The sequence below is a fragment of the Mesorhizobium sp. M4B.F.Ca.ET.143.01.1.1 genome, assembly GCF_004792275.1.
Classification (GTDB): Bacteria; Pseudomonadota; Alphaproteobacteria; order Rhizobiales; family Rhizobiaceae; genus Mesorhizobium; species Mesorhizobium abyssinicae.
This window is the reverse complement of the sequence record NZ_SRSR01000005.1, coordinates 225,080-278,575: the sequence shown is the minus strand read 5'-3', so window position 1 is coordinate 278,575 and position 53,496 is coordinate 225,080. Positions and strand designations below refer to the sequence as shown.

At 65.1% G+C, this 53,496-nt stretch carries 58 protein-coding genes and 1 tRNA gene (2 of these 59 only partly in view); 28 read left to right on the top strand and 31 right to left on the bottom strand.

Annotated features, from left to right (window positions below):
* Positions 1-706: the 3' portion of an IclR family transcriptional regulator gene (locus tag EN786_RS14960; protein WP_127283442.1), read on the top strand. The gene continues 95 nt to the left of window position 1, outside the view; the window shows 706 of its 801 coding nt (coding positions 96-801); its start codon lies beyond the left edge, outside the window; its stop codon occupies positions 704-706.
* Positions 707-736: 30 nt separating this feature from the next.
* On the opposite strand, the gene EN786_RS14955 is transcribed toward EN786_RS14960, so the two are convergent.
* Complete coding sequence (locus tag EN786_RS14955) at positions 737-940, bottom strand: YdcH family protein (protein ID WP_126057933.1); 204 nt, start codon at positions 938-940, stop codon at positions 737-739.
* 242 nt (positions 941-1,182) lie between these two features.
* Here EN786_RS14955 and EN786_RS14950 point away from each other — a divergent pair, with 242 nt between their 5' ends.
* From EN786_RS14950 to EN786_RS14940, 3 genes are all read left to right on the top strand, one after another.
* On the top strand, positions 1,183-1,362 hold the full coding sequence (locus EN786_RS14950) for a YdcH family protein (protein ID WP_006203778.1): 180 nt from the start codon (positions 1,183-1,185) through the stop codon (positions 1,360-1,362).
* A gap of 332 nt (positions 1,363-1,694) precedes the next feature.
* Positions 1,695-2,945 carry a flavodoxin-dependent (E)-4-hydroxy-3-methylbut-2-enyl-diphosphate synthase gene (gene ispG / locus EN786_RS14945; RefSeq protein ID WP_127283441.1) on the top strand — a complete coding sequence of 417 codons (1,251 nt, stop codon included), beginning with the start codon at positions 1,695-1,697 and terminating at the stop codon, positions 2,943-2,945.
* A 5-nt stretch (positions 2,946-2,950) separates the two neighbouring features.
* Positions 2,951-3,805, top strand: a complete 855-nt coding sequence (locus tag EN786_RS14940) for a lytic transglycosylase domain-containing protein (protein ID WP_135908640.1) — start codon at positions 2,951-2,953, stop codon at positions 3,803-3,805.
* Between the two features lie 239 nt (positions 3,806-4,044).
* Here EN786_RS14940 and EN786_RS14930 read toward each other — a convergent pair whose 3' ends face one another.
* Positions 4,045-6,381 (bottom strand): response regulator, encoded by a 2,337-nt coding sequence (locus EN786_RS14930; protein WP_127310517.1) that lies wholly within the window; start codon positions 6,379-6,381, stop codon positions 4,045-4,047.
* Positions 6,382-6,489: 108 nt separating this feature from the next.
* On the opposite strand from EN786_RS14930, the gene EN786_RS14925 reads away from it, so the two are divergent.
* Positions 6,490-7,017 (top strand): hypothetical protein, encoded by a 528-nt coding sequence (locus EN786_RS14925; protein WP_127310516.1) that lies wholly within the window; start codon positions 6,490-6,492, stop codon positions 7,015-7,017.
* Positions 7,018-7,023: 6 nt separating this feature from the next.
* On the opposite strand, the gene EN786_RS14920 is transcribed toward EN786_RS14925, so the two are convergent.
* Both EN786_RS14920 and EN786_RS14915 read right to left on the bottom strand, forming a co-directional pair.
* On the bottom strand, positions 7,024-8,040 hold the full coding sequence (locus EN786_RS14920) for a zinc-dependent alcohol dehydrogenase family protein (RefSeq protein ID WP_127310515.1): 1,017 nt from the start codon (positions 8,038-8,040) through the stop codon (positions 7,024-7,026).
* A gap of 25 nt (positions 8,041-8,065) precedes the next feature.
* A complete protein-coding gene (locus EN786_RS14915; RefSeq protein ID WP_127310514.1) occupies positions 8,066-8,461 on the bottom strand; it encodes a cupin domain-containing protein in 396 nt (131 codons plus the stop codon).
* A 205-nt stretch (positions 8,462-8,666) separates the two neighbouring features.
* Here EN786_RS14915 and EN786_RS14910 point away from each other — a divergent pair, with 205 nt between their 5' ends.
* The 3 genes from EN786_RS14910 (at position 8,667) to EN786_RS14900 (ending at position 13,951) form a co-directional block, all read left to right on the top strand.
* Entirely contained in the window at positions 8,667-9,560 is an 894-nt protein-coding gene (locus EN786_RS14910; RefSeq protein WP_127310513.1) for a LysR family transcriptional regulator, read from the top strand.
* 409 nt (positions 9,561-9,969) lie between these two features.
* Positions 9,970-13,605 (top strand): chemotaxis protein CheB, encoded by a 3,636-nt coding sequence (locus EN786_RS14905; protein ID WP_189340543.1) that lies wholly within the window; start codon positions 9,970-9,972, stop codon positions 13,603-13,605.
* Positions 13,565-13,951 carry a response regulator gene (locus EN786_RS14900; protein WP_127283433.1) on the top strand — a complete coding sequence of 129 codons (387 nt, stop codon included), beginning with the start codon at positions 13,565-13,567 and terminating at the stop codon, positions 13,949-13,951. Before EN786_RS14905 ends, EN786_RS14900 begins: the two co-directional genes overlap by 41 nt.
* A 42-nt stretch (positions 13,952-13,993) precedes the next feature.
* Here EN786_RS14900 and EN786_RS14895 read toward each other — a convergent pair whose 3' ends face one another.
* Genes EN786_RS14895 through EN786_RS14880 form a run of 4 tightly spaced genes read right to left on the bottom strand, consistent with a single transcriptional unit; the run spans position 13,994 to position 16,470 of the window.
* Positions 13,994-14,335 carry a hypothetical protein gene (locus tag EN786_RS14895; protein WP_127283432.1) on the bottom strand — a complete coding sequence of 114 codons (342 nt, stop codon included), beginning with the start codon at positions 14,333-14,335 and terminating at the stop codon, positions 13,994-13,996.
* Complete coding sequence (locus EN786_RS14890) at positions 14,332-15,213, bottom strand: NAD(P)-dependent oxidoreductase (RefSeq protein WP_127310511.1); 882 nt, start codon at positions 15,211-15,213, stop codon at positions 14,332-14,334. The genes EN786_RS14895 and EN786_RS14890 overlap by 4 nt, the downstream gene beginning before the upstream one ends.
* A complete protein-coding gene (locus EN786_RS14885) occupies positions 15,210-15,701 on the bottom strand; it encodes a gluconokinase (protein ID WP_245478312.1) in 492 nt (163 codons plus the stop codon). Before EN786_RS14885 ends, EN786_RS14890 begins: the two co-directional genes overlap by 4 nt.
* Positions 15,702-15,714: 13 nt before the next feature.
* Entirely contained in the window at positions 15,715-16,470 is a 756-nt protein-coding gene (locus EN786_RS14880) for an SDR family oxidoreductase (protein WP_135908638.1), read from the bottom strand.
* 77 nt (positions 16,471-16,547) lie between these two features.
* Between EN786_RS14880 and EN786_RS14875 the strand changes: the two genes are divergently transcribed.
* From EN786_RS14875 to EN786_RS14865, 3 genes are all read left to right on the top strand, one after another.
* Positions 16,548-17,495 carry a 2-hydroxyacid dehydrogenase gene (locus EN786_RS14875; protein WP_135908636.1) on the top strand — a complete coding sequence of 316 codons (948 nt, stop codon included), beginning with the start codon at positions 16,548-16,550 and terminating at the stop codon, positions 17,493-17,495.
* Between the two features lie 67 nt (positions 17,496-17,562).
* Positions 17,563-18,597: an L-idonate 5-dehydrogenase gene (locus tag EN786_RS14870; RefSeq protein ID WP_127311614.1), complete on the top strand. Its 1,035-nt coding sequence runs from the start codon at positions 17,563-17,565 to the stop codon at positions 18,595-18,597.
* Positions 18,598-18,645: 48 nt separating this feature from the next.
* Positions 18,646-19,665 (top strand): LacI family DNA-binding transcriptional regulator, encoded by a 1,020-nt coding sequence (locus tag EN786_RS14865; protein WP_189340658.1) that lies wholly within the window; start codon positions 18,646-18,648, stop codon positions 19,663-19,665.
* Positions 19,666-19,733: 68 nt separating this feature from the next.
* On the opposite strand, the gene EN786_RS14860 is transcribed toward EN786_RS14865, so the two are convergent.
* The 3 genes from EN786_RS14860 to EN786_RS14850 all read right to left on the bottom strand — a co-directional run bounded on the left by EN786_RS14860 (position 19,734) and on the right by EN786_RS14850 (position 23,537).
* Entirely contained in the window at positions 19,734-20,831 is a 1,098-nt protein-coding gene (locus EN786_RS14860) for a substrate-binding domain-containing protein (protein ID WP_127283426.1), read from the bottom strand.
* 13 nt (positions 20,832-20,844) lie between these two features.
* Positions 20,845-21,921, bottom strand: coding sequence for an ABC transporter permease (locus EN786_RS14855; protein ID WP_127311615.1), 1,077 nt, complete (start codon positions 21,919-21,921; stop codon positions 20,845-20,847).
* Positions 21,922-22,043: 122 nt separating this feature from the next.
* Positions 22,044-23,537, bottom strand: coding sequence for a sugar ABC transporter ATP-binding protein (locus tag EN786_RS14850; protein ID WP_135908634.1), 1,494 nt, complete (start codon positions 23,535-23,537; stop codon positions 22,044-22,046).
* Between the two features lie 131 nt (positions 23,538-23,668).
* On the opposite strand from EN786_RS14850, the gene EN786_RS14845 reads away from it, so the two are divergent.
* The gene (locus EN786_RS14845; protein WP_127311377.1) at positions 23,669-24,592 is read left to right on the top strand and encodes an SMP-30/gluconolactonase/LRE family protein; all 924 of its coding nucleotides are present in this window, start codon (positions 23,669-23,671) and stop codon (positions 24,590-24,592) included.
* A 59-nt stretch (positions 24,593-24,651) separates the two neighbouring features.
* Here the strand turns inward: EN786_RS14845 and EN786_RS14840 are convergent, their stop codons facing one another.
* Together EN786_RS14840 and EN786_RS14835 are read right to left on the bottom strand one after the other, a co-directional pair.
* Complete coding sequence (locus EN786_RS14840) at positions 24,652-24,870, bottom strand: 4-oxalocrotonate tautomerase family protein (RefSeq protein WP_127311376.1); 219 nt, start codon at positions 24,868-24,870, stop codon at positions 24,652-24,654.
* A 305-nt stretch (positions 24,871-25,175) separates the two neighbouring features.
* Entirely contained in the window at positions 25,176-26,093 is a 918-nt protein-coding gene (locus EN786_RS14835) for a polyprenyl synthetase family protein (RefSeq protein ID WP_127311375.1), read from the bottom strand.
* A gap of 129 nt (positions 26,094-26,222) precedes the next feature.
* Here EN786_RS14835 and EN786_RS14830 point away from each other — a divergent pair, with 129 nt between their 5' ends.
* The 3 genes from EN786_RS14830 (at position 26,223) to EN786_RS14820 (ending at position 28,056) form a co-directional block, all read left to right on the top strand.
* Complete coding sequence (locus tag EN786_RS14830; RefSeq protein ID WP_127311378.1) at positions 26,223-26,930, top strand: transglycosylase domain-containing protein; 708 nt, start codon at positions 26,223-26,225, stop codon at positions 26,928-26,930.
* 167 nt (positions 26,931-27,097) lie between these two features.
* Positions 27,098-27,280, top strand: coding sequence for a 50S ribosomal protein L32 (rpmF, locus tag EN786_RS14825; protein ID WP_006203806.1), 183 nt, complete (start codon positions 27,098-27,100; stop codon positions 27,278-27,280).
* Between the two features lie 374 nt (positions 27,281-27,654).
* Entirely contained in the window at positions 27,655-28,056 is a 402-nt protein-coding gene (locus tag EN786_RS14820; protein WP_127311374.1) for a hypothetical protein, read from the top strand.
* Positions 28,057-28,201: 145 nt separating this feature from the next.
* On the opposite strand, the gene EN786_RS14815 is transcribed toward EN786_RS14820, so the two are convergent.
* On the bottom strand, positions 28,202-28,633 hold the full coding sequence (locus EN786_RS14815; RefSeq protein WP_127311373.1) for a heme-binding protein: 432 nt from the start codon (positions 28,631-28,633) through the stop codon (positions 28,202-28,204).
* A 107-nt stretch (positions 28,634-28,740) separates the two neighbouring features.
* Entirely contained in the window at positions 28,741-29,253 is a 513-nt protein-coding gene (locus EN786_RS14810; RefSeq protein WP_127311372.1) for a helix-turn-helix domain-containing protein, read from the bottom strand.
* A 99-nt stretch (positions 29,254-29,352) separates the two neighbouring features.
* Between EN786_RS14810 and EN786_RS14805 the strand changes: the two genes are divergently transcribed.
* Both EN786_RS14805 and EN786_RS14800 read left to right on the top strand, forming a co-directional pair.
* Positions 29,353-30,198, top strand: a complete 846-nt coding sequence (locus tag EN786_RS14805; protein ID WP_127393797.1) for an alpha/beta hydrolase — start codon at positions 29,353-29,355, stop codon at positions 30,196-30,198.
* A gap of 84 nt (positions 30,199-30,282) precedes the next feature.
* The gene (locus EN786_RS14800; protein ID WP_127311741.1) at positions 30,283-30,939 is read left to right on the top strand and encodes a glutathione S-transferase family protein; all 657 of its coding nucleotides are present in this window, start codon (positions 30,283-30,285) and stop codon (positions 30,937-30,939) included.
* A gap of 57 nt (positions 30,940-30,996) precedes the next feature.
* Here EN786_RS14800 and EN786_RS14795 read toward each other — a convergent pair whose 3' ends face one another.
* The 4 genes from EN786_RS14795 to EN786_RS14780 form a co-directional block, all read right to left on the bottom strand.
* Positions 30,997-31,386: a hypothetical protein gene (locus tag EN786_RS14795; RefSeq protein ID WP_127285982.1), complete on the bottom strand. Its 390-nt coding sequence runs from the start codon at positions 31,384-31,386 to the stop codon at positions 30,997-30,999.
* 80 nt (positions 31,387-31,466) lie between these two features.
* The gene (locus tag EN786_RS14790; RefSeq protein WP_126057959.1) at positions 31,467-31,742 is read right to left on the bottom strand and encodes a metalloregulator ArsR/SmtB family transcription factor; all 276 of its coding nucleotides are present in this window, start codon (positions 31,740-31,742) and stop codon (positions 31,467-31,469) included.
* 31 nt (positions 31,743-31,773) lie between these two features.
* Positions 31,774-33,021, bottom strand: a complete 1,248-nt coding sequence (locus EN786_RS14785) for an MFS transporter (protein ID WP_127285983.1) — start codon at positions 33,019-33,021, stop codon at positions 31,774-31,776.
* Positions 33,022-33,104: 83 nt separating this feature from the next.
* Entirely contained in the window at positions 33,105-33,299 is a 195-nt protein-coding gene (locus tag EN786_RS14780; protein ID WP_127285984.1) for a DUF1192 domain-containing protein, read from the bottom strand.
* A gap of 111 nt (positions 33,300-33,410) precedes the next feature.
* Here EN786_RS14780 and EN786_RS14775 point away from each other — a divergent pair, with 111 nt between their 5' ends.
* From EN786_RS14775 to EN786_RS14765, 3 genes are all read left to right on the top strand, one after another.
* The gene (locus EN786_RS14775) at positions 33,411-34,421 is read left to right on the top strand and encodes an NAD(P)H-quinone oxidoreductase (RefSeq protein WP_127285988.1); all 1,011 of its coding nucleotides are present in this window, start codon (positions 33,411-33,413) and stop codon (positions 34,419-34,421) included.
* Between the two features lie 361 nt (positions 34,422-34,782).
* Positions 34,783-34,923 carry a DUF1127 domain-containing protein gene (locus EN786_RS14770; protein ID WP_127285985.1) on the top strand — a complete coding sequence of 47 codons (141 nt, stop codon included), beginning with the start codon at positions 34,783-34,785 and terminating at the stop codon, positions 34,921-34,923.
* Positions 34,924-35,197: 274 nt separating this feature from the next.
* Positions 35,198-35,893: a DUF1013 domain-containing protein gene (locus EN786_RS14765; RefSeq protein ID WP_127310282.1), complete on the top strand. Its 696-nt coding sequence runs from the start codon at positions 35,198-35,200 to the stop codon at positions 35,891-35,893.
* Between the two features lie 62 nt (positions 35,894-35,955).
* On the opposite strand, the gene EN786_RS14760 is transcribed toward EN786_RS14765, so the two are convergent.
* From EN786_RS14760 to EN786_RS14750, 3 genes are all read right to left on the bottom strand, one after another.
* A complete protein-coding gene (locus EN786_RS14760; protein WP_126057965.1) occupies positions 35,956-36,675 on the bottom strand; it encodes a YafY family protein in 720 nt (239 codons plus the stop codon).
* A gap of 132 nt (positions 36,676-36,807) precedes the next feature.
* Complete coding sequence (locus EN786_RS14755; RefSeq protein ID WP_189340493.1) at positions 36,808-37,218, bottom strand: hypothetical protein; 411 nt, start codon at positions 37,216-37,218, stop codon at positions 36,808-36,810.
* Positions 37,219-37,359: 141 nt separating this feature from the next.
* Positions 37,360-37,527, bottom strand: coding sequence for a hypothetical protein (locus tag EN786_RS14750; protein WP_127282773.1), 168 nt, complete (start codon positions 37,525-37,527; stop codon positions 37,360-37,362).
* Positions 37,528-37,728: 201 nt separating this feature from the next.
* Here EN786_RS14750 and EN786_RS14745 point away from each other — a divergent pair, with 201 nt between their 5' ends.
* Entirely contained in the window at positions 37,729-37,890 is a 162-nt protein-coding gene (locus tag EN786_RS14745) for a hypothetical protein (RefSeq protein WP_127310283.1), read from the top strand.
* 26 nt (positions 37,891-37,916) lie between these two features.
* Here EN786_RS14745 and EN786_RS14740 read toward each other — a convergent pair whose 3' ends face one another.
* The 7 genes from EN786_RS14740 to tkt form a co-directional block, all read right to left on the bottom strand.
* Complete coding sequence (locus tag EN786_RS14740; RefSeq protein WP_127310281.1) at positions 37,917-38,645, bottom strand: SGNH/GDSL hydrolase family protein; 729 nt, start codon at positions 38,643-38,645, stop codon at positions 37,917-37,919.
* A 159-nt stretch (positions 38,646-38,804) separates the two neighbouring features.
* Complete coding sequence (locus EN786_RS14735) at positions 38,805-39,545, bottom strand: thioredoxin family protein (protein ID WP_127392384.1); 741 nt, start codon at positions 39,543-39,545, stop codon at positions 38,805-38,807.
* A 159-nt stretch (positions 39,546-39,704) separates the two neighbouring features.
* Entirely contained in the window at positions 39,705-40,730 is a 1,026-nt protein-coding gene (locus EN786_RS14730; protein WP_127310280.1) for a class I fructose-bisphosphate aldolase, read from the bottom strand.
* 237 nt (positions 40,731-40,967) lie between these two features.
* A complete protein-coding gene (locus EN786_RS14725) occupies positions 40,968-42,164 on the bottom strand; it encodes a phosphoglycerate kinase (RefSeq protein WP_127282777.1) in 1,197 nt (398 codons plus the stop codon).
* A gap of 103 nt (positions 42,165-42,267) precedes the next feature.
* Complete coding sequence (locus EN786_RS14720; protein WP_127282778.1) at positions 42,268-44,157, bottom strand: potassium/proton antiporter; 1,890 nt, start codon at positions 44,155-44,157, stop codon at positions 42,268-42,270.
* Positions 44,158-44,366: 209 nt separating this feature from the next.
* The gene (gene gap, locus EN786_RS14715) at positions 44,367-45,377 is read right to left on the bottom strand and encodes a type I glyceraldehyde-3-phosphate dehydrogenase (RefSeq protein ID WP_127310279.1); all 1,011 of its coding nucleotides are present in this window, start codon (positions 45,375-45,377) and stop codon (positions 44,367-44,369) included.
* A 161-nt stretch (positions 45,378-45,538) separates the two neighbouring features.
* A complete protein-coding gene (gene tkt / locus EN786_RS14710; RefSeq protein WP_127282780.1) occupies positions 45,539-47,530 on the bottom strand; it encodes a transketolase in 1,992 nt (663 codons plus the stop codon).
* A 258-nt stretch (positions 47,531-47,788) separates the two neighbouring features.
* Between tkt and EN786_RS14705 the strand changes: the two genes are divergently transcribed.
* The 3 genes from EN786_RS14705 to EN786_RS14695 all read left to right on the top strand — a co-directional run bounded on the left by EN786_RS14705 (position 47,789) and on the right by EN786_RS14695 (position 49,262).
* Positions 47,789-48,061, top strand: a complete 273-nt coding sequence (locus EN786_RS14705) for a DUF4164 domain-containing protein (protein WP_006200774.1) — start codon at positions 47,789-47,791, stop codon at positions 48,059-48,061.
* Positions 48,062-48,065: 4 nt separating this feature from the next.
* Positions 48,066-48,431 (top strand): cell division protein ZapA, encoded by a 366-nt coding sequence (locus EN786_RS14700; protein WP_127282781.1) that lies wholly within the window; start codon positions 48,066-48,068, stop codon positions 48,429-48,431.
* Between the two features lie 171 nt (positions 48,432-48,602).
* Positions 48,603-49,262, top strand: coding sequence for a peroxiredoxin (locus EN786_RS14695; protein WP_127282782.1), 660 nt, complete (start codon positions 48,603-48,605; stop codon positions 49,260-49,262).
* Positions 49,263-49,522: 260 nt separating this feature from the next.
* Here EN786_RS14695 and rpoH read toward each other — a convergent pair whose 3' ends face one another.
* Positions 49,523-50,434: an RNA polymerase sigma factor RpoH gene (gene rpoH, locus EN786_RS14690; protein WP_127282783.1), complete on the bottom strand. Its 912-nt coding sequence runs from the start codon at positions 50,432-50,434 to the stop codon at positions 49,523-49,525.
* A 211-nt stretch (positions 50,435-50,645) separates the two neighbouring features.
* Positions 50,646-51,686 (bottom strand): RluA family pseudouridine synthase, encoded by a 1,041-nt coding sequence (locus EN786_RS14685; RefSeq protein WP_127282784.1) that lies wholly within the window; start codon positions 51,684-51,686, stop codon positions 50,646-50,648.
* A 26-nt stretch (positions 51,687-51,712) separates the two neighbouring features.
* On the opposite strand from EN786_RS14685, the gene EN786_RS14680 reads away from it, so the two are divergent.
* From EN786_RS14680 to EN786_RS39285, 4 genes are all read left to right on the top strand, one after another.
* Positions 51,713-52,096, top strand: coding sequence for a fimbrial protein (locus tag EN786_RS14680; protein ID WP_127282785.1), 384 nt, complete (start codon positions 51,713-51,715; stop codon positions 52,094-52,096).
* Positions 52,093-52,506 carry a VOC family protein gene (locus EN786_RS14675; RefSeq protein ID WP_127282786.1) on the top strand — a complete coding sequence of 138 codons (414 nt, stop codon included), beginning with the start codon at positions 52,093-52,095 and terminating at the stop codon, positions 52,504-52,506. The genes EN786_RS14680 and EN786_RS14675 overlap by 4 nt, the downstream gene beginning before the upstream one ends.
* 86 nt (positions 52,507-52,592) lie before the next feature.
* Positions 52,593-52,667: transfer RNA gene (locus EN786_RS14670), tRNA-Glu, on the top strand.
* A 286-nt stretch (positions 52,668-52,953) separates the two neighbouring features.
* Positions 52,954-53,496: the 5' portion of a CatB-related O-acetyltransferase gene (locus EN786_RS39285; protein ID WP_127310285.1), read on the top strand. It continues 33 nt past the right edge of the window; only the first 543 of its 576 coding nucleotides appear in the window; its start codon is at positions 52,954-52,956; its stop codon lies off the right edge, out of view.

Sequence of the window (53,496 nt, the reverse complement as noted above, 5' to 3'; positions counted from 1 at the left end):
CATTCTGGACTTCCTGCACGCCACCCAGCGCGCGATCGGCATAGGCGAGCTGGCCAAGGGGGTGAACGCGCCGCGATCGACGACCTACACGCTGGTGCGCGAGCTGGTCGACGCCGGGCTGCTGGAGCTGACCGGCGACGGCAACCGGGTCTATTTCGGCAAGAAGCTCTACCTCTATGGAATGGCCTATATGCGCGGCAACGACATGCTGCGGCGCGGGCGGCAGGAGGTCGACACGCTTTCGCACGAGACGGGCGAGACATCCGAATTGTGCATGCTGCAGAGCGGCCGCTACACGATCATCCATTCCAGTCCCGGCACGAGGCCGTTCCGCATCAGCTCGGCCACCGGCCTGCAGATACCGCTCCCCTGGACCGCTTCCGGCAGGCTGCTGCTTGCGGGCTTCGACCGGGACCGGATCGAAGCCATGGTATCCGAGGCCGACCTCATCCTGCCGGATGGCCGCAAGCTCAAGCTCGACGATTTCATCGACGACATCGGCAAGGCGCGGGCCACCGGCTATTGCGTGACCTCCGGGCTCGTCGACGCCTACACCAAGTGCCTGGCAGCGCCGGTATTTTCGGCGCCGGGCAAGGTCGAGGCAACGATGTGCCTTGTCGTTCCGATAGACACATCCGAGGAGCGGACAGCCGAACTCATCGCTCTGCTGCGCGAGCGCGCGGCACGGCTGTCGATCGCGGCGTGAGCCGATCGGGCCGGGACGCCCGGCCGCGCGTCAGGCGATGATGTCGGGGATGATGCGGTCTTCCAGCGCCATCAGCCGGTCCTTGAGGAAGAGTTTCTTCTTCTTCATGCGCTGAATCTGCAGGGGGTCGCAGCCGGTGGCGATCATCGCATTGATGGCGGCGTCGAAATCGGCGTGTTCCTGCTTCAGGCGGGAAAATTCGAGCCGGATCTCGGCCTGTTCCTGTTCGGACATTCTCTACCGTCTGCACGTCTGCGGCGCCCAAGAGATGGGCCTGATTGGGCGGGGCCGGTGGGATTTTGCAACCGGCGGGCCGCTCATATCACATTTCACATTGTCGTGGAATGCTACCACGCGGCATTCGACATCGAGATCGGTTGGTGGCAGAGTGTCATCGTGCTGTCACAGATGCGGACTGGCGGTGGGCGCATTTTGGCGGCTGCAATCGAGGAAAATCATGAAAGGGAGAACCAATCATGTCTCTTGCATCCCATCTTGATGAGTTGCAGCGGAAACACGGTGACATCGAGCGCGAGATCACCGATGCGATGAACCATCCGTCGGTCGACGACCTCGAAATCGTGAATCTCAAGCGGCGCAAGCTGGCAATCAAGGACGAGATTGAAAAGCTGAAGGCGAAACCGACGACGCACTGACGCTCCTTTAACAAAGCCGCGCCGCCTTTGGTGCGATCATCTCTCCGGTGGCAGCCTGTCGCCGGAGATGTTTCCTTCTTTATCCCGATAAAGGTTCCCACGGCTTAAGGCATGCGGATCGCGTGCCTCGGGCGCCATATGTCGGACCGTTCTCGCCATTCATCTCTGGCATGCGGGTGGCCGGCAGCCGGCCGCCGCGGTGCGCAACGGTCGCATCGCCGCCCCGCCAATTTGCGGCTTCCGCTCGGCCGTTGCCATTGACAAGCCATCTTTGCTCCTCCACCTCATGCCCGGACCCTTGAGCATACTGCTCTGAGCAAAAGGCAGCCGGCATGACCGGATATTTTTCCTCTCCCTTCCCGCGCCGGACATCGGTCGGCGTTTCCGTCGGCGGCGTGGTCGTCGGTGGCGGCGCGCCGGTCGTCGTGCAGTCGATGACCAACACCGACACCGCCGACATCGACCAGACCGTCGCCCAGGTCGCGGCGCTGCACCGCGCCGGCTCCGAGATCGTGCGCATCACCGTCGATCGCGATGAAAGCGCCGCCGCCGTGCCGGCCATCCGCGACCGGCTGGCGCGGCTCGGCATCAATGTGCCGCTGGTCGGCGATTTCCACTATATCGGCCACAAGCTGCTCGCCGATCATCCGGCCTGTGCCGAGGCGCTGGCCAAATACCGCATCAACCCCGGCAATGTCGGCTTCAAGGACAAGAAGGACCGGCAGTTCGCTGCGATCGTCGAGATGGCGATCAAATACGACAAGCCGGTGCGCATCGGCGTCAACTGGGGCTCGCTCGACCAGCAGCTGCTGACGCGACTGATGGACGAGAACCAGGCCCGGGGCTTTCCGCTGACCGCGCAGGAGGTGACGCGCGAGGCGATCGTGCAGTCGGCGATCCTGTCGGCCGAAATGGCCGAGGAGATCGGCCTTGGCCGCGACAAGATCATCCTGTCGGCCAAGGTCAGCGGCGTGCAGGACCTGATCGCCGTCTACGCCGAGCTTGCCACCCGCTCCAACCATGCGCTGCATCTCGGCCTGACCGAGGCCGGCATGGGCACCAAGGGCATCGTTGCCTCGTCCGCCGCCATGGGCATCCTTCTGCAGCAAGGCATCGGCGACACCATCCGCATCTCGCTGACGCCGGAGCCGAACGGCGACCGCACCCGCGAGGTGCAGGTGTCGCAGGAACTGCTGCAGACGATGGGCTTTCGCCAGTTCGTGCCGATCGTCGCGGCCTGCCCCGGCTGCGGCCGCACGACGTCCACCGTATTCCAGGAACTGGCGCAGAACATCCAGGCCGACCTGCGCAAGAACATGCCGGTGTGGCGCGAAAAGTATCCCGGCGTGGAAAACCTCAAGGTCGCGGTGATGGGCTGCATCGTCAACGGTCCGGGCGAATCCAAGCATGCCGATATCGGCATTTCGCTGCCCGGCACCGGCGAGACGCCGACGGCGCCGGTATTCGTCGACGGCAAGAAGGCGGCGACCTTGCGCGGCCCGTCGATCGCCCAGGATTTCGAGAAGATGGTCGCCGACTATATCGAGCAGCGCTACGGACGCGGCAAGGCAGCGGCAGAGTAGATCCGATGCGGCGTTTCCTCAGGGCGACGCTGATCCTGTTGTGCGGGGCAGGCTGGGTGACCATCGCTCAAGCCGATCCGCCGCCGTCGGCCAAGCAGCGACTCATCGGCAAGGTCTGCAATCTGATCGAGGCGCATGCCGTCGGCAACGGCCTGCCCAAGGACTTCTTCGCCCGGCTGATCTGGAAGGAAAGCCGCTTCGATCCCAATGCGGTGAGCCCCGTCGGCGCCGAGGGCATTGCCCAGTTCATGCCGGGCACGGCCAAGATGCGGGGACTGGCCAACCCCTTCGACATCGAGCAGGCGATCCCCGCCTCGGCGAAATACCTTGCCGAGATGAAGGTCAGCTACGGCAATCTTGGCCTTGCCGCCGCCGCCTACAATGCCGGCGAGAACCGGGTGTCGCGCTGGCTCGGCTCCGGCGGCTTCCTGCCGATGGAGACCGAGAGCTATGTCTTCGATGTCATGGGCGAGGCGGTCGACAAATTCTCGGATAGTTCCTATGCCGGCAAGATCGAGCCGCTCGATGCCAAGGCAAGCTTTGCCGCCGCCTGCCGCAAGCTGCCGGTGATCATGTCGCAGACCGTTGCCATGGCCTCGATCAACGTCAAGCCCTGGGGCGTGCAGGTGGCCGGCAATTTCCGCCGCAGCGCCGCGGTCGGCCAATGGCTGAGGGTCAGGAGCCGTTTCCCGGCGCTGCTTTCCAATCATGATCCGGTGGTAAGCCGGGTGCGTACGCCGATCGGCCGGCGCGGCATCTACGCGGTGCGGATCGGCGCCGACAGCCGGGGCGAGGCGAATGGCATCTGCCAGAAACTGCACGGCGTCGGCGGCGCCTGCCTGGTGGTGCGCAATCGGTAAGGTAGGGCAAGGATTTGGAGAGGTCGGCGGGACAGCGCCCCCCTCTGTCCTGCCGGACATCTCCCCCACGAGGGGGGAGATTAGCCGCTTCGTTGATTGCGTTCGTCCCTCAACGCTGAAGATTGGCGAAAGCCGTGATGACAGCTAATCTCTCCACCCGTGGGGGAGATGGCCGGCAGGCCAGAGGGGGGCGCGAAGGAACTCGGCGGTAGGTTGTTGGTCGCAATCAGGTCCTAGCCTCACGCCGTCTTCACCGCCACCGTCTCGCTGAGCCAGGTGCCGATCTTGCTGCCGAGGCGGTCGGGCGAGATCGGCTTCGGCAGATAGTCGTCCATGCCGGCCTCGATGCACTTTTCGCGGTCGCCCTTCAGCGCGTGCGCGGTGACGCCGATGATCGGCGTGTGGTTGCCGCTCTGCCGTTCGATCTGGCGGATGGCGCCGGTCGCCTCGTAGCCGTTCATCTCGGGCATGGAGACATCCATCAGGATCAGCCTCGGCCGCAGCGCCTTGTACATCTCGACGGCCGTGCGGCCATTGCCGGCGATGCGGTAGCTTAGGCCGAGACCGTTGAGGATCTGGCCGAAGACCAGCTGGTTCACGTCATTGTCCTCGGCGATCAGGATGTCGATCGGGCCGTTCGCGGCGGTAGCCGGTTCCGGTGCGGCGGGCGCCGGCATGGCCGGACCGCGGATGACGGTGAAGGCGGGTGCGGGCGCTGCCTGCGGGGCGACCGCCTCGCGGACGAAGCGTGCCTTGCCGACCTGCGAGCGCGCCTTCTGGATGACCGAGATGACGGTGCCGAGCAGGACGGCCGAGCGCGCCGGCTTGGTCAGATGCGCGGCGATTCCGAAATCGATGACCATCTTGCCGAAATCGACCTGGTCGACCGAGGTCAGGATGACCACCGGGATTGCGGACATGCGGCTGTCGGCGGCAATCGCCTTGGCGACGTCGGCGCCGTTCATGCCCGGCATCTGATAGTCGAGGATGATGCAGTCTACGGCGGCGCCGAGCTGGCTGGCGCGATCGAGGAAGGCAAGGCCGACGGCGCCGCTTTCGGCGGCGGCGCAGTCGAAGCTCCAGCTTCGCAACTGCTCCAGCAGAATCTCGCGGTTGACCGGGTTGTCGTCGATGACCAGCACGCGGGCGCCGGTGACGTCGACCGGCACGATCTCGTCGCGCGAGTCCTGGCTGTGCGCCGGCAGCGGCACGGCGAACCAGAACACCGAGCCGCGGCCGATCTCGCTCTCGACGCCGATCTTGCCGCCCATCAGGTCGACAAGGCGGGCGGCGATCGCCAGGCCGAGGCCGGTGCCCTCATGACGGCGCGTCGAGGAGCCGTCGACCTGCGCGAACTTCTCGAACACGTTCTGCAGCTTCTCGGCCGGAATGCCGATGCCAGTGTCCTCGACGCGCACCTTGAGCTGGACGACGCCGTCCGTCACCTCGCCGCCGACATCGACCAGCACGTGGCCCTTCTCGGTGAACTTCACCGCGTTGCCGACCAGGTTGGTGACGATCTGGCGGAAGCGCCCGGCATCGCCGACGACGAAGGACGGCAGGCGCGGATCGACACGGACGATGAGCTCGATGTTCTTCTCGGCGACCCGCGCCGACACCAGCGTGGCCACATCCTCGACCGCTTCCGCCAGGCGGAAGGGCGCCGGGTCGAGCATCATCTGCCCGGCATTGATCTTGGAGAAGTCGAGGATGTCGTTGATGATGGTGAGCAGCGCGTTGCCGGACTTGACGATGACGTCGGTGAAGGTCTTCTGGCGCGTCGTCAGTTCGGTCTTGGCCAGAAGCTCGGCCATGCCGAGCACGCCGTTCATCGGCGTGCGGATCTCGTGGCTCATATTGGCCAGGAATTCCGACTTGGCGCGGTCGGCCGCCTCGGCCTTGAACAGCGAGGCGGCGGTCTCGGCGAAGGCGCGGCGGATCGCCTTTTCCATCGGCCTGAAGACCCAGAAGGCGACGATGGCGAGCACGGCGAACAACAGCCCGCTCGCCCACAGAAGCAGCCTGTCGCTGGCGGCGTCGGCCAGATGGCGCTCATTGTCCATCGCGGTGCGGACGCGAACCAGCATCGGCTGGGCAAACAGGTCGTTCTGGTTGCGGATCTCGCGGTAGCTCCATTCATCGACCTTCTGCGCCACCGACATCAGATTGAAGTTGCGCACCATGTCGCGTGCCGACCAGAACAGGTCGCCGTTGACGGACGTGGAATCGAGGTCGTTGACGGTGCTCTTCGACAGGCGCGGCCTGATGGCGGCAAGCTGGGCGGTCAAGGCCTCGATCTCGCCGGAGAGCCGCTCGGAATGGCCGCGCGCCGACGCCACCAGCCCATCGCGCGTCTCGGCACGCCAGGCGGTGCCGGTGGTCTCGGCGAAATTGGTGGCGTTGCGCAGATCGCGGCCGAAAATGACCAGATTGCTGCTCAGCGCGTCTACGTTGTGACGGAAGGAGTTGACCCGGTTGAGCGCGAACATGACCGCGGTGGAGGCCAGCGCGAAAATCAGCAATCCCGAGAGATAACGGACCCGGATCGACCGGATGAAGGAAGAATATTCCGGCATGCGCAACCCCAACACATACGCATAATTTTAATTGTCGGGATTACGCTTGATTTACATTAAGATTTCGTTCGCGCGGCAGTCGCCGCGCAGTTTGCTGAGGACGTCAAAATGCGGGCATTGGGCTTTTCGGCGATCGGCTTCGCTTCTGTGCTGCTGTCGACCTTCGCCTGGTGGGTCGCCGCCCCAAGTGGCGCGGCGGCAGCCACGACCACGAACCTCCAAGAATTGTGCCGACAGGTGAAGAACGACGACACGATCCGCCCCTATTCGCACGACCTTTACGACGGCACGCCCAAAGCGTTCAAAAAGCTGTTTCCGGACGCCAAAGCCGCGCCGCAGGAGTCCGAATTGCAGGCACAGGCCAGCTATCGCTGCATGAACGGCAAGGTGCTGGTCTGCTTCGTCGGCGCCAACCTGCCTTGCGCCAGGATGAACGCCGCGCGCGACAATCCCGGCGCGGATGGATTCTGCAACGCCAACCCGAATGACGACGTCGTGCCGGCCTTCGCGACCGGCCACGACGCCGTCTATTCCTACAAATGCCGGAACGGCAAGGCGGTGGTCACCGGCAACCCGTGGCAGCTCGACAAGCGCGGTTTTGCCGCCAAGCTGTGGACCACGCTTCCCGGCAACTGAAGCCGGCTAAACGGAAAGCATCACCTTGATCGCGCGACGTTCGTCCATGGCGCGGTAGCCTTCGGCGACTTCCGCCAGCGGCAGCTGCAGGTCGAAGACCTTGCCGGGCTTGATCCTGCCCTTGAGCACGCGATCCATCAGGTCGGGCAGGAAGCGGCGGACGGGCGCCGGGCCGCCGAGCATGCGCTTCTGGCCGAAGAACAGGCGCTGTCCGTCCAGGGAAACGTCATGCGGCACGCCGACATAGCCGATGGTGCCGCCGGGTCGCGAGACGGCCAACGCCTGGTCGAAGGATTCGGCCGTGCCGACGCATTCCAGCACCGAGTCGGCGCCGACGCCTCTGGTAAGGTCCTTGATGCGCGCCACGCCTTCCTCGCCGCGCTCGGCCACGATGTCGGTGGCGCCGAACTCGCGTGCGAGTCTCTGGCGGCTTGCGTGGCGGCTCATGGCGATGATGCGCTCCGCGCCCATCTCCCTCGCCGCAAGAACGCCCATCAGGCCGACGGCGCCGTCACCGACCACGACCACGGTCGATCCTTGCCGCACCTCGGCCGCGTCGGCCGCATACCAGCCGGTGCCGAGCACGTCCGAGACGGCCAAGAGGTCAGGCACCAGTTCGGCCGGTGGAACCTCCGCGGTAGCCACCAGCGTGCCGTCGGCCTGCGCCACGCGGGCGTAAGGCGCTTGCGCGCCCGACATGAACTCGCGCTGCACGCAGGAAGACTGGAAGCCGAAGCGGCAATGCGGGCAGGTGTTGTCGGAGAGGCAGAACGAGCCGACGACGAACTGGCCGGGGCGGACGTTACGCACCTCTGCGCCGACCTCGACGACGATGCCGCAATATTCGTGGCCCATGTGCATCGGGCCGTCCACCGGCTGCAGCCCGCGATAGGGCCACAGATCCGAACCGCAGATGCAACTCGCCGACAGCTTGATGATGGCGTCCGTCGGGTGAAGGATTTTCGGATCGGCGACTTCCTCGCAGCGGATGTCGCCGGGCTTGTGGAGAACGGTTGCGAGCATTTTTCTTCCTTTCGTTCGATCGGGATCAGGCGCCGTAATCGGCGTCGCTGACATGTTCCAGCCAGTCCACGGTCTTGCCGTCCCTGGGCTCCTGGACCGCGATGTGGACCATCGCGGTGTTGGGCGACGCGCCGTGCCAGTGTTTTTCGCCGGGCGCGAACCAGACGACATCGCCCGGCCGGATCTCTTCGACCGGACCGCCTTCGCGCTGCACACGGCCGAAGCCGGAGACGACGACCAGCGTCTGTCCCAGCGGATGCGTGTGCCATGCGGTGCGGGCGCCCGGCTCGAAGGTCACCTGAGCGCCCTGCACCCGCGCGGCATCGAAGGGATTGAAGAGCGAATCGATACGGACCGTGCCGGTGAACCAGTCCGAGGGGCCGTTGGCGGAGGGTCTCGTGCCGGCGCGAATAATGTCCATGGTGATCTCTCGTCTGATGCGTTCAATGTGGGCGGCCGCAGGGCGGTTGCGGGATCTTCGACCCAGTCGGCCGAGCCCGACCGGCGCGCCGGAGAGCCTCCTGCGCCGACTTGCGGGGAACATATTGCGGTCGACCTCGTTCGAATAGGCGATATAATCCGCATGGACTTATCGAGATTTGATATAAATCTGGTACAAGGAAGCGATGCAGCGCGACGGCATGAAGGATCTGCTCTGGTTCGTGGCGGTTGCGCGCGAGCGCAGCTTCACCAGGGCGGCGGCGAAGCTCGGAACCTCGCAGTCGACGCTCAGCCACACGATCAAGGAGCTGGAAGCGCGGCTGGGTGTTCGGCTGCTGACGCGCACGACGCGAAGCGTCGCGCCGACCGATGCGGGCGAGCGGCTCTACCAGTCGCTCGTGCCGCGTTTCGAAGAGATCGAAGCTGACCTCGCAAGCCTGGTGGCCTTTCGCGACAAGCCGTCGGGAACGGTCCGCATCACGCTCTCCGACCATGCGCTGCAGTCGACCGTCTGGCCAAAGCTCGAGCCGATGCTGCGCGACTATCCCGACCTCAATGTCGAGCTCTATAGCGACAACGGCATGCGCAACATCGTCGAGGAGCGCTTCGATGCCGGCGTGCGGCTCGGCGAGAGCATCGACAAGGACATGATCGCGGTGCGGATCGGCCCGGACTGGCGGCTGGTGGCCGTCGCCTCGCCAGACTATTTCGCTCGCCGCCCGGTGCCCAGGACGCCGCAGGATCTGGTCGCGCACGACTGCATCAACCTGCGGCTGACGACGTTCGGGGGCCTCTATGCGTGGGAATTCGCCAAGGACGGCCGCGATCTCAGGGTCCGGGTGGAGGGCCAACTCACCTTCAACTCGACCATCCCGATGGTCGACGCCGCGATCAGCGGCTCAGGCATCGCCTATGTGCCGGAAAGCCTTGTCAGCCGCCACATCGCCGAGGGACGGCTGACGCTGGTGCTCGGCGACTGGAGCCCGCCCTTCGCCGGCTATCATCTCTACTATCCGAGCCGGCGGCAGCTCTCGCCGGCATTGGCGGTGATCGTCGAGGCGCTGCGGCACCGGAGCTGAGGGGCAGGAGCTTGTTGGCCAAATCAGCCGCTGCCCGCCGTCGATGGTCTCGCCGGTCATGAACTCGCGCGGTCGACCCTTTCGGGTCATTGCCGCTCAGATCCGCGAGCGCACTTCGCCAGGGGACAGGCCGGCGAGGGTCTCCGCCGGTCAGCCGTCGCGGGTCGCCATCAATGCAGAGGCGATCCGCCAAGGTGCGCGCGTTTCGGGGCCTGGCTGTCAGCGAGATAGCGCCGTAGCGGGCGCGGGGCCGCGGCGATCGGCAGGACATCCGGCCGGAATTGTCGCATATGTCTCGGGCCGCGCTTTTGTTTGCGATTGCACCGCATCCGTGCAAGATTCACACCATGCCGGGAACGCAGACGGTCCCCGCTGGGTGATCCCCGGCCATGCATTTTTGACGGGCGACATGGCCAAAGAACCAAGCAAGAAACAAGGCCGTTCGGGAAGCGGCACGCGGGCAAACCGAACGCACGCCGCCGAGGAAGACGGCACCGATCGCCGCCCGAACGACGCGATTCCCGTCGTCGGGATCGGCGCCTCGGCAGGCGGCATCGAGGCGCTGGGCAGCTTCTTCGATGCCATGTCGGCCGACAGTGGTTGCGCCTTCGTCGTGGTGCTGCATCTCGACCCAAAGCGCGAAAGCGAGATGGCCCGGATTTTGAGCGGCCGCACCAGGATGCCGGTGGTGCAGGTCGAGGACGGCATGGCGATCGCACCAGACCATGTTTATGTGATCGCCCCCGATACCGACCTCAAATTGGTGAAGGGCGGTTTGAAAGTGTCGAGGCCGTCGCAACCTCGCGGCCAGCGGCATCCGGTCGATGTCTTGTTTGCTTCGATCGCCACCGAGCAGCGCGAGCGTTCGGTGGCGATCGTGCTTTCCGGCACCGGCAGCAATGGCACGGAAGGATTGAAGGAGATCCGGGCCGAAGGCGGCATGAGCCTGGTCCAGGCGCCGGAGACGGCCAAGTTCGACGGCATGCCACGCAGCGCGATCGCCGCCGGCCTTGCCGACCACGTGCTGGCCCCCGAAAAGATGGCGGCGACGCTGCTCGCCTATGTCCATCATGGCTATGTCTCCGCCCCGGCGGAGGTCGAACCGGTCGTCCCGAAGGGTGAGGCAACGATCGAGGACGTTCTGGAGATCCTGCGCGCCCGCGACGGACACGATTTCAGCAGCTACAAGCGCAACACGCTCAGGCGGCGCGTCCATCGTCGCATGGGACTGCGGAACATCGAGAAACTTGCCGATTACCTCGACGACCTGCGAACCAGTTCGGAAGAGGTGACCATGGTGGTCGCCGATCTGATGATCAGCGTCACCGGCTTCTTCCGCGACGCCGAGGCATGGAACGCGCTGGGCGAGCTGGTGATCGCACCTCTCGTGGCTGAGCGGGCGAGTGGCGAGTCGGTGCGTGTCTGGGTGCCCGCCTGCGCTACGGGCGAGGAAGCCTATTCGGTAGCCATGCTGATTGCCGAGCATGCGGAAGCCGCCGGCAAGCGCTTCGACCTGAAGGTGTTCGCCACGGACGCCCAGGAAGGCAATTTGCGCAAGGCGCGCGACGGCATCTACCCGACGGCGGCGCTGGCGGGTTTTCCGCCAGAGCGGGTCCGCCGCTTCTTCGAAAGGCTTGACGGGTCCTTTCAGGTCAGCAAGGACCTTCGCGACATGGTGGTGTTCGCCGCGCAGAACCTGCTGCGCGATCCGCCGTTCTCGCGATTGGACATCATTTCGTGCCGCAATTTCCTGATTTACCTGGAACCGGAGGCGCAGCAACGCGTCCTCGGCCAGTTTCATTTCGCCTTGCGTCCCGACGGGCATCTGTTTCTCGGCAATGCCGAGACAATCGGGCGGCATGACGATCTGTTCGAAACAGTTTCGAAGAAATGGCGGATATACCGCCGGCTCGGGTCTACCCGGCACGACCTCATCGACTATCGGCTGCCGCGCGGAGCGATCGGAACCGCCGCAGGGGCCGCCGCGCCGCCGTCCATGCCAGCGGAAAACGCCTCCGCACCTGTCGTCGACATAGCGCGCCGCGCTTTGCTGGAACGCTACGCTCCGGCCTCGGTGCTGATCGACCAGAAGGGGCGTGTCGTCTACTTCCACGGAACGACGCGCGACTATCTGGAACAGCCATCCGGGGAGCCGACCAGGGACATTCTGGCCATGGCGCGGGACGGTCTGGCGATCAACCTTCGCAGCGCGATACGCGACGCCTTGAAGAGCGACAAGAGCGTCACCGTCCAGGGCCGCCTGCACAGGAGCGGGTCGACGGATGTCGCCATGACAGTGGTGCCGCTGGCTGCTCAACCGCATGGCGGCAGATTCGCCCTGGTGAGCTTCGAGCCGGCTGCGCCAGCCGGCGAATCCAGGCAGCCGCCCGTTCGCGAAGATGCCAGCGAAACATCCTCCGGCGAGCGCGCGCTCCAGGAGGAGCTGGTTTCGATGCGCGCCGAGTTGCGCAACACCATCGAACATCTGGAGACCGCCAACGAGGAATTGAAGGCCTCGAACGAGGAAGCGACCTCGATGAACGAGGAGCTTCAGTCCACCAACGAAGAACTGGAAACCTCCAAGGAGGAGCTGCAGTCCTTCAACGAGGAACTGAACACCGTCAACAGCCAGCTCCAGCACAAGATCGCGGAGCTGGAGCGCAGTTCGAACGACCTGAACAATCTGCTGGCGGGTTCGGAAACGGCGACGTTGTTCCTCGACAACAAGCTGGCGATCAACTGGTTCGCGCCGGCGACAAAGGAACTTTTCGATCTGGTGACATCGGACGTCGGCCGGCCGATCGCCCACTTCGCCCGGAAGTTCTCCGACGACAAGCTTTTGTCGGACGCCGAGACGGTGCTGAGGAAACTCACCACCATCGAGGCCGAGGTGCCGAGCGATGCGGGGCGTTGGTACCTGCGGCGCATGCTTCCCTACCGGACGCGCGACAATCACATCGCCGGCGTCGTGATCACCTTCAACGACATCACCGAGCGCAGGGCAGCCGCCGAGGCGGGCAACGAGGCGAGGATCTATGCCGAGGCGATCGTCGGCACGGTGCGGCAGCCCTTGCTGGTCCTGGACGCCGAACTTCACGTCCAGTCGGCCAATGCGGCCTTCTATGAGCTGTTCAGGGTTGCGGCGAAGGACACCCTAGGCAGCCTGCTGTACGGTCTCGGCAACGGACAGTGGGACATCCCCGCGCTGCGAACGCTTCTCGACGAGGTGCTGTCGAAAAACCAGGAGGTGACCGACTACGAGGTCGAGCATGAATTTCGCGATATCGGGCGGCGCTCCATGCTGCTCAATGCCCGCAAACTGTCCCAGGCAGCCGGACGCGAGGAGCTTATCCTGCTCGCCATCGAGGACATCACCGAGCGCAGACAGTCGGAAAGACATCGCAAAACGCTCATGTCCGAACTCAACCACCGCGTCAAAAATACGCTGGCGGTGGTCCAGTCCATCGCTTCCCAGACCCTCGGCCACGCCTCGACGCTGGACGAAGCGCGGGAAGCGTTCGGCGCGCGGCTCATCAATCTCGCAAACGCGCAGAACATCTTGACGCGCGAAAACTGGCAGAGCGCGGATCTCGGCGACATCGTCTCCGATACGGTCAAGCCGCATGCGGGCGGAGAAAACCGCTTCCGGATCGAAGGTCCTCCCGTCCGGCTGGCGCCAGGCGCGGCGCTTGCAGTCTCCATGGCACTGCACGAACTCACCACCAACGCCGCCAAGTACGGCGCATTGTCGTCCGAGGAAGGCGATGTCGTGATCGTGTGGCAGGTAGAAGGCGAGAATGCCGATCGCCGGCTCGTCCTGCATTGGCAAGAGAGCGGCGGCCCTCCGGTTGCCAAACCGAAGAACAAGGGCTTCGGTTCGCGCCTGATAGAACGCGCCCTGGCGTCGGAACTCGGCGGCGAAGTGCGCGTTGACTACGCGTCGACTGGAATTGTGTGTACAATGATTGCCCCGCTACCCGCCGGGCAGATGCTTGGAGCACAGGGTGACCGGGCAGGCGAAACGGGTTCTGATTCTCGAGGATGAATTCCTCGTCGCCATGCTTTTGGAAGATCTTCTGCTCGAAATGGGACACCAGGTGGTAGGATCGCTTGCCCAGGTGGGCGAGGCCATGACGTTCGCCGACCAGGCGGATATCGACCTGGCCATCCTCGACATAAACCTCGCCGGCACAAAGTCGTTTCCCGTGGCTGAAATCCTGCGTCGGCGCGGCATCCCGTTCGTGTTCGCCACCGGCTACGGCTCCGACGGACTGACGGGCGATTTCGAAAACGAACTCACGCTCCAGAAGCCATACGACCCTGACGAGCTGAGGCGGACGATCGAGCAAGCGTCAGCGCGGGCCGGACTTCGGCAACACATCGAACCCTAGGGCCGTTCACCGTTTCACGGCTACGGCCGGCCCAGTTGCCGGTCAATCGCCCGCCAGGGGAAACTCATTGGCGATCGTGACATGGTGGTGGATGCGGCCCTCGAAATATCGCGACAGCACCGCCTCGGTCGCGGCGCGCGATTCGGCGCGGGCGGGACTGGCGAGAGCCGCGTCAACCGCCGCCAGGTCGCGGTAGTTGATCGCCAGGATCATCGGGAATTCCGGCGCCCCGTCGTCGCGCTTCTCGGCGAAGGAGACGCGGACATCGAGCGCGCCCGGGAAGGCTTTCCATTTGGGCAGGACGGTCTCGATCACGTCCCTGCGGAACGCTTCCGTCTGGCCGTCCTTCACCTTGCCTTCGAACAGTGCGTAGCGCGTGATCATTTGCCGTCCTCTTTGCGTTGGAAGAATTCCATCAGTGCGGCCTGGTCCTCGCCGCCCAGTCCGGCGGCGGTCAGCAGCCGGTGCACCTCGGCGCAGAGCGCCGTCAGCGGCATCGCCGTATGCGTGCGCCGCGCCAAGTCCTGGGCGGCGTTGAGGTCCTTGACCATGTTGTCGATGCGGCCGGTGCGGCGGTAGTCGCGGGTGGCGAAGCGCGGCAGGTATTCCTGCAGGATGGCGCTGTCGGCGCGGCCGCCCTTGAGCGCCTGCGGGATCTTGAGCGCGTCGACGCCGGCGTCGAGCGCCAGCCGGGTCGCCTCCGCCACGGCCATGAAATTCAGCGCGCACAGCACCTGGTTGATCAGCTTGGTCGTCTGGCCGGCGCCGGCCGGGCCCATATGCGTGTAATTGGCCGCGACGTCGCGCAGCACAGTGTGGGCATCCGCGACATCCTCGGCCTCGCCGCCGGCCATCAGCGTCAACGCGCCGATCAGCGCCTTCGGCGCACCGCCGGAGAGTGGGCTGTCGACCCAGCGCAGACCCTTGTCGCTCGCGTCGGCGGCGAGCTGGCGCGTCGCGTCGGGATCGATTGACGACATGTCGATGATCAGCGTGCTGGGCTTCGCGCCGGCGGCCACGCCGGCATCGCCGAACACGGCGCGGCGCACAATCGCCGCCGAATTGAGGCTGAGAATGACGTAGCCGGCCGCGCCGGCAGCCTCGGCCGCGCTCGCCATCGCGGTCGCGCCCTTGGCGACCAGCACTTCCACCTTGGCCTTGTCGAGGTCGAAGACGGCGAGGCGATTGCCAGTGGCGAGCAGGCGCTCGCCGATCGCTCCACCCATGGCGCCGGCGCCAATCAGTGCCACTTTGTTGGTCATGTCGGTCCTCCCGCGAACCTGGCTGCTATGTCGGCGACGATCTCATCGAGCTCCGCGTCGATTGTCACCGCGATCGCATTCTCGTCCTTGCCCGGCACCTCCAACGTCGCGAACTGGCTGTCGAGCAGACTGGTGGGCATGAAGTGGCCGGTACGCTCATGCATGCGCTTCGAGATCAGTGCGCGCGACCCGTCGAGATAGATGAACAGCACCGGCGCGCCCGCCTGCTCGGTGATGAAATCGCGATAGGCGCGTTTCAGCGCCGAGCAGCCGACAATGACCGGCGCGGGCCGTTGCCGCAGCGTTTCGCCGACCTTGGCCAGCCAGGGCCACCTGTCGGCATCGTCGAGCGGAATGCCGGCGCTCATCTTGGCGATGTTGGCCTGCGGGTGCAGCTTGTCGCCATCCACATATGTCGCCGAGATCGCATCGGCGAGCGCCTCGCCGACCGTCGTCTTGCCGGAACCGGTGACGCCCATGACCACCATGCGCGGTGGGGGATCAGATCGAAGCCGTGATGCCGCCATCGACATAGAGAATGTGTCCGTTGACAAAGGATGACGCCTCGGAGGCCAGGAAGACGCAGGCGCCGACCAGTTCCTCGACCTTGCCCCAGCGGCCGGCCGGCGTGCGTTTTTCGAGCCAGGCGCTGAAAGCCTGGTCGGCGACGAGGGCTGCATTGAGTGGCGTGTCGAAATAGCCGGGCGCAATGGCATTGCATTGCAACCCGTGCTTCGCCCAGTCGGTCGCCATGCCCTTGGTCAAATTGCCGACCGCGCCCTTGGTCGCGGTGTAGGGCGCGATGCCGGGGCGGGCGAGCGCGGTCTGGACGCTGGCGATGTTGATGATCTTGCCGCGGCCGCGCGCGATCATGTGCCGCGCCACCGCCTGGCCGACATGGAAGACGCTGGCGATGTTGGTCTGCAGCAGGCGCTCGAAGGCGTCGGCAGGAAAATCCTCGAGCGGCGTGCGGAACTGCATGCCGGCATTGTTGACCAGGATGTCGATCGACCCGCCGGCAAGCTCGAAAGCGTCGATGGCGGCACGGACCGCATCATGGTCGGTCGCGTCGAAGGCGAGCGTCGCGGCGCCCGGAATGTCCGCTGCCGCGGCACGCAGCTTAGCTTCGTCGCGGCCATTGAGGACCACTTTGGCGCCGGCTTCGGCGAGGCCCTTGGCCAAGGCAAAGCCGATGCCTTGCGAGGAGCCGGTTACGAGCGCGGTGCGCCCGCTGAGATCGAACAGTTTGGACGACATTTTCCTGATTGCCTCTCGTCGCTGAGCGTCTTATGTTATCGATAACATCATCTGTCAAGTCAAGTGGAGCGAATACGATGCAGCGGCCTCACATCCTTCAGGTTGGATCCTATCCCGCGTGGGACGAGGAGCCGCTCAACGAAGCCTTCACGGTGCACCGCTATTTCGCGGCCGACGACAAGCCGGCCTTTCTCGCCGAGGTCGGACCGCTCGTGCGCGGCATTGCCACGCGCGGCGAGCTTGGCGCCAACCGCGCCATGATCGAGGCCTGCCCGTCGCTCGAACTCGTTTCCGTCTATGGCGTCGGTTTCGACGCGGTCGACCTCGTGGCCTGCCGGGAACGCGGCGTGCGCGTCACCAACACGCCGGACGTGCTGACCAATGACGTCGCCGATCTCGGCATCGCCATGATGCTGTGCCTGTCGCGCGGCATGATCGGCGCGGAGCGCTGGGTGCGCGACGGCAGCTGGGCGGCGAAGGGGCTCTATCCGCTCAAGCGCCGCGTCTGGGGACGGCGGGCCGGCGTGCTCGGCCTCGGCCGCATCGGCTATGAGGTGGCCAAGCGCCTTGCCGGCTTCGGCATGGAAATCGCCTACAGCGACGTCGCGCCGAAGGACTTTGCCGCCGATTGGGAGTTCCTCGCCGATCCCGTCGCGCTGGCCAGGCGTTCGGACTTCCTGTTCGTGACGCTTGCCGCTTCCGCCGCGACGCGTCACATCGTCGACAGCGAGGTGATCGCGGCGCTCGGCGAGGAAGGCATGCTGATCAACATCTCGCGCGCCTCCAACATCGACGAGGACGCGCTGCTCGACGCGCTCGAGAACAAGGGGCTGGGTTCGGCCGCGCTCGACGTCTTCGAAGGCGAGCCGAAACTCAATCCACGCTTCCTGGCGCTCGACAACGTGCTTTTGCAGCCGCACCATGCCTCGGGCACGGTCGAAACGCGCAAGGCGATGGGCAGACTGGTGCGCGACAACCTCGCCGCTCATTTCGCCGGCCAGCCACTCATCTCGCCGGTGCTTTAGCTTACGCAATCCCGGACGGAAAACCGTCATCCACTTTTCCTGGTATTGCTCGAGGAGTTCGCCCACCATGAAGTCGATCGTCATCCACGCCGCCAAGGACCTGCGCATCGAGGACCGTCCCGTCGAGGAGCCGGGACCGGGCCAGGTGCTGTTGCGTCTTGCCGCCGGCGGTATCTGCGGCAGCGACCTCCACTACTACAATCATGGCGGCTTCGGAACGGTGCGCCTGAAGGAGCCGATGATCCTCGGCCATGAGGTCTCCGGCGTGATCGAGAAGCTCGGTCCGGGCGTCAGCGGGCTCGAGCCTGGCCAACTGGTCGCGGTCTCGCCGTCGCGGCCCTGCTACGGCTGCCGCTACTGCCGCGAGGGGATGCACAACCAGTGCCTCAACATGCGATTCTACGGCAGCGCCATGCCGTTCCCGCACATCCAGGGCGCGTTCCGTGAAATGCTGGTGGCCGACGCGCCGCAATGCGTGCCGGCCGATGGCTTGAGCGCCGGCGAAGCGGCGATGGCCGAACCTCTGGCGGTCTGCCTCCACGCCACGCGCCGGGCCGGCGAGATGCTGGGCAAGCGCGTGCTGGTGACCGGCTGCGGGCCGATCGGCCTGTTGTCGATCCTCAGTGCCCGGCGCGCGGGCGCGGCCGAGATCGTCGCCGTCGACCTCGCCGATTTCACCCTGTCGATGGCGCTGCGCGCCGGCGCCGACAAAGCGATCAACACGCGGACAGATCCGGAGGGGCTGGCGCCCTATCTCGCCGACAAGGGGACGTTCGACATCCTCTACGAATGCTCGGGCGCGGCGGCGGCGCTGGCGCAAGGCATCGCGGCGACGCGTCCGCGCGGCACGATCATGCAGCTCGGCCTCGGCGGCGCCGAGATGGCGCTGCCGATGTCGACGGTCACCGCCAAGGAACTGTCGATCAACGGCTCGTTCCGCTTCCATCCGGAATTCGCCGTCGGCGTCGGGCTGATGCGCAAGGGGCTGATCGACGTCAAGCCGCTGATCACCCACACGGTGGCGTTCGACGAGGCGCTTTCCGGCTTCGAGCTTGCCAACGACCGAAGCCGGGCGATGAAGGTCCAGATCGCCTTTGCATAAGCGTCGGCGGCGCGTTGCATTCCGTTGTGATATCGATAACGTACGACCATGCAGTCCTCGCCCAAACGCCCGACCATGGCCGATGTCGCGCATCGCGCCAACGTCTCGACGATGACCGTCTCGCGCGCCTTCAAGCGCGACGCCTCGGTCAGCGCCGACACGCGAGACCGCATCCTGCAGGCGGCTGAAGAGCTCGGCTATGTCTTCGACAGCATCGCCGCCAACCTTTCCTCGCGGCGCTCCGGTTTCGTCGCGGTGACGATCCCATCGATCAACAATGCCAACTTCGCCGACACGGTGCGCGGCATGACCGAGGGCCTGCGCGACAGCGGGCTGGAAATCCTGCTCGGCTTCACCGACTACAATGTCGAGGAGGAAGAGCGCCTGGTCGGGCAGTTGCTGCAGCGGCGGCCGGAAGCGATCATCGTCACCGGCGGCAGGCACACGCCGCGCTGCCGCAAGATGCTGGCCAATGCCGGCGTGCCGGTGGTGGAGACGTGGGATCTGCCGAGCGACCCGATCGGCCACGTCGTCGGCTTCTCCAACGCCGAGGCCGGGCGGCTGATGGTCGATCATCTCGTCGCGCGCGGTTATTCGCGGCTCGGCTTCATCGGCGGCGACACCTCGCGCGATACGCGCGGCCTCGACCGCCGGCGCGGCTTCGTGGCGGCGCTGCAGGACCGCGGCCTCGACGCCTCGCGCGTCATCGCCTCCGGCGTGCCGCCGATCTCGATGCGCGAGGGCGCTGCCGCAATGGTCGAGATGATCTCGCGCTGGCCGGACACCCAGGCGGTGATGTGCGTGTCGGACCTTTCCGCCTTCGGCGCGCTTATGGAATGCCTGCGGCGCGGCATCCGCGTTCCCGACGACGTCGCAATCGCCGGCTTCGGTGCCTATGACCTTGCCGAGCAGTCGGTGCCGTCGATCACCACGATCGACGTCGGCGCGCATGAGATCGGCATCCGCGTCGCCGAACTGGTGCTTGACCTGCTCAATGGGCGGCGGGAACCCGACGACCGGGTCGTGGTCGGCATGACGCCCAAGGTGATCGCACGCCACACGGCCTGATTGGAAAGATCAACGGCCGGCGGGATCCCGCCGGCCGTTGGCTTTTCCGACAGAGATGCTGCCGAAGCTTATTTGCCCCAGATCTTCTTGTATTCGTCGCGGTAGCCGTTGCCGGGGTCGAAGCGGTTGTCCGGACCGCCGTCGAACTCGACATTGTCCGAGGTCACCACATGCAGCGGCGAGATGTAGCCCGACCATTTCTCGCCGGCCATGGCGCGGTTGAGCTCGTCCACCAGCTGCCAGCCCTGCAGGTTCAGCGGCTCGGCCACCGTCACCTTCTGGAACTGGCTGGAGCGGATGCGCTGATAGGCCGATTCCGAGCCATCGCCGGCCGCGACGTTGATCGGCGCGTCGGTGCCCGACTTGCCTGCGGCCGCCAGCGACGGACCCATGAAGTCGAAATAGAGATCGTTGATGGCCAGCGAATGGGTCCAGGCGTCGCCGTATTTCTGCAGCAGCGAGGTGGTGAGCTGCGGCATGCGCTGCGAGGTCTCGGCGATCGGCGTGTCGACATATTCGAGCACCTTGCCGCCGAGATCCTCGATCTCCTTCTTCATCCGGTCGGCCTTGGCGATGGCGATCTGGTAGGTGGAATCGGTGAAGATGATGACGCCGGGCTTGCCCTTGGCGTCGACGAAGGCCCAGTCGGCGGCCGCCTTCGACACTTCCATCGGGTCGGTCGAGACGTTGGCGACGATGCCGAGATCGTCGATCGGACCGACCGTCGGGCCCGCATGCCATGCCGCCATCGGGATCTTGGCCGCCTTGGCCTGCTCCATCGCCGGCTTCTGCTCGACGGCGTCGAAACCGTTGATGATGATGCCGTCGGGATTGAGCGCCAGCGCCTGGCCGAAGGCGGCGGTGCGGCCGCCGATCGAGCCGGCGCCGTCAAGCGTCTTGACCGTCCAGCCGAGTGCTGCCGCAGCCTCTTCGACACCCTTGGTGACGCCGAGAATGCCGCCATTCTTCATGTCGCCGCCGAGCACGACGATTGTCTTGCCCCCGGCACCCTTCGGCCCGGTCGTCGGCCCGTCCCATTTCTCGACCTTGCCGGCGTATTTGTCGACGACCGCCTTGGCGTCGGCCATCGGATCGGCGAGCGCGGTCGAGGCGATGCCGAGCGCCAGGCAGGCGACGCCAAGCTGAAGGACTGTTCTGCGATGCATATTGTTTCTCCCATTAAGCATTGTTGGTTGTCTTTGTTGGTTGGCTGGTGGCTGGTTGATTGGCGGCGGGCGGCACGACCGCGCCGCGGCGCCGCTGCGCGTAGCCGGCAATGCCGATCGCGACGAGCAGGGTGACGCCGTTGAACAGCGGCTCGACCCAGAACGAGCCGCCGAACTGCTGGATGCCGGAAATGCCGACAGCGAGGATGACGACGCCGATGATGGTGCCCCAGACATTGACGCGGCCGGGTTTGATGGTGGTCGATCCGAGGAAGGCGCCGACCAGCGCCGGCAGTAGATATTCCAGGCCGACGCTGGCCTGGCCGATGCGGAGCTTCGAGGCGAGCAGCACGCCGCCCAGCGCCGTCAGCGCACCGGAGGCGACGAAGGCGCCCATGACGAATTTCTGCACCGGGATGCCGTTGAGCGCAGCGGCCTTCGGATTGGCGCCGATGGCGTAGAGGTAGCGGCCGATCGGCAGGTATTCGAGCACCAGCCACATCGCCAGCGCCAGGACGACCACGTAGTAGCCGGTGATCGGCAAGCCGAACAGCATCGTGCCGTTGAGGGAGAGGAAGCCCTCGGGCAGCACGCCGACGACCTGGCGGCCGCCGGTGTACCACATGGCCAAAGCGTAGAGCACGGTGCCGGTGCCGAGCGTGGCGATGAAGGAATCGATGCGCGCCACCTCGACCAGCCAGCCATTGATGAAGCCGGTGAGCACGCCGAGCAGGATGACGATCAGCACCGCGATCGGCCAGGGGATGCCGAAGGCCGTCTGCAGGCTGATGGCCAGGATGTGCCACAGCACGATGCCGTAGCCCACCGTCAGGTCGATGCGGCCCGAGGCCATCGGGATCATCGCCGCCAGCGACAGCATCGCGATGATCGCCTTGTCGGAGATGATCGAGCGCAGATTGAGCAGCGTCGGGAACGTCCGCGGCAAGAGCAGCGAGAACAGCAGGATGAGCAGCAGCGTCAGGATCGGCAGGCCGTAGACCGGCAGGTAGCGCGAGGCCTTCTGGCCGAGGCTCAGCCCGGAAAGTTCCGACCGGGTCGGCTCAAGCGCCGTCGATTTGATCGAATTCATGAGGTCCTCCTAGAGCATGATGCCGAAAGTGTGAGGCGGTTTTCGGACGACATCATGCTCTATCTCTTTGATTTAGAACCGGATTCAGATTTCAGATCGATTCGACCTGAAATCATCCGGCTCTAGGCGGCTTCGGACACGGAGGCGGCACGAATGAGCGCAGCCGTCGTCAAGGCATCGCCGGCCAGCTCGCGCACGATGCGGTTATGCGAGAAGACGAGGGCGCGATGGCAGATATGGGCGACCTCCTCGAAATCGGTGGAGACGACGATGACCGCCAGCCCTGCCTCGACGGCCGCCGCGATCAGCCGGTAGATCTCGGCCTTGGCGCCGACATCGACGCCGGCCGTCGGGTCCTCGGCGATCAGCAGCTTGCGGCCCGTCGCCAGCCAACGGCCGACGACCACCTTCTGCTGGTTGCCGCCTGAAAGCGCTTCGATCGGCAGATGCGGATCGTTGGGCCTCAGCCCCAGCCGCGCGCCGAGTTCCTGCGTCAGCTCGCTCTCGTGCGCCGGCTTCATGAAGGAGAACAGCCCGCGACCGACCGCCGACGGATTGAGATACATGTTCTCGCGCACGGAAAGCGACAGCGCGACCGATTCCTCGGTGCGGTCGCGCGCGATGAGGCCGACGCCGGCGGCAAGGGCGGCGCCGATCGAAGACAGGTCGAGGCGCTTGCCGTCGAGCGAGACATTGCCCTCGAAACGCTCGGCGCCGAACAGCGCGCGGCCTACAGCCTCCTGTCCGGCGCCGCGCAGGCCGACCAGCCCGAGCAATTCGCCGGAGCGCGCCTCGAAGGTGACTGGGCCGACGTTGCCGCAAGTGAGGTTTTCGACCTTGAGCCGCTCCGGCCCGTCCTGCCATTGCGACTTGGCGAACATCTGGTGCGCCGGCCGGCCGACGATCAGGTCGACCAGTTCCTGCGGCGTGGTCTCGACCACCGGCTTCACCGCGACCATGCGGCCGTCGCGCATGACGGCGACGCGATCGGCGATGCGGAACACCTCGTCCAGCCGGTGCGAGACATAGATCATGCCGACGCCGCGCTCGCGCAGCGGCCGCAGCGCCTCGAACAGGCGCTCGACCTCGTCCGCCGGCAGGCTCGCCGTCGGCTCGTCGAGCACCAGCACGTCGGCCTCAGTGGCCAGCGCGCGGGCGATCGCCACCAGCGACTTTTCGGTGCGGGAAAGATCCTGGACGCGCGTCGCCGGATCGAAGGCGCAGCCGACCAGCGCCAGCGCGCGCTCGGCGCGGCGCTCGGTGTCGCGCCAGTCGATCAGGCCGGAGCGGCGCGAAAAACCTTGCGCCATGCCGACATTCTCGGCCACCGTCATCCATTCGATGAGGCCGAGGTCCTGATGGATGAAGGCGACCTTCTGCGGCTGGTTGGGCCGCGGCGGGCGGTGATGATAGTCCTCGCCGCGAAAGCGGATCGTGCCTTGGTCGCGCTTGTGAATGCCGGCGAGCGTCTTGATCAGCGTCGACTTGCCGGCGCCATTCTCGCCGAGCAGGGCGACGATCTCGCCCTCGTGGATGTCGAGCGACACCGACTTCAACGCCAGCGTGCCGCCGAAGCGCTTGGAGATGTCGATGAATTCGATGAGCTTGGGCCGCATCTATGGCCCTCCCAAGCCAAGCAAACGGACTGAATTGGCACCGATGTTATCGCTAACATTTTTGCAGGTCAAGTCTTGAAAACGGGTCGAGGCGAAGGCTATCGATAACCCGTTTTCGCGGAGGAAGAAGCATGTTCGGAGACATAGAGGGCGCCGGCTTCGAGGTCCTCGACGAGCGGTTCGAAAGCTGCTTCGTCGGCCATGTGGCGGTCGAGCGGCTGTGGACCGGCGGGCGCTGGCTGGAAGGCCCGGCATGGTTCGCGGCCGGGCGCTATCTGGTCTTCTCCGACATCCCCAACGACCGCATCATGCGCTACGACGAGACCAATGGCGTGGTTTCGGTGTTCCGGGCGCCGGCAAACAATGCCAACGGCAACACGGTCGATACAGAGGGACGGCTGGTCACCTGCGAGCATCGGGCGCGCCGCGTCACGCGCACCGAGCATGACGGATCGATCACGGTGATCGCCGACCGCTTCGACGGCAAGCGCCTGAATTCGCCCAACGACGTCGTGGTGCGCTCGGACGGTACGGTGTGGTTTTCCGATCCGCCCTACGGCATCGCGACCGACTATGAGGGCGACCGCGCCGAACAGGAGATCGAGGGCTGCCACGTCTACCGCGCCGATCCCGCGACCGGCGCGGTGGCGCGCGTCGTCTCGACGATGGCGAAGCCCAACGGTCTCGCCTTCTCGCCGGACGAGAGCGTCCTCTATGTCGGCGACACCGGCATCACGCATCAGAAGGACGGGCCGCGGCACATCCGCAAGTTCGCCGTCGAAGGCAATTCGCTGGGGGAAATCGGCGTTTTCGCAACCTGCACGGCCGGCCTGTTCGACGGCTTCAGGGTGGATACGGCCGGCCGTGTCTGGGCAGGCGCCGGCGACGGCGTGCATTGCTTCGACCCCGACGGCACGCTGATCGGCAAGATCCGCATCCCTGAAACGGTGGCGAACCTCACCTTCGGCGGCGCCAAGCGCAACCGCCTGTTCATCACGGCGCGGCAGTCGCTCTATGCGGTGTTCGTGGTCGCCAACGCGGCCGCAAGAGGCTGAGGTCCGACTTGCTTTGATCGAGAGGCGAGCCGCTCGACAAGCGGCCCGCCTTGTTCATATCAGGCACCATCCTTTGCCCGATAGGCATCGGGAAGGACGAAGACTTCATCGGCGCGGCCGTAGCCTCCATCAGCAACTTCTTCGATCAGCACCATGGTGTAGGGGCGCACTCCCTCGCCGAAATAGTCGACGAACATCTGCGTGGTCTTGTGGACGAGATCTTCCTTCTGCGCTTTTGTGAGAGCGGCCTCGGGCATCTTGAAGTTGGCAAAGGGCATTTCCAGGTTCCTTTCGGTGGATTTCACGGCGCTGCTTTGGCGAGGCCGATGACGACGGTCGCGCCGTCATCGGACGGATCGATCCTCGTTGTCATGGAGCGGATATAGATTGCCGCGGATGTCGGATAATCACCCGGCTGCTGGCAGCACTATTCGGAAAGAGCGAACAATCGGAACCAACGTCGGCGCCCTATCCGCAGGCTCGCGCAGCGGTGCGCGCATTGCTGGAATGGGCATCCAGCGCATAGGCGAACGACGCCGGCTCGCCACGGTCCGATCTTCACAACCCTGCCAGATGCAACAGGTCAGCTGTTGCGCGTCGCCACGAATGTCGCCGCTTCCTTCAGCAAGGCCGCGCGCTCGCCATAGGGATCGAGCAGCGCATGCGCCTGGCCGACGAGGCCGCTGAGCTGCTTGCGCGCCCAGTCGGCGCCGTGCAGGGCGACCAGCGTCGCCTTGCCGGCGGCGGCGTCCTTGCCGGTCGCCTTGCCCATCTGGTGCGCATCCGCCGTCAGGTCGAGCAAGTCGTCGGCAAGCTGGAAGGCGAGCCCGATCGCCGAGCCGAATTCGGCCAGCCGTTCGCGGTCTTCCGGCGGCGCGCCGGCGACGATGGCGCCGGCCTCGCAGGCAAAGCGGATCAAGGCGCCGGTCTTCATCGCCTGCAGCCGGATGATGCCGGCCTCGTCCGGTGGATTGCGGCCGGCATCGAGATCGAGCATCTGCCCGCCGACCATGCCGCCAATGCCGGCGGCGCGGGCAAGTGCCAGCACCAGCGCTGCCCGGCGTTCCACGGGCAGCACGGTGGCCTCGTCGGCGAGGATGTCGAAGGCAAGCGTCAGCAGCGCGTCGCCGGCAAGGATGGCGGTTGCGTCGTCGAAGGCCCGGTGCACGGTCGGCTGGCCGCGGCGCAGATCGTCATTGTCCATGGCCGGCAGATCGTCATGGATCAGCGAATAGCAATGCACGCATTCGAGCGCCGCCGCGACGCGCGATGCCGCCTCGCTATCGACGGAAAAGAGCGCCGCACTTTCCATGACCAGAAAAGGGCGCAGGCGCTTGCCGCCGTTCAACACGCCATGGCGCATGGCCGCCATCAGCCGCTCCGGCCGGGCGATCTCGCCGGACAGCGCGCGCTGGTCGAGAAGCCGCCTGAGCTGCGCCTCGATTGCCGCTGCGCGCATCAGAAGTGCGGTTTCGAACGCGATTTCTTCGTCTTTCGCCATGGCCGGGAGCGGTAGCCGACACTCAGACATTGCGCAAGAAGCCGCGCGCCATTATGCCGGTTGAGCTGATGGCACGGGTGGGGCGGCTTGACGGAACCGATCGTCGATCATGAAATCCAAGGACTGGACATGGCGCGGCCGAGGCGCCTGAACCGCGCTGGCCTCAAGCGCCTTGGCCGGCGCTCCCTGGTCGTTGCCGCCATCCTGGCGGTGATACCGGTGGTGCTGACCTTCCTCTATCTGCCGTCCTTCGTGCATCCGGTGTCGACGCTGATGCTGAAGGACCTCGCGACCTTCTCCGGCTACGACCGGCGCTGGGTTTCCATCGACGACGTGTCGCCGGTGCTGGCGCATTCGGTGGTCATGTCGGAGGACGGGCAGTTCTGCTTCCACCGCGGCGTCGATCTCGGCGAATTGCGCGGCGTCGTCGACGACGCGCTGGCCGGCGAGGCAACGCGCGGCGCCTCGACCATCACCATGCAGACGGTGAAGAACCTCTTCCTCTGGTCGCGGCCGCTGGGCACGGTGCGCAAGGTGGTCGAACTGCCGCTCGCCGTCTATTTCGACGCGGTGATGTCGAAACGGCGCATCATGGAGATCTACCTCAACATCGCCGAATGGGGGCCGGGCATCTATGGCATCGAGGCCGCCGCCCAGCATCATTTCGGCGTTTCGGCAAAGCAGCTGTCGCGCCGGCAGGCAGCGCTGCTTGCCGTCACGCTGCCCAACCCGATCGCCCGCAATCCCGCCAAGCCGGGGCCTGGCCTGCGACGGCTGGCGGCGCTGATCGAGCGACGCGCTGGCAGATCGGGCGCCTATATAGGCTGCCTGGACTGAAGTGCAGCTTCATGCTGCTTTCCTGCTCCGGCAAAAAAATTTGCCGCGGTGCTGGCCAAAACGGCGCAGGGCGTGTATAGGCACCCGACTTTCTCAGATTATGGCCCCAGACATGGCCCTTTCACGAGGGTTGCCGGGGCATTTTGACCATGTAGTGGAGCATATCCGTGGCCGTTCCGAAACGAAAAACCTCTCCGTCGAAGCGCGGCATGCGCCGCTCGGCCGACGCCCTCAAGGCCCCGACCTACGTCGAGGACAAGAATTCCGGCGAAATGCGCCGCCCGCACCATATCGACCTGAAGACCGGCATGTATCGTGGCCGCCAGGTTCTGGAGCCGAAGGAAAGCTGAGAAGCTTCCGGCGGTTTGCGACTTCCAAAAGACCGGCCATTGGCCGGTCTTTTTGCGTTTGGCCTCGCCAATCGCTCCAGCGTCGCGGTTCGATACCGACTCTGCCGACGGACCCTGCGCGCCGGTCTTTGTGGCCTGACAGGCGCGGGAGGAACCCCCGCTAGGGCGGTTCAGCGTTTCATGGAATCGCCGAACCGCCCCAAGTTTTTGTTTTGACGCAATTCCGGACGGAAAACCGCTGCGCACTTTTCCTGGAATTGCTCTGACATGCTTGTTTCGCGCGGTCTTCGAGCGTGTTAGCGGCGACGCATGAAACTTCTTGACGAGGAAGGCCGGCGGGCTGCAACTGAAGGAAGCTCAATCGGAGTCGCCAGATGTTCGGTGCCATCCCCCTGCTGATCGTGCCCTTCGTGCTCTACAATCTCGGGCTGCTCGGGATATTCGGCAGCGGCGACGATCCCTGGGCCAACGAGATGTTCTCGTTCCGCATGATGTCCGGTGGCGTGTTCTCGATGACGCTCGGCGACCTGATGGTGCTGATCGGCCTGTTCTTCCTGTTCGTCGAGATCTCAAAATCGGTGCGCACCACCAACGCCTCGATCCTCGACCATCTGTTGTCGACGCTGGTCTTCATCGCCTTCCTGGTCGAGTTCCTGCTGGTGAAGGGCGCGGCGCATTCGGTCTTCTTCACCCTGATGGTCATCGCGCTGTTCGACGTGCTCGCCGGCTTCTCGGTGTCGATGCGGTCGGCAAGCCGGGATATCAACCTGAACTAGGATGTGCCGATATTCAGTTGAGACCGGTGTGCAAATGCAGGTTTCCTGCGCTTCCGGTGCTCACGTACGCTCCGCTCCGGTTCTCGGAACCAACATTTCGACTCGGCCTGACTTGAATCTCGACACATCCTCCCGCTGATCCGTCTCAGCCCGGATCGGCAGCGAAGCCGGCGGCTTCGATGCCGGCGATCGCGGCGGCCTCGTCATTGTCCGACGTGTCGCCGGAGATGCCGACCGCGCCGATGACGGCGCCGGCATGATCGCGGATCAGCACGCCGCCGACGACAGGCAGGACACGACCGCCGGAGACGTCGGAGATGCCGGCCATCAGATGCGGCCGTTCCTTGGCGAAGGCTTCGACGCGGCGCGAGCCCATGCCGATGGCGAGCGCGCCATAGGCCTTGCCGGCCGACATTTGCGGACGCAGGAACGAGGCGCCGTCCTGGCGCTGGAAGGCGACTAGGTGGGCGCCGGCATCGAGCACCGATACGCCCAGCGGCCTGAGCTTCAGCTCTGCACCCCTGGCGAAGGCGGCGTCGATGATTTGCTTGGCGTTCTCGAGCGTCAGCGCGGTCATGGCAGTCTCCTGTTGAAAGGCCGCGATCATCGTCGACGAGACGCAGGATACAATCCCGGCGGCGGTTGAAACTGATTTTCAGGAAGTGGCGAAACGCCGCGCCCTGTCTAGCCGGCGGCAGCCTCAGCCTTGCGGGCGACCACTGCCTCGTAGCCGGCCTGCAGGGTTGCCCGAACGGTTGGCCCCTCCTGGTCGATCGCCGCGCCGAGGTGTTCATGGCGCAATTCGTCCATGAAGCGCTCCCATAAGGGTGGGCCGCCGTTTTCCAAAAGCTCGGCGCGGATCGAGAGCTCCTCGCTGACCGGCAGCCAGACACGGCCCCAGGCGCCGAGATGCGCCATGATCGGCACCAGGGTGATGGCCATCTCGGTCAGGCTGTAGATCGCCTTCTGCTTGTGGGAGGGATCGTCGGCCTTTGTCAGCATGCCCAGCTCCATCAGCCGCTTCAGCCGGTCGGCAAGGATGTTGGACGCGATGCCCTCGATCGATCCGTTGAGCATTTCGCGAAAATGGCGCCGGCCGCCGAAGATCATGTCGCGCAGGATGATCAGGCTCCAGCGATCGCCGAACACTTCGAGCGACAGATTGATCGGGCAGCCGGAACGGTGATCGGTGTTCATGTGCAAAGTCTCCAGAAAAACCGGTTGCATTATCGTATCAGTCTGATTATCGTGCAACTGATTGCAAAATGCAATCGGATTGCAGAGGAGGAAGCGACCATGAAGACGAAAGAGCAGCCCCGGATCGTTTCCGAAACTTTTGGCAGTCCCGCCGATCCCGCGGTTCTGCTGATCATGGGCGCCATGGCGTCGATGCTGTGGTGGCCGGAAGCGTTCTGCCGGAAGCTGGCCGGCGAGGGTCTGTTCGTGATCCGCTACGACAATCGCGATACCGGCCACTCGAGCAAATACGTGCCGGGCGAGCCGCCCTACACATTCGATGACATGGCCGACGATGCCATCCGCGTGCTCGACGATCATGAGGTCGTGAGGGCGCATGTGGTCGGCATGTCGATGGGCGGCATGATCGCGCAGCTGGTGGCGCTGAAACACCCGTCGCGCGTCACGGCGCTGACCGGGATCAGCACGTCGCCAGTCGGCATCGACACCTCGCATCTGCCGGGAATGTCCGAGAGCTACAAAGAGCACGCGGCGGCAGGCGAGAAGGTCGATTGGTCGGATCGCGAGCAGGTGATCGACTTCATCGTTAGCGAGGCCCGCGTCATCGCGAGCACCGTGCATCCGTTCGACGAGAAGCTGACAAGGGCGTTCGTCGAGCGGGACTATGACCGGTCGGGAGGCCTGCTCAGCGCGACCAACCACTTCCTGCTCAAGAGCGGCGGAGACTGGAATGACCGTCTTCGGAAGATGCGGATTGCGCTGCTCGTCATCCACGGCACGACGGATCCGATCTTTCCGGTCGAGCATGGCGCAGCGCTCGCCGAGGCGGTTGCCGGTGCGAAGCTGGTGCGTATCGAGGGTGGCGGCCACGAACTGCATCCGGACGACTGGGGCGTCATGATCGCCGCCATCGCGGCGCATGACCGGGCAGCGCGGGCCGCCTGACCCGCCGTCTGCCGTGACATCGCCGCACGGAATGCGCCACTATCGAAATCGGGCCAATCCACGCCGAACGGAAGCGAGCACCCAATGTCCCTGACCATGCACCTCCACCCCCTGGCATCCTTCTGCTGGAAGCCGCTGATCGCGCTCTATGAGAACGGCACGCCTTTCGATGTCGTCATCGTCGATCTCGGCAACGAGCAGTCGCGCGCGGCGTTCCTGAGACTGTCGCCGGCGGGCAAGATGCCGGTGCTGCGCGACGAGGCGCGCGGGCAGACGGTGCCGGAATCGACCATCGTGATCGAGTATCTGGCCGTCCACTATCCTGGCCCGACCGCGCTGATTCCGGACGATGCCGACCTCGCCCGCCAGGTCCGGACCGCCGATCGCTTCTACGATTTCTATGTGCAGGAGCCGATGCAGAAGATCGTCGGCGACCGGCTGCGGCCGCAGGGCCAGACCGATCCGTTCGGTGTCGAGCAGGCGCGGGCGCAGTTGCGTGCCTCCTACGCCATCGTCGAAACCGAAATGCAGTCGAGGATTTGGGCGGTTGGCGAAACCTTCACCATGGCCGACTGCGCGGCGGCGCCGGCGCTGTTCTACGCCAACAAGGTCGAGCCGTTCGGCGACAGGTTCCCCGCGGTCAGGCGTTATCACGATCGACTGGTCGAACGACCGTCCTTCGCCCGCGTGATCGAGGAAGCCCAGCCCTACTTCAAATTCTTCCCCTACAACGACGGCTGACATCAGTACTTAGCGATCGGAGGCGAGCGGTCCTGCTCACCTGGCCTTGCATCGCTGCTATGGCTCGATCACCTTCTTGCGGCCTTCCGGTTCCACCATCTCGAGCCGGGTTTCGGGACCATCCGCCTCGAGCAAAATGTAGCTTGCATCGTCGCCGCCGACGAAACTCAGGCCGGCGCTTGCGGTCGAGGCGCTGATCTTGACCGAAGGCTGGCCATTCTCCGCGATGAGGCGGAACAGAACGGTTTCGGCCTCGCCGGCCGTCGCCGGCAGCACGGAGATGCTGGAGCGCACCCGGCCCTGACTATCGACAATCTGAAGCCCGCTTCCGCGCAGCATGCCTGTGCCGTCCTGCGCCTTCGCCGGCAGGATCTGCATCAGCCCCATGCCAGCGAGCAGAACCAGATTGATCGCCGTCAGAGCGCCAAGTACCGCTTCGCGTCCCATGGGTTCCTCCTCCACAGCCAGAAAAAGCGCAGAACGGAATCGCATGAAGCAAGTGCCGGACCGGTCATGCCGCCCAGAGGTCACTCGCCGGGCAATGCTTCCCAGAACTGGTCGAGCCAGATGTTCAACCGCAGGAAGCCGGCACTGCTGACCGTGTAGACACGCCGCGTGCCTTCCGCCTTGGCGTTGACCAGGCCGGCCTCGAGCAGAACCTTCAGGTGCTGCGAGACGGCTGGGCGTGAAACTGGCAGTCCGGCCGCCAGTTCGTTGACGGTCTTCGGGCCGCGCCGGAGCTCTTCGAGAAGATAGCGCCGGTTGGGATCGGCAATCGCCACAAAGGCATCAGAAAACATCATGCGTCATTTTAGAGGCAAAGTTTCCCAAATCTCAACCATTGGTTTCAGCCTTTCTGCGCGGATCGAGCCGCAAGGCTTCCGGCGTCACCGAACGGTCGGCCGGCTGGGTCTTGAAGGCGTCGCGGTTTTCGATCGGCACCGGGGCGCGGCGGCTGATGCGCAGCAGGGTGTAGCCCGCCAGGCAAAGATGGGCGAGCGCGGTGGCCAGGAACAGGCCCTCGGGACGCAGCGAACCCATCAGGCCGGCAGCGAGCAGGGGCCCGATCATGGTGCCGAAGCCGTAGAGCAGCAGAAGGCCGCCCGAAACCTTGACGAAATCCTCCGCCCGCGCGTGGTCGTTGGCATGCGCCACTGCGATCGAATAGAGCGTGTAGGCGAAGGCGCCATAGGAGGCGGTCAGGACAAGGACGAAGACGCCGGAGCGCGGCTCGAACAGGAAGACGACGATGGCGAACAAGGCCGCGCCGAAGGCGGCGCCCGCCAGCACGAAACGGCGGTCGGTCTTGTCCGAGAGGCGCCCGGCCGGAAGCTGCATGGCCGCGCCGGCGACCACCACCAGGCTCATCATCAGCGCGATCTCGGCCGTGGAAATGCCGATGCGGGCGCCATAGACGGCGCCGAGCGTGCCCCAGGCGCCGTTGGCGATGCCGATCAGCAGGCAGGCAACAGCGGACACCGGCGAATTGGCGTAGAGCCCTTTGACATCCAGCTTGACGTCCTGCAGCGGCTTCGGATGCGACTGCGTCGAGACGGCGGTCGGGAGCAGCGACAGGCAGAACAGGATGCCGGTGATCATGAACAGCGAAGCCGACTTCACGTCGCCGCCGGCGACGATCATCTGGCCGCCCATGATCGATGCATAGGTGACCATCATGTAGAGGCCGAAGACGGTGCCGCGATTCTCGTTGGTCGCCTTCTCGTTCAGCCAGCTTTCGATGACCATGAAGGCGCCGGCCATGGTGAAGCCGGTAAAGGCGCGCAGCAGGATCCAGACATACTCATCGATGATGAGGCCGGTGAGCAAGGCGACGATGGCGCCCGACGCGGCAAAGGCGCCGAAGGCCCGGACATGGCCGGCGCGGCGAACCAGGCGGGGCGCAAAGAAGCAGCCGGTGACGAAGCCGCCCGCCCAGGCCGTGCCCATCAGGCCGAGCGATGCCGTGGAAAAGCCCTCCAACTGGCCACGCAACGGCAAAAGCAGCCCGTGCAGGCCGGACGCCGCGAGCAGGAAGGCGGTGCCGCGAAGCAAGGAGAGGATCGGTCGGTAGGTTGCAAACATTGTCTGATCCGGCTTGGGGTTCGTGGCGCCGGTCTGACAGGCGCATTCGGGCTTTTCGGCGGCAAGCGTTGCCGTCGTCAACGCTAGCCGCGGCGGAACAGCGCCTCGGCTGCCGATTTGGTCGCGCCCTTGGCCTTGAGCTCGGCTTCCAGCCGGGCGATCTCGTCGCGCAGCATGCCGATCCGCTCGGACAATTCGTCGGCCGAAAGCAGGGCCAGATCCTGCCCGATCTCATGCGGGCGCGCTTTCTTTACGGGTTCGTCGTCGAAGCTCGCCATCGTCGCTCCTCCCTGATTTGCCATTTGCCGGATTCGACAATGAGCATACATAGGGCAGGGGCGCTGATGCAAATTGCCGGCCAGACCGGCCGAAGGAGGACGGGACAGTTCATGGCGAGCGGACAGAAGATTCCGGCGAAGATGACGGCGATCGCGATCTCGGAGCCCGGCGGGCCGCGGGTGCTGAAGCCGGAAACGCGCGACGTGCCCGTGCCGGGACCGGGCGAGGTGCTGATCCGGGTGCGTGCCGCCGGCGTCAACCGGCCGGATGTGCTGCAGCGCAAGGGCGCCTATCCGCCGCCGCCCGGCGCGTCCGACCTGCCGGGTCTCGAAGTCTCGGGCGAGGTCGCGGCACTGGGCGACCAGATATCGCGCTGGCGCATCGGCGACCGGGTCTGCGCGCTCACCCCCGGCGGCGGCTATGCCGAATATGTCAAGGTGCATGCCGGCAGCGTGCTGCCGCTGCCGGCCGGCTTCACCCACACCGAAGCGGCGGCGGTGCCGGAAACCTATTTCACCGTCTGGCACAATGTATTCGAGCGCGGCGGCTTGAAGAGCGGCGAAACACTGCTGGTGCATGGCGGCTCGTCCGGCATCGGCACCACGGCGATCCAGCTGGCGGCGGCCTTCGGCGCTTATGTCGTCACCACCGCCGGCAGCAAGGAGAAATGCGACGCCTGCCTGAAGCTCGGCGCCGACCGCGCGATCAACTATCGCGAGGAGGACTTCGTCGCCGCGGTCAAGGACGCGACCGCCGGCCGGGGCGCCAACGTCATCCTCGACATGGTCGCCGGAGACTATGTGACGCGCAATTACGAGGCCGCGGCGGTGGAAGGCCGCATCGTGCAGATCGCCGTGCAGGGCGGGGCGGCGGCGAGTGTCGATTTCTCCAAGCTGATGGTCAAGCGGCTCACCCATACCGGCTCGACGCTGAGGCCGCGCACGGTCGAGTTCAAGGCGGCGATCGCGGCAGCGCTCGAGGCGCAGGTTTGGCCGCTGCTCGGCAGCCGCAAGATTGCGCCGGTGATGGACACGATCCTGCCGCTCAGCGAAGCCTGGCGGGCGCATGAGCGGATGGAGGATGGGGAGCATATCGGCAAGATCGTGCTCGACGTCGGCTAGGATATTCAGGTGAGGCCGGCCTGCAAACCTGCGCTTCCGGGGCTCACGTAGTTTCCTTGCTGCCGCATGTCCTTGTCGGAAAACCGGGAGCACTTTTCCGGGACATGCGGAGGTGCGCTCCGCGCCGGTTCTCGGAAACCACCGTTTTGGTCGCTCCGCGCCCGTCTTCGACTCCGGCTTGGCCTGACCTGAATCTCGACGCGCCCTGGTGCGTAAATCGCCTGCGGAAAACCTGAACGAGAGCTTAATGCTGCAATGCACAAAACGCATTGCCGCCATGCAAAAGCGTCCGTTCAATTCTTAGGCGGCGGTGCCTATTTACACGGCATCGAACAAATCAACCAACGACTGGAGAACCACCATGAACCCGATCCGCGCTTTCCGTAACTGGCGCATGTACAATGAGACCGTGCGCGAGCTGAACAAGCTCAACGCCCGTCAGCTGAGCGACCTCGGCATCAACCGCGCCGACATCGAGCGTATCGCCCGCCAGGCTCTTTGATTGCAAACGCGACCCGGCCGAAAGGCCGGGGCCGCGTCAAGAAGCCAGAGCCGTCGTAGACGCTTGCTCGTCTCCGGTTCCAAACCCGCTGGACCCAGTCCGGCGGGTTTTGTCTTTCCAAGCCGCGCTTGTGCCCGGCCTCTCCCTTCGGGGCCTTCCAAAAACATTGCGAAATGGTGACGGAGCGGTTATACAGACCGCGAATTTCCCATTTTGGTGGCTCTAAAACCACCGCCCGCGCGGGAACGCGGGCGAACGAGAAGGATTTTTGGAAATGGCCAATACGCTGCTGATGCCCAAGGCGACCGCCGTCTGGCTGGTCGACAACACCGCGCTCTCCTTCGAGCAGATCGCGCAGTTCTGCGGGCTGCATCCGCTCGAGGTCAAGGCGATCGCCGACGGCGAATCGGCGCAAGGCATCAAGGGCATGGACCCGATCATGACCGGCCAGCTGACCCGCGACGAGATCGCGCGCGCCGAGAAGGACCAGAACCATCGGCTGAAGCTGTCAGACCCCAAGGTGAGGGTGCCGGAATCCAAGCGCAAGGGCCCGCGCTACACGCCGCTGTCGAAGCGTCAGGACCGGCCGAATGCCATCCTCTGGCTGGTACGCAACCATCCCGAACTGAAGGACGCGCAGATTGCCCGTCTTGTAGGCACCACCAAGTCGACGATCGAGCAGATCCGCGAGCGCAAGCATTGGAATTCGGCCAATCTGCAGCCGATGGATCCGGTGACGCTGGGCCTCGCCTCGCAGATCGACCTCGACCTGGAAGTCAACCGCGCCTCGCGCGGCCGCGAGCAGGCGCAGCCGGTCGGCGACACGCTGCTGCCGGCGGCGTTGACGGAACGGCTGGTCCCGGCGCCGGAAAAGCCGAAGGACGAGGACGCCGAGCTCGACGCCAACGCCGTCTTCGCCAAGCTCTCGGCGCTGAAGTCGAAGGACAAGGACACGGACGACGAGGAGTAGAATTCTCGAAAGCCAATAAAAAAGCCCGCTTCGAGCGGGCTTTTTTATTGGCTTTCGAGGCTTCAGTTGCGCGCCGCCCGGTCCGGCGTCATGCCATAGTCCTCGCTGCGCTCCACCGCGCGGTAGAAATCGGCGAGCTGCTTGCCGCGCTCCGGCTTGTAGACGCGGCCGGCGATCACCACCGAGGCAATGCGGTCGATGCGGAAGGCGCGGAAATCGTCGCGCATCTCGCACCAGGCGACCAGCGTCCACACCTTGCCCCAGAACCACAGGCCGAGCGGCCGGATGTCGCGCGCCGTGCCGCGCCCGGCCTCGTCCGAATAGTCGATGGTCAGGACCTGGCGTTTCTCGATCGCGCGCTCGATCAGGTCGATCGCCTCGCGCGCGGCATCGCTCACCACCCACATCGGCGTGTGGATCTCGGTGCGGGCGATGCGGTCCTTCTCGGTATCGGGCAGCACGGCGCCGATCTTGACCAGCGCCTCGTCGGCGGCCCGCGCCATGGCGGCGCCGCCAAAGGCGCGCACCATGCGGGCGCCGGCGACCAGCGCCACGATCTCGTCACGCGTGAACATCAGCGGCGGAAGGTCGAAACCCTCCCTCATCATGTAGCCGACGCCCGCCTCGCCGTCGATCGGCACGCCGGTCGACTGCAGGTCGGCGATGTCGCGATAGATCGTGCGCTCGGAAACCTCGAGCCACGTACCCAGCTTCTGGGCGGTGACCAGACGGCCGCCGCGCAAATGCTGCACGATCTGGAAGAGCCTGTCGGCACGACGCATCGTATGGTTCCTCGATGTTGTTTCTATGCATGTCGTGGCCCCAAAACCGGTTGCCACTTCTGGGCGACATGCACGTTGTTTCCATGCATGTCGTGGTTCCCAAAACCGGTTCCCACTTTTGGGCGACATGCACTATGGCTTCAGCCCTTCGCGCTTGCGCTGCACGGCGACGAACTCCGTGCCGAAGGACAGTTTCCTCGTTGTCGGCGTCCTGGCGTCCAGCACCCGCCAGAACGGCGCGATCTCGCTCAGCGCCATGCCGTGCTCGAGATCCTCGCCGGCCGCCTCGGCCACGGTGCGCAAATGATAGCCGATGGCGACCGGGCATGTCACTTCAGCCCCGTGCTCGATGGCCAGCGCGGTGCGCAGCGCGCGGACGTCCATCTCGACGCCTTCCGGGATCGAGCGGATGAAATCATCGACCTGGCGCGCTGTCGGCACCAGCATCGGCTGGCCTTCGACGACGTCGGCAAAGCTCCGCGGCGACGGCTTGATGCCATTGACGCCCGGCGTGTTCAGCCTGTCGTTCCAGCTCTTCACCATGCGAAGCTCACTCTCTACTCCTGCCACACCATGACACGACCCTCCTGACAGCATACTGTCAGGAGGGTTCAGCATATTCGCCGACGCTTCTAGATCGGGGCACCGCGGTGTCCGCATCCAAGCGCGGCACGCAAAAAAAGCTCATTGGTCGATGTGGCGGCCGTTGGCGTACATATCCGGCCAGCCGATGTCCTTGCGAATGTCCGCCGGCAAGCCATTCATGAAACGCTGGGTGCGGATCTCGTTGCGCATCGTGCGGATCTTGCCGACATAGTGCTGCACACCGCGCAGTATCTGGTAACCGGTCACGGCTAGTCTCCTCTTCTTTGATGAGGACACTATCGCACACCCCTGCTGACAGCAGTCTGTCAGGAGGATGGCAGCCTTTCGAAGGAGATTGCGGTCAGTCTGGCCGGCACACGGAGAAGCGGCTGTCCTGCCCGGTTCCGCCCGGCTTCAAAGCAACGATACCGGCTTTGACAGCCGGCCGCGATGCTGCTCAAAAGCGGCATGTCGAAACTCCTCGCGCTCGTCATCATTGGCATCATGGTCATCCAGCTGATCAAGCCGCTCGGCTGGCCGGGGCTGAGGCGGCGCAGCGATTTCTGGAAGCTGGCGCTGCTTGCCATGGCGGCGATCTCGCTCACCGCGGTGCTGGGGCACTGGGGCTAGAGCCGCGACGTCACCCCATCGGGTGCCTAAGCCTGGGGCTGCTCGCCCAGAACGGGAGCAAGCAGATGCTCCGCCCAGGCGCGGTAGCCGGCTTCCGAGGCATGGAATCCGTCAACGGCAAAGCCGGCCTGCGGATCGAGGATCGGCAGCCGCGACGCAGGCACCGCGCCGCGCTCCAGGCAGAGGCGCTTGCCCATCCGATTCATCTCGGCAGCCCTGATCTCGAGGATCCTGCCAAGCAGGGAGGGCATCGCCGGCGCCCGGGTGAACTCCAGCACCGGCGACCACACCACACGCGCCTCCGGCCATTTGGCGCGCAGTGCGTAAAGCAGGCCGCCGAACTCCTTCTTGAAGCGTGGCACCGAGTGGAAGTTCTTGGTGTCGTTGGTGCCGATGGCGAGCACGATATGCGTCCACGGATCGGCAGACAAATTGGGCAGGACATGGTCGCGCACCTGGCCGGAGGTCGCCGAATTGAAGCCGGCCGCCCGCCAGCGCACGGAGCTGCCCGTTCGCTCTGAAATCAGGATGGCAAGCTGCGCCGCGAGCCCGTTCTCGGAATGGCCGATGCCGACCGAGGCGGCGGAGGAATCGCCCAGCACCAGCAGCGTGATCGCCGGCGCCTTGCCCGGCATCTCATGGATGACCGGACCGCGCGCCGGCAGCATGCGGCTGGTGCGACGGCGCACGCCGAGCCCCTGCCAGACGTAGACGGGAAAGGCGAGCCAGGTGAGGAGGGCGAGCAGGCGCTGCATGGCTCATGCCCTTAGCGCATATTGTTGTGCGGGTGAACGATCTAACTAAAGCGCGTCGCGCCTGAACGGCCTCATGCGACGCGCTTTAGCTCATTGTTTTATGCATGTCGTTTTCCCAAAACCGGGGCCACTTTTGGGCGACATGCATTAGCCGCCGGTTCAGTCGCAACAGGCCGGCGGCGGCTCGGGGCCGTCCTCGTACTCGTCATGCAGCCGCACCCAGTCCATCAGGCCGCCATAGGGGCCGGTCTCGTTGCGGCCCTTCGGCGTCATGTCGAGATAGTGATAGGCGCCGATCAGCGGATCGCCGCCGCGGGCGCGCGACGTGAAGGTGAGGAAGATGTCGCCGGCCCCGTCGCGGTAGAACACGCTGATGCCGGGCAGGTCCTTCGACGTGCGCGCGCGCCTTTCGAAGTTGTAGGTGGTGTCGCCGGCGGCGATCTGCTTGTCGGTGAAGGAAACCTGCATGTCGAAGTTGAAGTCGGACGCATAGGACGACACCCAGTCGAACCGCCAGCCCATGCGCTGCTTGTAGGGCAACAGCTCGGCCAGCGGCGCGCGCGCCACCACGACCAGCGACACGTCGTGGTGCTGGAGATGCAGATTGGCGCCGTCGATATGGTCGGCAAGGAAGGAGCAGCCCTCGCAGCGATGGTTCGAGCCGGGCGCCAGCATGAAGTGATAGACGATCAGCTGGCTGTTTTCGCCAAAGAGCCCGGCCAGCCGCTTCGGGCCTTGCTCGCTCTCGAAGACGTAGTCCTTGCGGATCTTCAGCCAGGGCAATTCGCGGCGCTCGGCGGCGATCTTGTCGCGCAGCCGCGTCAGTTCCTTCTCGCGATCGAGGTGCCTTTTGTGCGCCTCGAACCAGTCTTCCCGCGAAACGACGGCATTGCGATGCATGACGATCTCCTGTCCTCTCCTGCCAAGGACGTTCGATATCGGCGCGATCCGACATGGCCGACGCGCTTTTCCGCGCAGTCCCAGAAGTGGGGATGCCGCCGGCGAAAAACAAAACCCGGGCAGTGAGCCCGGGTTTTTCGTCGCGTCTGAAGAAACGTGTCAGGCGGCCTTTTCCAGCGCCGGCTGCCATTTGCCGAGCGCCGCCAGATGGTTCATGTGGGCGCGATGGACAAAGGCGGCCTGGCCGGCGGCGACGTTCGCCGCCTTGCCGCTCCAGGCCTTCTGCGCGGCGGCCTGCAGGGCACGGCCGTAGGAGAAGGTCAGCTTCCACGGATGCGGGCCGATGGCGTTGATGGCATTGAGGTTGGCGGTCGCCTCCTCGTCCGATTGGCCGCCGGAGAGGAAGGCAATGCCCGCAACCGCCGCCGGCACCGTCTCGCGGAACAGTTTGATCGTCTTTTCGGCGACGATCTCTGGACTATCCAGCTTGCCGGATTTCTTGCCCGATATGACCATGTTCGGCTTCAGGATGGTGCCTTCGAGCACGACGCGCGCGGCATAGAGCTCGTCATAGAGCTTGAGCAGCGTCGCCTTGCTGATCTCGTAGCAGGTGTCGATGCCGTGGGCGCCGTCCATCAGCACCTCCGGCTCGACGATCGGCACGATGCCGGCCTCCTGGCAGAGCGCGGCGTAGCGGGCGAGCGCGTGTGCGTTCGAGCCGATCGAGGTCTGAGACGGCACGCCCTTGGCGATGTCGATATCGATCACCGCGCGCCATTTGGCGAAGCGGGCGCCGAGCTTGTAGTAGTCGGCAAGCCGCTCGCGCAGGCCGTCGAGGCCCTCGGTGACGGTGTCGCCGGGAAAGCCGGCCAGCGGCTTGGCGCCGGCGTCGACCTTGATGCCGGGGATGGCGCCGGATGCCTTGATGATGTCGACCAGCGGCGTGCCGTCAGCAGCCTTCTGGCGGATGGTCTCGTCATAGAGGATGACGCCGGAGATGTAGCGCGTCATCGCGTCCTTGGCGCGGAACATCATCTCGCGATAGTCGCGGCGGCTGTCGGCCGTCGATTCGACGCCGATCACGTCGAAGCGCTTCTTGATGGTGCCGGAGCTTTCATCGGCGGCCAACAGGCCCTTGCCGTCGGCCACGATCGCGGCGGCAATGTCTTCGAGACGTTCGCTCATTGTGCTTCCTCCTGACAGTGGTTTTCCGCGGTTCACGGAACTCTACCGCCAAAGGAATGATGCCGGAAAGCGCGAAATCGATTGAAAGTCGCGCCGCGGGGCCGGCTCGCCGAGTCTTGATCGGGTCAATCGCTCCGGTCGCATTTCCGCAACGCCAAGCATCGCCGCCTGGCTGCAAATGCTTTGCTCCACCCAATTCCGAACGGAAAACCGCTGCGCGGTTTTCCTGGAATTGCTTCAGCGCTTCAGCACCTCGACGCCGGGCAGCGGCTTGCCTTCCATCCACTCAAGGAAGGCGCCGCCGGCGGTCGAGACATAGGTGAAGTCGTCGGCGACGCCGGCGTGGTTGAGCGCGGCCACCGTGTCGCCGCCGCCGGCCACCGAGACCAGCTTGCCTGCCTTGGTGCGTTCGGCGGCGTGCCTTGCCGCCGCCACCGTGGCGCGGTCGAAAGGTTCGATCTCGAAGGCGCCGAGCGGGCCGTTCCAGACCAGCGTGGCGGCGCGGTCGATCCAGTCGCCGACGGCCTTCACGGTCTTTTCGCCGACGTCGAGGATCATGCCGTCGGCCGGCACGTCCGATATGGCGACGGTCTCGCTGGCGGCCCCGGCCTTGAACTCCTTCGCCACGACGCCGTCGCCCGGCAGGATGATGGCGCAGCCGGCTTCGGCCGCCTCGATCATGATCTGCTTGGCAGTGGCGGCAAGATCATGCTCGCAGAGCGACTTGCCGACGGCGGTGCCGCGCGCGGCCAGGAAGGTGTTGGCCATGCCGCCCCCGATGACCAGCGCGTCGACCTTCTTCACCAGGTTCATCAAGAGGTCGATCTTGGTCGAGACCTTGGCGCCGCCGACGATGGCGACGACCGGGCGGACGGGATTGCCGAGGCCCTTTTCCAGCGCGTCGAGCTCGGCCTGCATGGTGCGGCCGGCGAAGGCCGGCAACAGATGCGCCAGGCCTTCAGTCGAGGAATGGGCACGGTGCGCGGCGGAAAAGGCGTCGTTGACGAAGATGTCGCCGTTGGCGGCGAGCTTCTCGGTGAAGGCCGGGTCGTTCTTCTCCTCGGCCTTGTAGAAGCGTGTGTTTTCCAAAAGCAGCACATCGCCCTTGTCCATGGCGGCGACGGCGCTGCCCGCTACGTCGCCGATGCAGTCGGCGGCGAAGCCGACGGGCCGGCCGAGCACGTGCGCCGTGGCGCCGGCGATCGGCTCCAGCGAGAATTCGGGCGTGGGTCCGTCCTTGGGACGGCCGAAATGGGCAAGCAGGATGACCTTGGCGCCCTTGCCGGACAGTTCGGCGATGGTCGGCGCGATGCGCTCGATGCGGGTGACGTCGGTGACCTTGCCGTCGGCGACGGGAACATTGAGGTCGACGCGCACCAGCACGCGCTTGCCGGAGATGTTGCCGATGTCGTCCAGTGTCTTGAAGCCGGCCATGCTGGTCCCTTTCCTCGAAAATCGCGGGGACCTTACCCGCCAACGGCGACGATGCAAGGCCCGCGTTGAAGCGCGCGCGCAAAAATGATGTAGGCGCGTAAGATCAGCTTTCGCTTGTTGCCTTTTGCGCTGTCGGCTCGGGCGTCGCGGGCTGTTCGGGCGGCGCTTCGACGGCAGGCGCCTGCGCCGGCTTGCGCCAGCCGCGGACGAAGGCGGCGATGCGGTCGCGGATCTCGCCGGCGCTCAGGAACACCGGTACGCGCGCCACCGGCGCGGTCGGCTCGAAGGACAGGCCGAGGCCGATGATCCGCCCCTTGTCGTCGACGTCGCGCACGATGAGCTCGATCGGTCCGATCAGCACCCGGTCGGCATATTCGGGATGGCCGCCGAGCCGCTCCGTCACCAGGGCGCCGACGGTCAGCTTGCGCTCGGCCTCGGTCAGGCCCGGCCCATAGGCGGCCTCCAATTCCTCGGCCAAGCGCGTCGGATCGAGCGCGAAGGCGCCGAAGAAATCCGCGTCCTCCGGATCGACCACGGCGCGGCTGGCGAACAGCTTGTCGAGCAGGCGCGGATAACGATCCGGCACGAAGATATAGACCTGGTCGCCGGCGGCCAGCCGGCCCATGTCCTGGAATCGCATCGAGCGGCCGTCGCGCAGCACCAGCGAGGGCCGCGCCCAGCGCGGGATGCGCTCGCCGCGCGCCACCGGGCTGCCCGGCGCCACGCGATAGGCGAGCAGCTCGTGATGGGCCGAGCCCGGCAGTTCGAGCTCGACCTTGTCGAGCGGCCCGAGCCTCGCCGGCACGATGAGGCCGAGGCGGCGCGCCAGCGGCCCGACGGTCCAGCCCTGCACGACCAGCGATACCAGCACGATGATGAAGGCGGTGTTGAAGATGACGCGGCCGTTTTCCAGGCCACCGAGCAGTGGCGTGATGGCAAGCAGGATGGAGACCGCGCCGCGCAGTCCGACCCAGGAGACGAAAGCCACCTCGGGCCGCGGCAGGCGGAACGGGACAAGGCAAAGCCAGACGGCGACCGGCCGCGCCACGAAGATCAGGAACAGGCCGAGCAGGACCGCCGGCACCAGGATCGCCGGAAACTGCGAGGGCGTGGCGAACAGGCCGAGGATCAGGAACATGATGATCTGCGCCAGCCATGACATGCCGTCCTGGAAGCGCTTGAGGATGGTGACGGCGCGGATGTCGGAATTGCCCGCTATCAGGCCGGCGAGGTAGACCGCCAGGAAGCCGGAGCCGCCAATGGCGCCGGCGGCTGCGAACACCATCAGCGACAGCGTCAGCACGAAGATCGGCAGCAGGCCGTGGTCGAGGTTCAGCCGCTCGACAAGGCGCACGATGGCGAGGCCGCCGAGAATGCCGACGACGGCGCCGACACCCATGTTGAGCAGGAAGCCGAGCGCGAGGTTGGTGACCAGCACATTGGCCTCGGGATTGGCGTGGGCGGCGATGATCTCGACCAGGGTGATGGTGAGGAAGATGGCGATCGGGTCATTGGTGCCGGATTCCACCTCGAGCGTCGCGCGCACGCGCTCGCGCAAATTGATCTCGCCGGCGCGCAGCAGAAAGAACACCGCAGCCGCATCGGTCGAGGCGACGGCGGCGCCGAGCAGGAAGGATTCCAGCCAGGTGAGGTCGAGCAGGTAATAGGCGGCGGCGCCGAACAGGCCGGTGGTCAGGATGACGCCGACGGTCGCCAGCGACAGCGCCGGCCCGGCTGCCTGGCGCAGCGCATTGAGCGGCGTGCCGAAACCGGAATCGAACAGGATGACGGCCAGCGCCAGTGAGCCGGCAAAATAGGCCAGCCTTGCGTTGTCGAATTCGATGCCGAGGCCGTCGGTTCCGGTCGCCAGACCGATGCAGAGGAAGAGAAGCAGGAGGGGAGCGCCGAAGCGAAAGGCGATCAGGCTCGAAAACGCGGCGGCAACGACAAGGGCGGTGCCGACCAGCGTTACAAGATAGATCGCATGCTCCATCCGGAATTGCCCCTCAAATCCGCCACCCTCCCCGCTTTACGGCAGAGTGGGGCGAAGACATGACCAGTGCAGGGCGGCAGCGTGGTTTTTTGCTCCTATGGGGCTGATTTCCGGAGCTTTTGCCGCTTGGGGCGCCAGCCCGGCCCGCAAACGAAAAACGCCCGGCCGAAGCCGGGCGTCTGGTCTGGAAAGATCGAAGTCCGCCGCGATCAGGCGATGGTCTTGCCGAAGGCGACCGCGGTGTCGCCCATGCGGTTGGAGAAGCCCCATTCATTGTCGTACCAGGAGAGCACCGACACGAAGTTGCCGTCCATGACCTTGGTCTGGTCGAGGGCGACGATCGAGGAATGCGGATCGTGGTTGAAGTCGATCGAGACATTCGGGTGATGGGTAACGGCGAGCACGCCCTTCAGCTTGCCCTTGGAGGCGGCGATCACCGCTTCGTTGATCTCCTGCGCGGTGGTCGAGCGCTTGGCGATGAACTTGAAGTCGACGACCGAGACGTTCGGGGTCGGCACGCGGATCGAGATGCCGTCGAGCTTGCCCTTGAGGTCGGGCAGCACCAGGCCGATCGCCTTGGCTGCACCGGTCGAGGTCGGGATCTGCGACAGCGCCGCCGCGCGGGCGCGGTAGAGGTCCTTGTGCATGGTGTCCAGCGTCGGCTGGTCGCCGGTGTAGGAGTGGATCGTCGTCATCATGCCCTTCTCGATGCCGACGGTCTCGTGCAGCACGGCGGCGAGCGGCGCCAGGCAGTTGGTGGTGCAGGACGCGTTCGAGATGACGATGTGGTCCTTGGTCAGCTTGTCGTGGTTGATGCCGTAGACGACGGTGAGGTCGGCGCCTTCGGCCGGCGCCGAGACGATGACACGCTTGGCGCCGGCGGTGAGATGCGCCGCCGCCTTGTCGCGGGCGGTGAAGATGCCGGTGCACTCGAGCGCGATGTCGACGCCGAGTTCCTTCCACGGCAGCTGGGTCGGGTCCTTGATGGCGGTGACCTTGAACTTCTCCGAGCCGACCGAGATCTGATCGCCGTCGACCGTCACTTCATGCGGGAAGCGGCCATGCACGCTGTCGTAGCGCAAGAGATGCGCATTGGTCTCGACCGGGCCGAGGTCGTTGACGGCGACGACGTCGATGTCCTTGCGGCCGGATTCATGGATGGCTCGCAGGATGTTGCGGCCGATACGGCCGAATCCGTTGATGGCAACTCTGACGGTCATGTTTCTCTCCCTGGGAGCTGGAAGGCGATTGGGTCCGCAGCTTCATAGCGGCGGACGGGCGAAGAATCCAGCCTTGGAAGGCTTGGATTTAAATCGATTAGGTTGGGCCAGCCCGCCAAGGCGGCCATGCTTGGTTTTGACGGGCTCGCTTGGCTCAACCCTTACTTGCCGTGCAGGCGGGCTTCCGCCGCTTTCGCCGCCGCTTCGGCGGTGATGCCGAAATGCGGATAGAGCTGCTCGATGGTGCCCGAGGCACCGAAGCCGGTCATGCCGACAAAGATGCCATCGCTGCCGATAATATGGTCCCAGCCCTGGCGGATGCCGGCTTCGATTGCGACCTTCACCTTCGCATTGCCGATCGTCTTCCTGCGGTAGTCGTCGCTCTGCTGGTCGAACAGTTCGAAGCAGGGCACCGAGACGACGCGGGTCGGGTGGCCGTGCTGCTGCAGCAACTCACGCGCGCCGAGCGCGACCTCGACCTCGGAGCCGGTGGCGAAGATGGTCACCGCCGCCTCGCCGTTCGCCGCGGCGAGCTCATAGGCGCCGGACGCGCTGAGGTTCTTCTCGCTGTGCTCGGTGCGAACGGTCGGCAGGTTCTGGCGGGTCAGCGCCAGCGTCGACGGCGTCTTTTCGGATTCGAGCGCCAGCTGCCAGCACTCCGCCGTCTCGACCGCGTCGGCCGGGCGGAAGACGTTGTGGTTGGGGATGGCGCGAAGCGCTGCCACATGCTCGACCGGCTGGTGCGTCGGACCGTCCTCGCCGAGGCCGATCGAGTCATGGGTCATGACGAAGATCGAGCGGATGCCCATCAGCGAGGCCAGCCGCATCGACGGACGGGCATAGTCGGAGAAGCACAGGAACGTGCCGCCATAGGCGATCAGGCCGCCATGCAGCGTCAGGCCGTTGATCGCTGCCGCCATGCCATGCTCGCGGATGCCGTAGTGGACATAGCGCTGGCCATAGTCGTCAGGGGTGATGTTCTTGGTCTGGCTGGTCTTGGTGTTGTTGGAGCCGGTCAGGTCGGCCGAGCCGCCGATGGTTTCCGGCACCGCGCCGTTGATGACTTCCAGCGCCATTTCCGAGGACTTGCGGGTGGCGACCTTGGGCTTGTCGGCCGAGAGCTTCTTCTTGTAGTCGGCGATCACGCTGTCGAAGTTCGACGGCAGCTTGCCGGAGATGCGGCGCTCGAACTCGCCCTTCAGCGTGGCGTCGGCCTTGGCGAGACGGCCTTCCCAGTCGGCGCGGACCTTGGCGCCGGCCTGGCCGGCGGCGCGCCAGGCGTCGAGGATGTCGGCGGGAACCTCGAAGGGCGGCGAATCCCAGCCGAAGAATTTGCGCGCGCCGGCGATTTCCTCGGCGCCGAGCGGCGAGCCGTGCGCCTTGTTGGTGCCGGCCTTGGTCGGGGCGCCGAAACCGATGGTGGTCTTGCAGGCGATCATCGTCGGCTTGTCGGAGTGGCGCGCCGCCTCGATGGCGTAGGCGATGGCTTCCGGATCGAAGCCGTCGATGTGGGTAGCGTTCCAGCCGGAGGCCTGGAAGCGGGCGACCTGGTCGGTGTTGTCGGCGAGCGACACCGGGCCGTCGATCGAGATGTTGTTGTTGTCCCACAGCACGATCAGCTTGTTGAGCTTGAGATGCCCGGCGAGCGCGATGGCCTCCTGGGAGACGCCCTCCATCAGGCAGCCGTCGCCGGCCAGAACATAGGTGTAGTGGTCGACGAGGTCCTTGCCGAAGGCGGCGTTCATGATGCGCTCGCCGAGCGCGAAGCCGACCGAGTTGGCGAGACCCTGGCCGAGCGGCCCAGTTGTAGTCTCGATGCCGGCGGCATGGCCGTATTCTGGATGACCGGCGGTCTTCGATCCGAGTTGGCGGAAATTCTTGATCTGGTCGAGGGTCATGTCCTCGTAACCGGTCAGATAGAGCAGCGAGTAGAGCAGCATCGAGCCGTGGCCGGCCGACAGGATGAAGCGGTCGCGGTCGGCCCAGTGCGGGGCCTTGGCGTCGAATTTCAGGAAGCGGGTGAACAGCACCGTGGCGATGTCGGCGCAGCCCATGGGCAGGCCCGGGTGGCCGGAATTGGCCTTCTCGACGGCGTCCATGGAAAGGAAACGGATCGCATTGGCCATCCGGTCATGTTGTTCACGCGAGGTCATGCTTCCTCCGGGGTGGGGGTTTGAGGCCCTGGGACAGGCCTGGAAAGGGTGCGCGACACATAGCAGGCGCGGCCCTTGAGTCAACAAATCGGTGCGTTTTTGCCGGGCTTGTGATGGCCCCGGCAGACCTACATTAGCGTTAGCGGGGGACAGTCGCGAGAGCTTTATTGACGTTGCCTTCACACGGCGCCTAATGTTTCCTGGATAACGCGTTCTGAACACGAACGATTCGGTGATGGGCAGGGTGCAGGACGAGCCATGACCGGGGAAACGACGCTCAAGGAAGTCATCGCCAGGCTTGGCAAAGCCATCGAAGGCCTGGAAAACGCCGTCGCGGCCAAGCTCGAGCACGAGCGCGACTATTCGGAGGCCGAGGCGGAGGTGCAGCGCATGAACGCCGACCGCTCAAGGCTGGCGCAGGAACTCGACAATTCCGAAGCGCGCGCCGAGCGGCTGGAAGACGCCAACAAGGAAGTATCGCGCAGGCTGGTGACCGCCATGGAAACCATCCGCGCGGTGTTGGACAGGTAGGCCAATGGCACAGGTCACGGTTTCCATCGACGGCAAGCAGTACCGCATGGCTTGCGACGAGGGCCAGGAAGAGCACCTGATCGACTTGGCCGAGCGCTTCGACCGCTATGTCGCGCATCTCAAGGACTCGTTCGGCGAGATCGGCGACCAGCGGCTGACGGTGATGGCCGGCATCATGGTCATGGACGAGCTTTCGGAGCTGCAGAAGCGCGTCAAGGGCATGGAAAGCGAAGTGCTGACGCTGCGCAAGACGCGCGACGACGCGCTGGCCAAGGCCGGCAAGAGCGACGGCGTGCTGACCGACGCGCTGGGCGCGCTGGCCCAGCGCATGGAAGACCTGGCGACGACGCTGGCGGTCAAGAAGGCCTGAGCCCGAGGCGGCAGAAATTCCTGCCGGATTTGCCGAGAAAAGATGAAAATTTTTCATCGCCGGCGCCATTCCCGGCGGCCTGCGCCGTATGAAGCCTGCCTTGGGAGTGGTAGAGATTGCGAGCGGTGCCGGCGCGGCATGCCGGCGGCAGTCAAAGGGTAGGGACATGTCATGAGTCTTCGGATCAACGATATCGCGCCGGACTTCACGGCCGAAACCACGCAAGGGACGATCAGCTTCCATCAATGGATCGGCGATGGCTGGGCGGTGCTGTTCAGCCACCCGAAGAACTTCACCCCGGTCTGCACGACCGAGCTCGGCACCATGGCCGGGCTGGAGGGTGAGTTCAAAAAGCGCAACGTCAAGATCATCGGCATTTCCGTCGACCCGGTCGCCAGCCACGACAAGTGGCAGGCCGACATCAAGACGGCGACCGGCCAAGAGGTGAAATATCCGCTGATCGGCGACAAGGACCTCGCGGTCGCCAAGCTCTACGAGATGCTGCCGGCCGGCGCCGGCGAGAGCTCGGAAGGCCGCACGCCGGCCGACAACGCCACGGTGCGTTCGGTCTATGTCATCGGGCCGGACAAGAAGATCAAGCTGGTGCTGACCTATCCGATGACCACGGGCCGCAACTTCGACGAGATCCTGCGCGTCATCGATTCCATCCAGCTGACGGCCAAGCACCAGGTGGCGACGCCGGCGAACTGGAAACAGGGCGAGGATGTCATCATCACCGCCGCGGTCTCCAACGAGGACGCGATCAAGCGCTTCGGCGCCTTCGATACGATCCTGCCGTATCTGAGGAAGACCAAGCAGCCTTCGGCGTGAGCCCTTTAACTTCTCCCCGTGAACGGTGAGAAGGTGCCCGAAGGGCGGATGAGGGGCAGCGCCGCGTTCGGCTGTGATTGCGCCGAAACCTTCGTAGGTCGTTCTGAAAGGAAAACCTCGCGGCGTGGGCGCTGCCCCTCATTGTCCTGCCGGACATTTCTCCCCGTATAGTGACGGGGAGAAAGGGCTGGTTTCGCCGCCTTCGCCAAACAAAAAAGGCGGCGCCGGAGCGCCGCCTTTTCATTTATGCCTTCAGCTGGCTAAGCCGCCGGCTGCGCCTCGATGGTGCGCAGGGCCTGGGTCTGGCGCTTGGCTGCGGCCTTGACCGCGTCCTGCACCTTCTCGAAGGCGCGCACCTCGATCTGGCGCACGCGCTCGCGGCTGATGTCGAACTCGGCCGACAGCTCTTCCAGCGTCAGCGGCTCGTCGGCGAGGCGGCGCGCCTCGAAGATGCGCCGTTCGCGCTCGTTGAGCACGGAAAGGGCGCCCGACAGCATGGAGCGCCGGTTTTCCAGCTCGTCCTGCTCGATCAGCATCTCTTCCTGGCTTTCGTGGTCGTCGACCAGCCAGTCCTGCCATTCGCCGGACTCGCCCTCGCTCGCCCGGATCGGGGCATTGAGCGAAGCGTCGCCCGACAGGCGGCGGTTCATCGACACCACTTCCGCCTCGGAGACGTTGAGGCGCGTGGCGATCTCGGCGATCTGCTCGGGCTTCAGGTCGCCATCGTCGAGCGCCTGGATCTTGCCCTTCACCTTGCGCAGATTGAAGAACAGGCGCTTCTGGTTGGCGGTGGTGCCCATCTTGACCAGGCTCCACGAGCGCAGGATGTACTCCTGGATCGAGGCCTTGATCCACCACATGGCATAGGTGGCGAGCCGGAAGCCGCGCTCCGGTTCGAATTTCTTGACGGCCTGCATCAGGCCGACATTGCCTTCCGAGATCACCTCGCCGATCGGCAGGCCGTAGCCGCGATAGCCCATGGCGATCTTGGCGACGAGCCGCAAATGGCTGGTGACGAGCTTGTGCGCGGCCGTGGTGTCCTCATGCTCGGCGTAACGCTTGGCGAGCATGTACTCTTCCTGCGGCTGAAGCATCGGAAAGCGACGGATTTCTTCCAGGTAGCGGCTGAGGCCGCCTTCGCCGGAAACGATACTGGGTAGTGACTGGGCCATGATAGCGCCCCCTCTCTATTGGAGTGATGCCCCCGAAACGCGGCGGGCATGTGACGCGAATGCCAATCGGCTCATCCGCGGCAACTGGTGTATATAGGAACAAAACCAGAAAAGACAGGCATTTGTTCAACACGAAACAGTGTGTCACGCTGAAGTGAACAACGCCAGTCAGGTTTTTTGATGGTTGGCTTGAAGCGTCTTGATAGCGGGCTCAGAGATTGCGAAAGCCGCCGACGAGTTCCTCCATGTCCCTCGGTATCGGCGCCTCGAACCTCATCGTTAGATGGGTAGCCGGGTGTCGGAATTCAAGCAGCCAAGCGTGCAGGGCTTGCCGCGGAAAGGCATTGACAGCGCCTTTCAGCGGTTCGGGCAACCGGTTTGCCTTGGTGCGGAAAGCCTGGCCGTAATCGGGATCGCCGACGACGGGATGGCCGATATGGGCCATGTGGACGCGGATCTGGTGGGTGCGGCCGGTCTCCAGCCGGCATTCGACCAGGCTTGCGGTGGCGAGGTCCTTCTGCCGCTCGCCGAAGCGCTCGATCACGCTAAAGTGCGTGACCGCGTGGCGGGCGTCGTCGCGGCCTTGCGGCACCACGGCGCGGCGCACGCGGTCGGCGGCGCGGCCGAGCGGCGCATCGACCGTGCCGGTCGGTCTCGACGGAATGCCCCAGACCAGCGCCAGATAGGCGCGTTCGAGGTCGCCGGTGCGGCCATGATCGGCAAAGGCCTCCGACAGCGCCTTGTGGGCGCGGTCGGTCTTGGCGACGACCATGACGCCGCTGGTCTCCTTGTCGAGACGATGGACGATGCCGGGCCGCCTGACACCGCCAATGCCTGACAGGCTGTCGCCGCAATGGTGGATGAGGGCATTGACCAGCGTTCCGGTCCAGTTGCCGGCGCCGGGGTGGACGACCAGTCCCGCCGGCTTGTTGATGACGATCACTTCGTCGTCCTCATGGAGGATGTCGAGCGCGATCGCCTCGCCGCGGGGCTCGGCCGGCTCGGGCTCCGGCATCTCGACCGCTACCCGCTCGCCGGCGGACATCTTGCGCTTGGCCTCCTCGACGACCTTGCCGCCGATGCTGACCGCGCCCTGCCTGATCAGCATCTGCACGCGGCTGCGCGACATGTCAGGGCCGAGTTGGCCGGCCAGCCATTGGTCGAGGCGCTGGCCGACGGCATCGGCCCCTGCCTGCAGCACGATCGGGGCTGCCTCTATGAATTGCTGGGTCTCTTCGCTATGAGCGCTCATCGAAAGAAGGTTCCGGAATTTTTGCCATGGTCAGGCCGATTGCCGACGAAGACGAAGAAAAGCCGCTCGATCCCGGGGTCGAAAGCGTGCGGAAGAAACTCTTGCGCTTCATGGCCATCAATCTCGGCCTTTTGTTGCTTGCCCTTATGGTGGTGATCGGAGCGCTTGTCTACAAAGCGCGCAACGCGCCGCCTGCCAGCGCCCCGGTTGCCGGCGATATCCAGGTGCCGGCCGGCGAACCGTTGAGCGCCGACATCGTGCTGCCCGTCGGCGCCAAGGTGGTCAGCCAGTCGCTGTCCGGCAACCGCATCTCGATCGATGCCGAGCTTGCCGACGGCAGTCGCGCCATCTTCGTCTACGACATTGGCGAGCGCCGCCTCGTTGGCCGTCTTGCCATTCGCAATAAATGACGGGCTTTGCCGACAACCGCCGGGTGGCCACGGTGGCGATCGTGGTCAGGGACTATGACGAGGCGATTGCCTGGTATGTCGAGCGGGCGGGCTTCGTGCTCACCGACGATGTCGACCTCGGCGGCGGCAAGCGCTGGGTCACCGTTGCGCCGGCGAACGGAAACGGCGCGCGGCTGCTGCTGGCCGAAGCATCCGACGCCGAGCAGGCAAGCCGCATCGGCGACCAGACCGGCGGCCGGGTCTTCCTGTTCCTCGAAACCGACGACTTTGCCCGCGACCATCAGGCGATGCTCGCAAACGGCGTCGAGTTCCGCGAAGCGCCCCGCTTCGAGGCCTATGGCACGGTGGCGGTGTTCGCCGATCTCCACGGCAATCTCTGGGACCTGATCGAGCCGAAACGACAGGGCTGAGCTCGACAGTTTTGGAATGTCAGCGAACGCGCCGAAACCCCAGTTGCTTTTTCCCAGCCGCCAGCCTATGTAGCCGGTTCTTGAGCGCGCCCATCGTCTAGCGGTCAGGACACCGCCCTCTCACGGCGGGAACAGGGGTTCGATTCCCCTTGGGCGTACCAAGCAATATCACGAGTTCGGTCATCAATCCCAAGGCGGTCATAGGACCTTTGGTGATTGCTACTTCAGCGCCCCGCAGGCGCGTTGATCTCAAGATGCGCGCCTCAATCTCGCCGTCTCGCACCATCGATCGGTCTGTTGCCTTGTTTGACCTCGCGCCGGTGCCCAAAATCGCTGCTATCATTTCCAGAGGCAAAGACTCAGAGGGTCAGGTGTATCGGCCACTGGCGGATCGCCCCTGTCAGGTGGCCGGGGCAATTTTCGCGATGCTGGGGAGGCAGCGGTGCAATGTCGAAAGTGAGCAGATGGTTTCGGGACAAAAAGATTTTCCTGGGCAGGCACCGATTGCCTGAACATGTCCTGGTCGGACGACATTCTCACAACCTAAGCAGCAGCTCCTTCCTCTATTGCACTGAGAAATCGCCGGTGATTATTGGCGCTTTCTGCGCGATAGCGCCGGGCGTGCTGTTTGTTTGCCAGGCAGATCATCCGACCGAGACTGCATCCAATTTCGGTTTGCAGAATCAGGTCCTGATGACGAAAACGATAGATCAGTATCTTCAGACGAAGGGGCCGATCGTCGTTGGCAATGACGTCTGGATTGGAGCCCGCGCCATAATCCTGTCAGGGGTCACCATCGGCAATGGCGCCGTTGTTGCGGCGGGGAGTGTGGTAACCAAGGATGTTCCGCCCTATGCAATTGCAGCCGGCAACCCGGCCAGGCTGATTAGATACCGTTTCTCGGACGAAACCATCGACGCGATGCAACGAATTCGTTGGTGGGACTGGCCGCTGGAAAAGCTGAAGCAAGAAAAGGCAGCCTTCGATCTG

What these genes read in the sequence shown, in the direction of transcription:
- EN786_RS14875 (WP_135908636.1), top strand. Translation starts at nt 16,548, where the DNA reads ATGCAGCGGCCTCACATCCTTCAGGTTGGATCCTATCCCGCGTGGGAC.
- EN786_RS14775 (WP_127285988.1), top strand. Translation starts at nt 33,411, where the DNA reads ATGGCGAGCGGACAGAAGATTCCGGCGAAGATGACGGCGATCGCGATC.
- EN786_RS14895 (WP_127283432.1), bottom strand. Translation starts at nt 14,335, where the DNA reads ATGATCACGCGCTACGCACTGTTCGAAGGCAAGGTGAAGGACGGCCAG.
- EN786_RS14695 (WP_127282782.1), top strand. Translation starts at nt 48,603, where the DNA reads ATGAGTCTTCGGATCAACGATATCGCGCCGGACTTCACGGCCGAAACC.
- EN786_RS14855 (WP_127311615.1), bottom strand. Translation starts at nt 21,921, where the DNA reads ATGAATTCGATCAAATCGACGGCGCTTGAGCCGACCCGGTCGGAACTT.
- EN786_RS14805 (WP_127393797.1), top strand. Translation starts at nt 29,353, where the DNA reads ATGAAGACGAAAGAGCAGCCCCGGATCGTTTCCGAAACTTTTGGCAGT.
- EN786_RS14955 (WP_126057933.1), bottom strand. Translation starts at nt 940, where the DNA reads ATGTCCGAACAGGAACAGGCCGAGATCCGGCTCGAATTTTCCCGCCTG.
- EN786_RS14810 (WP_127311372.1), bottom strand. Translation starts at nt 29,253, where the DNA reads ATGAACACCGATCACCGTTCCGGCTGCCCGATCAATCTGTCGCTCGAA.
- EN786_RS14930 (WP_127310517.1), bottom strand. Translation starts at nt 6,381, where the DNA reads ATGCCGGAATATTCTTCCTTCATCCGGTCGATCCGGGTCCGTTATCTC.
- EN786_RS14950 (WP_006203778.1), top strand. Translation starts at nt 1,183, where the DNA reads ATGTCTCTTGCATCCCATCTTGATGAGTTGCAGCGGAAACACGGTGAC.
- EN786_RS14785 (WP_127285983.1), bottom strand. Translation starts at nt 33,021, where the DNA reads ATGTTTGCAACCTACCGACCGATCCTCTCCTTGCTTCGCGGCACCGCC.
- EN786_RS14840 (WP_127311376.1), bottom strand. Translation starts at nt 24,870, where the DNA reads ATGCCCTTTGCCAACTTCAAGATGCCCGAGGCCGCTCTCACAAAAGCG.
- EN786_RS14820 (WP_127311374.1), top strand. Translation starts at nt 27,655, where the DNA reads ATGTTCGGTGCCATCCCCCTGCTGATCGTGCCCTTCGTGCTCTACAAT.
- EN786_RS14790 (WP_126057959.1), bottom strand. Translation starts at nt 31,742, where the DNA reads ATGATGTTTTCTGATGCCTTTGTGGCGATTGCCGATCCCAACCGGCGC.
- EN786_RS14685 (WP_127282784.1), bottom strand. Translation starts at nt 51,686, where the DNA reads ATGAGCGCTCATAGCGAAGAGACCCAGCAATTCATAGAGGCAGCCCCG.
- EN786_RS14850 (WP_135908634.1), bottom strand. Translation starts at nt 23,537, where the DNA reads ATGCGGCCCAAGCTCATCGAATTCATCGACATCTCCAAGCGCTTCGGC.
- EN786_RS14940 (WP_135908640.1), top strand. Translation starts at nt 2,951, where the DNA reads ATGCGGCGTTTCCTCAGGGCGACGCTGATCCTGTTGTGCGGGGCAGGC.
- EN786_RS14835 (WP_127311375.1), bottom strand. Translation starts at nt 26,093, where the DNA reads ATGGCGAAAGACGAAGAAATCGCGTTCGAAACCGCACTTCTGATGCGC.
- EN786_RS14700 (WP_127282781.1), top strand. Translation starts at nt 48,066, where the DNA reads ATGGCACAGGTCACGGTTTCCATCGACGGCAAGCAGTACCGCATGGCT.
- EN786_RS14925 (WP_127310516.1), top strand. Translation starts at nt 6,490, where the DNA reads ATGCGGGCATTGGGCTTTTCGGCGATCGGCTTCGCTTCTGTGCTGCTG.
- EN786_RS14815 (WP_127311373.1), bottom strand. Translation starts at nt 28,633, where the DNA reads ATGACCGCGCTGACGCTCGAGAACGCCAAGCAAATCATCGACGCCGCC.
- EN786_RS14860 (WP_127283426.1), bottom strand. Translation starts at nt 20,831, where the DNA reads ATGCATCGCAGAACAGTCCTTCAGCTTGGCGTCGCCTGCCTGGCGCTC.
- ispG (WP_127283441.1), top strand. Translation starts at nt 1,695, where the DNA reads ATGACCGGATATTTTTCCTCTCCCTTCCCGCGCCGGACATCGGTCGGC.
- EN786_RS14765 (WP_127310282.1), top strand. Translation starts at nt 35,198, where the DNA reads ATGGCCAATACGCTGCTGATGCCCAAGGCGACCGCCGTCTGGCTGGTC.
- EN786_RS14870 (WP_127311614.1), top strand. Translation starts at nt 17,563, where the DNA reads ATGAAGTCGATCGTCATCCACGCCGCCAAGGACCTGCGCATCGAGGAC.
- EN786_RS14735 (WP_127392384.1), bottom strand. Translation starts at nt 39,545, where the DNA reads ATGCATCGCAATGCCGTCGTTTCGCGGGAAGACTGGTTCGAGGCGCAC.
- EN786_RS14865 (WP_189340658.1), top strand. Translation starts at nt 18,646, where the DNA reads ATGCAGTCCTCGCCCAAACGCCCGACCATGGCCGATGTCGCGCATCGC.
- EN786_RS14755 (WP_189340493.1), bottom strand. Translation starts at nt 37,218, where the DNA reads ATGGTGAAGAGCTGGAACGACAGGCTGAACACGCCGGGCGTCAATGGC.
- EN786_RS14845 (WP_127311377.1), top strand. Translation starts at nt 23,669, where the DNA reads ATGTTCGGAGACATAGAGGGCGCCGGCTTCGAGGTCCTCGACGAGCGG.
- EN786_RS14795 (WP_127285982.1), bottom strand. Translation starts at nt 31,386, where the DNA reads ATGGGACGCGAAGCGGTACTTGGCGCTCTGACGGCGATCAATCTGGTT.
- EN786_RS14745 (WP_127310283.1), top strand. Translation starts at nt 37,729, where the DNA reads ATGTCGAAACTCCTCGCGCTCGTCATCATTGGCATCATGGTCATCCAG.
- EN786_RS14910 (WP_127310513.1), top strand. Translation starts at nt 8,667, where the DNA reads ATGCAGCGCGACGGCATGAAGGATCTGCTCTGGTTCGTGGCGGTTGCG.
- tkt (WP_127282780.1), bottom strand. Translation starts at nt 47,530, where the DNA reads ATGACCTCGCGTGAACAACATGACCGGATGGCCAATGCGATCCGTTTC.
- EN786_RS14915 (WP_127310514.1), bottom strand. Translation starts at nt 8,461, where the DNA reads ATGGACATTATTCGCGCCGGCACGAGACCCTCCGCCAACGGCCCCTCG.
- EN786_RS14675 (WP_127282786.1), top strand. Translation starts at nt 52,093, where the DNA reads ATGACGGGCTTTGCCGACAACCGCCGGGTGGCCACGGTGGCGATCGTG.
- EN786_RS14740 (WP_127310281.1), bottom strand. Translation starts at nt 38,645, where the DNA reads ATGCAGCGCCTGCTCGCCCTCCTCACCTGGCTCGCCTTTCCCGTCTAC.
- EN786_RS14680 (WP_127282785.1), top strand. Translation starts at nt 51,713, where the DNA reads ATGGTCAGGCCGATTGCCGACGAAGACGAAGAAAAGCCGCTCGATCCC.
- rpoH (WP_127282783.1), bottom strand. Translation starts at nt 50,434, where the DNA reads ATGGCCCAGTCACTACCCAGTATCGTTTCCGGCGAAGGCGGCCTCAGC.
- EN786_RS14725 (WP_127282777.1), bottom strand. Translation starts at nt 42,164, where the DNA reads ATGGCCGGCTTCAAGACACTGGACGACATCGGCAACATCTCCGGCAAG.
- EN786_RS14705 (WP_006200774.1), top strand. Translation starts at nt 47,789, where the DNA reads ATGACCGGGGAAACGACGCTCAAGGAAGTCATCGCCAGGCTTGGCAAA.
- EN786_RS14760 (WP_126057965.1), bottom strand. Translation starts at nt 36,675, where the DNA reads ATGCGTCGTGCCGACAGGCTCTTCCAGATCGTGCAGCATTTGCGCGGC.
- EN786_RS14890 (WP_127310511.1), bottom strand. Translation starts at nt 15,213, where the DNA reads ATGACCAACAAAGTGGCACTGATTGGCGCCGGCGCCATGGGTGGAGCG.
- EN786_RS14730 (WP_127310280.1), bottom strand. Translation starts at nt 40,730, where the DNA reads ATGAGCGAACGTCTCGAAGACATTGCCGCCGCGATCGTGGCCGACGGC.
- EN786_RS14885 (WP_245478312.1), bottom strand. Translation starts at nt 15,701, where the DNA reads ATGGTGGTCATGGGCGTCACCGGTTCCGGCAAGACGACGGTCGGCGAG.
- EN786_RS14830 (WP_127311378.1), top strand. Translation starts at nt 26,223, where the DNA reads ATGGCGCGGCCGAGGCGCCTGAACCGCGCTGGCCTCAAGCGCCTTGGC.
- gap (WP_127310279.1), bottom strand. Translation starts at nt 45,377, where the DNA reads ATGACCGTCAGAGTTGCCATCAACGGATTCGGCCGTATCGGCCGCAAC.
- EN786_RS14880 (WP_135908638.1), bottom strand. Translation starts at nt 16,470, where the DNA reads ATGTCGTCCAAACTGTTCGATCTCAGCGGGCGCACCGCGCTCGTAACC.
- EN786_RS14720 (WP_127282778.1), bottom strand. Translation starts at nt 44,157, where the DNA reads ATGGAGCATGCGATCTATCTTGTAACGCTGGTCGGCACCGCCCTTGTC.
- EN786_RS14800 (WP_127311741.1), top strand. Translation starts at nt 30,283, where the DNA reads ATGTCCCTGACCATGCACCTCCACCCCCTGGCATCCTTCTGCTGGAAG.
- EN786_RS14905 (WP_189340543.1), top strand. Translation starts at nt 9,970, where the DNA reads ATGGCCAAAGAACCAAGCAAGAAACAAGGCCGTTCGGGAAGCGGCACG.
- EN786_RS14770 (WP_127285985.1), top strand. Translation starts at nt 34,783, where the DNA reads ATGAACCCGATCCGCGCTTTCCGTAACTGGCGCATGTACAATGAGACC.
- EN786_RS14780 (WP_127285984.1), bottom strand. Translation starts at nt 33,299, where the DNA reads ATGGCGAGCTTCGACGACGAACCCGTAAAGAAAGCGCGCCCGCATGAG.
- EN786_RS14920 (WP_127310515.1), bottom strand. Translation starts at nt 8,040, where the DNA reads ATGCTCGCAACCGTTCTCCACAAGCCCGGCGACATCCGCTGCGAGGAA.